Annotated in this window: 39 protein-coding genes, 1 tRNA gene and 8 pseudogenes; 23 read left to right on the forward strand and 25 right to left on the reverse strand. The window is 40.2% G+C overall.

The window, feature by feature from the left end:
• Positions 1-100 precede the first annotated feature (100 nt).
• Together P20480_RS11580 and P20480_RS11575 are read left to right on the forward strand one after the other, a co-directional pair.
• Positions 101-1,871, forward strand: a pseudogene (locus tag P20480_RS11580) (bifunctional diguanylate cyclase/phosphodiesterase).
• Between the two features lie 31 nt (positions 1,872-1,902).
• Positions 1,903-2,712: a substrate-binding periplasmic protein gene (locus tag P20480_RS11575; protein ID WP_006791184.1), complete on the forward strand. Its 810-nt coding sequence runs from the start codon at positions 1,903-1,905 to the stop codon at positions 2,710-2,712.
• 65 nt (positions 2,713-2,777) lie between these two features.
• On the opposite strand, the gene suhB is transcribed toward P20480_RS11575, so the two are convergent.
• Positions 2,778-3,581 carry an inositol-1-monophosphatase gene (suhB, locus tag P20480_RS11570; RefSeq protein ID WP_006791183.1) on the reverse strand — a complete coding sequence of 268 codons (804 nt, stop codon included), beginning with the start codon at positions 3,579-3,581 and terminating at the stop codon, positions 2,778-2,780.
• 246 nt (positions 3,582-3,827) lie between these two features.
• Here suhB and P20480_RS11565 point away from each other — a divergent pair, with 246 nt between their 5' ends.
• Positions 3,828-4,244 (forward strand): VOC family protein, encoded by a 417-nt coding sequence (locus P20480_RS11565; protein ID WP_008128712.1) that lies wholly within the window; start codon positions 3,828-3,830, stop codon positions 4,242-4,244.
• Positions 4,245-4,299: 55 nt separating this feature from the next.
• On the opposite strand, the gene P20480_RS11560 is transcribed toward P20480_RS11565, so the two are convergent.
• Entirely contained in the window at positions 4,300-4,956 is a 657-nt protein-coding gene (locus P20480_RS11560; RefSeq protein WP_008128714.1) for a LiaF domain-containing protein, read from the reverse strand.
• Between the two features lie 320 nt (positions 4,957-5,276).
• Between P20480_RS11560 and P20480_RS11555 the strand changes: the two genes are divergently transcribed.
• The 4 genes from P20480_RS11555 (at position 5,277) to P20480_RS11540 (ending at position 7,202) form a co-directional block, all read left to right on the forward strand.
• Positions 5,277-5,840, forward strand: a complete 564-nt coding sequence (locus P20480_RS11555; RefSeq protein WP_008128718.1) for a BON domain-containing protein — start codon at positions 5,277-5,279, stop codon at positions 5,838-5,840.
• A gap of 63 nt (positions 5,841-5,903) precedes the next feature.
• Positions 5,904-6,062 carry a YqaE/Pmp3 family membrane protein gene (locus P20480_RS19160; protein ID WP_006791179.1) on the forward strand — a complete coding sequence of 53 codons (159 nt, stop codon included), beginning with the start codon at positions 5,904-5,906 and terminating at the stop codon, positions 6,060-6,062.
• A gap of 285 nt (positions 6,063-6,347) precedes the next feature.
• Positions 6,348-6,424: transfer RNA gene (locus P20480_RS11545), tRNA-Ile, on the forward strand.
• Between the two features lie 196 nt (positions 6,425-6,620).
• On the forward strand, positions 6,621-7,202 hold the full coding sequence (locus tag P20480_RS11540) for a porin family protein (RefSeq protein ID WP_008128724.1): 582 nt from the start codon (positions 6,621-6,623) through the stop codon (positions 7,200-7,202).
• 64 nt (positions 7,203-7,266) lie between these two features.
• Here the strand turns inward: P20480_RS11540 and P20480_RS11535 are convergent, their stop codons facing one another.
• Positions 7,267-8,082: a DUF4437 domain-containing protein gene (locus tag P20480_RS11535; RefSeq protein WP_008128725.1), complete on the reverse strand. Its 816-nt coding sequence runs from the start codon at positions 8,080-8,082 to the stop codon at positions 7,267-7,269.
• A gap of 137 nt (positions 8,083-8,219) precedes the next feature.
• Here P20480_RS11535 and P20480_RS11530 point away from each other — a divergent pair, with 137 nt between their 5' ends.
• A complete protein-coding gene (locus tag P20480_RS11530) occupies positions 8,220-9,185 on the forward strand; it encodes a LysR family transcriptional regulator (RefSeq protein ID WP_008128727.1) in 966 nt (321 codons plus the stop codon).
• Between the two features lie 6 nt (positions 9,186-9,191).
• Here P20480_RS11530 and P20480_RS11525 read toward each other — a convergent pair whose 3' ends face one another.
• Complete coding sequence (locus P20480_RS11525) at positions 9,192-9,521, reverse strand: 5-carboxymethyl-2-hydroxymuconate Delta-isomerase (RefSeq protein ID WP_006791175.1); 330 nt, start codon at positions 9,519-9,521, stop codon at positions 9,192-9,194.
• Positions 9,522-9,727: 206 nt separating this feature from the next.
• Here P20480_RS11525 and P20480_RS11520 point away from each other — a divergent pair, with 206 nt between their 5' ends.
• The 6 genes from P20480_RS11520 (at position 9,728) to P20480_RS11495 (ending at position 14,739) form a co-directional block, all read left to right on the forward strand.
• Positions 9,728-10,210 (forward strand): CreA family protein, encoded by a 483-nt coding sequence (locus P20480_RS11520; RefSeq protein WP_006791174.1) that lies wholly within the window; start codon positions 9,728-9,730, stop codon positions 10,208-10,210.
• An 18-nt stretch (positions 10,211-10,228) separates the two neighbouring features.
• Positions 10,229-11,002, forward strand: coding sequence for a hypothetical protein (locus P20480_RS11515; protein WP_008128732.1), 774 nt, complete (start codon positions 10,229-10,231; stop codon positions 11,000-11,002).
• Between the two features lie 11 nt (positions 11,003-11,013).
• A complete protein-coding gene (locus P20480_RS11510; protein WP_008128734.1) occupies positions 11,014-11,640 on the forward strand; it encodes a LysE family translocator in 627 nt (208 codons plus the stop codon).
• 35 nt (positions 11,641-11,675) lie between these two features.
• Positions 11,676-12,167: a gamma-glutamylcyclotransferase family protein gene (locus P20480_RS11505; RefSeq protein ID WP_008128736.1), complete on the forward strand. Its 492-nt coding sequence runs from the start codon at positions 11,676-11,678 to the stop codon at positions 12,165-12,167.
• Between the two features lie 13 nt (positions 12,168-12,180).
• A complete protein-coding gene (locus P20480_RS11500; protein WP_008128738.1) occupies positions 12,181-13,722 on the forward strand; it encodes a serine hydrolase in 1,542 nt (513 codons plus the stop codon).
• Between the two features lie 99 nt (positions 13,723-13,821).
• Positions 13,822-14,739 carry a histone deacetylase family protein gene (locus P20480_RS11495; protein WP_008128740.1) on the forward strand — a complete coding sequence of 306 codons (918 nt, stop codon included), beginning with the start codon at positions 13,822-13,824 and terminating at the stop codon, positions 14,737-14,739.
• A 15-nt stretch (positions 14,740-14,754) separates the two neighbouring features.
• Here the strand turns inward: P20480_RS11495 and P20480_RS11490 are convergent, their stop codons facing one another.
• The 14 genes and pseudogenes from P20480_RS11490 to rsmD all read right to left on the reverse strand — a co-directional run bounded on the left by P20480_RS11490 (position 14,755) and on the right by rsmD (position 30,429).
• On the reverse strand, positions 14,755-15,048 hold the full coding sequence (locus P20480_RS11490) for a DUF4144 family protein (RefSeq protein WP_008128741.1): 294 nt from the start codon (positions 15,046-15,048) through the stop codon (positions 14,755-14,757).
• A gap of 2 nt (positions 15,049-15,050) precedes the next feature.
• A pseudogene (locus P20480_RS17925) lies at positions 15,051-15,858 on the reverse strand (DUF2797 domain-containing protein).
• Positions 15,859-15,881: 23 nt separating this feature from the next.
• Positions 15,882-18,421: pseudogene (locus P20480_RS17930) on the reverse strand (EAL domain-containing protein).
• A gap of 109 nt (positions 18,422-18,530) precedes the next feature.
• Positions 18,531-19,814 carry a phosphoribosylamine--glycine ligase gene (gene purD / locus P20480_RS11485; RefSeq protein WP_008128752.1) on the reverse strand — a complete coding sequence of 428 codons (1,284 nt, stop codon included), beginning with the start codon at positions 19,812-19,814 and terminating at the stop codon, positions 18,531-18,533.
• Positions 19,815-19,830: 16 nt separating this feature from the next.
• On the reverse strand, positions 19,831-20,652 hold the full coding sequence (locus P20480_RS11480) for a class I SAM-dependent methyltransferase (RefSeq protein WP_006791164.1): 822 nt from the start codon (positions 20,650-20,652) through the stop codon (positions 19,831-19,833).
• 101 nt (positions 20,653-20,753) lie between these two features.
• Complete coding sequence (gene purH, locus P20480_RS11475; protein WP_008128753.1) at positions 20,754-22,340, reverse strand: bifunctional phosphoribosylaminoimidazolecarboxamide formyltransferase/IMP cyclohydrolase; 1,587 nt, start codon at positions 22,338-22,340, stop codon at positions 20,754-20,756.
• A gap of 190 nt (positions 22,341-22,530) precedes the next feature.
• Positions 22,531-22,820, reverse strand: a pseudogene (fis, locus tag P20480_RS11470) (DNA-binding transcriptional regulator Fis).
• Between the two features lie 19 nt (positions 22,821-22,839).
• On the reverse strand, positions 22,840-23,811 hold the full coding sequence (dusB, locus tag P20480_RS11465) for a tRNA dihydrouridine synthase DusB (RefSeq protein WP_010556644.1): 972 nt from the start codon (positions 23,809-23,811) through the stop codon (positions 22,840-22,842).
• Positions 23,812-24,091: 280 nt separating this feature from the next.
• Positions 24,092-24,973, reverse strand: a complete 882-nt coding sequence (prmA, locus tag P20480_RS11460) for a 50S ribosomal protein L11 methyltransferase (protein WP_008128759.1) — start codon at positions 24,971-24,973, stop codon at positions 24,092-24,094.
• 66 nt (positions 24,974-25,039) lie between these two features.
• A complete protein-coding gene (gene rpoD / locus P20480_RS11455; RefSeq protein ID WP_008128761.1) occupies positions 25,040-26,881 on the reverse strand; it encodes an RNA polymerase sigma factor RpoD in 1,842 nt (613 codons plus the stop codon).
• A 124-nt stretch (positions 26,882-27,005) separates the two neighbouring features.
• Positions 27,006-28,757 (reverse strand): DNA primase, encoded by a 1,752-nt coding sequence (dnaG, locus tag P20480_RS11450; protein ID WP_008128763.1) that lies wholly within the window; start codon positions 28,755-28,757, stop codon positions 27,006-27,008.
• 239 nt (positions 28,758-28,996) lie between these two features.
• A complete protein-coding gene (locus tag P20480_RS11445; RefSeq protein ID WP_008128764.1) occupies positions 28,997-29,443 on the reverse strand; it encodes a GatB/YqeY domain-containing protein in 447 nt (148 codons plus the stop codon).
• A gap of 19 nt (positions 29,444-29,462) precedes the next feature.
• On the reverse strand, positions 29,463-29,678 hold the full coding sequence (gene rpsU / locus P20480_RS11440; RefSeq protein WP_002957797.1) for a 30S ribosomal protein S21: 216 nt from the start codon (positions 29,676-29,678) through the stop codon (positions 29,463-29,465).
• 145 nt (positions 29,679-29,823) lie between these two features.
• Positions 29,824-30,429 (reverse strand): 16S rRNA (guanine(966)-N(2))-methyltransferase RsmD, encoded by a 606-nt coding sequence (gene rsmD, locus P20480_RS11435; RefSeq protein WP_008128766.1) that lies wholly within the window; start codon positions 30,427-30,429, stop codon positions 29,824-29,826.
• A 206-nt stretch (positions 30,430-30,635) separates the two neighbouring features.
• Here rsmD and ftsY point away from each other — a divergent pair.
• The 4 genes and pseudogenes from ftsY (at position 30,636) to rpoH (ending at position 35,555) form a co-directional block, all read left to right on the forward strand.
• Positions 30,636-32,503 (forward strand): annotated as a pseudogene (gene ftsY / locus P20480_RS19165) (signal recognition particle-docking protein FtsY).
• 85 nt (positions 32,504-32,588) lie between these two features.
• Entirely contained in the window at positions 32,589-33,266 is a 678-nt protein-coding gene (gene ftsE / locus P20480_RS11425) for a cell division ATP-binding protein FtsE (RefSeq protein ID WP_006794808.1), read from the forward strand.
• Positions 33,263-34,250 (forward strand): annotated as a pseudogene (ftsX, locus tag P20480_RS11420) (permease-like cell division protein FtsX). The gene ftsE and the pseudogene ftsX overlap by 4 nt, the downstream one beginning before the upstream one ends.
• 441 nt (positions 34,251-34,691) lie before the next feature.
• On the forward strand, positions 34,692-35,555 hold the full coding sequence (gene rpoH, locus P20480_RS11415) for an RNA polymerase sigma factor RpoH (RefSeq protein ID WP_008128777.1): 864 nt from the start codon (positions 34,692-34,694) through the stop codon (positions 35,553-35,555).
• 122 nt (positions 35,556-35,677) lie between these two features.
• Here the strand turns inward: rpoH and P20480_RS11410 are convergent, their stop codons facing one another.
• From P20480_RS11410 to gpmM, 4 genes and pseudogenes are all read right to left on the reverse strand, one after another.
• A complete protein-coding gene (locus P20480_RS11410) occupies positions 35,678-36,427 on the reverse strand; it encodes a divergent polysaccharide deacetylase family protein (RefSeq protein ID WP_008128779.1) in 750 nt (249 codons plus the stop codon).
• Positions 36,428-36,507: 80 nt separating this feature from the next.
• Positions 36,508-37,755, reverse strand: coding sequence for a S41 family peptidase (locus tag P20480_RS11405; protein WP_008128782.1), 1,248 nt, complete (start codon positions 37,753-37,755; stop codon positions 36,508-36,510).
• Positions 37,756-37,789: 34 nt separating this feature from the next.
• Positions 37,790-38,927 (reverse strand): annotated as a pseudogene (locus P20480_RS17945) (murein hydrolase activator EnvC family protein).
• 3 nt (positions 38,928-38,930) lie between these two features.
• Positions 38,931-40,475 (reverse strand): 2,3-bisphosphoglycerate-independent phosphoglycerate mutase, encoded by a 1,545-nt coding sequence (gene gpmM, locus P20480_RS11400; RefSeq protein WP_008128788.1) that lies wholly within the window; start codon positions 40,473-40,475, stop codon positions 38,931-38,933.
• A 271-nt stretch (positions 40,476-40,746) separates the two neighbouring features.
• Here gpmM and P20480_RS11395 point away from each other — a divergent pair, with 271 nt between their 5' ends.
• The 4 genes from P20480_RS11395 to gpsA are packed head-to-tail and all read left to right on the forward strand — an operon-like array spanning position 40,747 to position 43,002.
• Positions 40,747-41,178 (forward strand): rhodanese-like domain-containing protein, encoded by a 432-nt coding sequence (locus P20480_RS11395; RefSeq protein ID WP_008128791.1) that lies wholly within the window; start codon positions 40,747-40,749, stop codon positions 41,176-41,178.
• Positions 41,179-41,210: 32 nt separating this feature from the next.
• The gene (gene grxC / locus P20480_RS11390) at positions 41,211-41,468 is read left to right on the forward strand and encodes a glutaredoxin 3 (RefSeq protein WP_006794822.1); all 258 of its coding nucleotides are present in this window, start codon (positions 41,211-41,213) and stop codon (positions 41,466-41,468) included.
• Positions 41,469-41,502: 34 nt separating this feature from the next.
• Positions 41,503-41,991: a protein-export chaperone SecB gene (gene secB, locus P20480_RS11385; RefSeq protein WP_006794821.1), complete on the forward strand. Its 489-nt coding sequence runs from the start codon at positions 41,503-41,505 to the stop codon at positions 41,989-41,991.
• Positions 41,992-41,994: 3 nt separating this feature from the next.
• Positions 41,995-43,002 carry an NAD(P)H-dependent glycerol-3-phosphate dehydrogenase gene (gene gpsA, locus P20480_RS11380; RefSeq protein ID WP_008128794.1) on the forward strand — a complete coding sequence of 336 codons (1,008 nt, stop codon included), beginning with the start codon at positions 41,995-41,997 and terminating at the stop codon, positions 43,000-43,002.
• Between the two features lie 73 nt (positions 43,003-43,075).
• On the opposite strand, the gene trmL is transcribed toward gpsA, so the two are convergent.
• The gene (gene trmL / locus P20480_RS11375) at positions 43,076-43,540 is read right to left on the reverse strand and encodes a tRNA (uridine(34)/cytosine(34)/5-carboxymethylaminomethyluridine(34)-2'-O)-methyltransferase TrmL (RefSeq protein WP_008128796.1); all 465 of its coding nucleotides are present in this window, start codon (positions 43,538-43,540) and stop codon (positions 43,076-43,078) included.
• 105 nt (positions 43,541-43,645) lie between these two features.
• On the opposite strand from trmL, the gene P20480_RS11370 reads away from it, so the two are divergent.
• A complete protein-coding gene (locus P20480_RS11370) occupies positions 43,646-44,563 on the forward strand; it encodes a cation diffusion facilitator family transporter (RefSeq protein WP_171047554.1) in 918 nt (305 codons plus the stop codon).
• Here P20480_RS11370 and P20480_RS11365 read toward each other — a convergent pair.
• Positions 44,523-45,470 (reverse strand): alpha/beta fold hydrolase, encoded by a 948-nt coding sequence (locus tag P20480_RS11365; RefSeq protein WP_008128800.1) that lies wholly within the window; start codon positions 45,468-45,470, stop codon positions 44,523-44,525. The genes P20480_RS11370 and P20480_RS11365 overlap by 41 nt on opposite strands.
• Before the next feature lie 3 nt (positions 45,471-45,473).
• Positions 45,474-46,872 (reverse strand): annotated as a pseudogene (locus P20480_RS11360) (ATP-binding protein); the annotation flags it as partial.

The following is a 46,872-nucleotide window of genomic DNA, read 5'->3' on the forward strand; positions in this document are numbered from 1 at the left end:
TGAGCGGTTTTTTATTGCCTGTAATATAGGGGCTTGAAATAAAAATGTCATACAGAATTGATATTTTGTTGCTCTATTTAAAATAATAATTGAGCCAGTAGTGACCCTTCAACGACAAGCCTTAGAGGCTATTTTAGATAGTGGGGAAGTAACCACGTTATTTCAGCCTATTTTAGATATATCTGGTCAGCTCATTCTTGGTTACGAGGCGCTTAGCCGTGGTCCACAAAATAGCCCATCAGAAATGCCCAATAAGCTCTTTAAAGCTGCGCATCAAGGGGGCCTTATTTCTGAGCTAGAGCTACTATGCCGCTCAAAGGCAATAGAAAACTTTGTTAAGCTAAATTTGCAAGGTAAGCTTTTTTTAAATGTGAGTCCAAAAACGCTACTAGACCCTTGCCACCCAAAAGGCGAAACACGCCACCTAACCGAGCAGTTTGGTTTAGCGACTAATCGTGTTGTTATAGAAGTAACAGAGCAAGACAAAGTAGATAACGACGACTTATTACTTAAAACCATTGCGCATTACCGAGAGCTCGGTTTTACCATTGCAATTGATGATTTAGGTGCCGGGTACTCTGGCTTAAAGCAGTGGTCTGCACTGCGTCCTGACTATGTAAAAATAGATCGTTATTTTATCGATCATTGCGATCAGAGTGAGGTTAAAAAGGAGTTTTTAAAATCAATTATCGTTTTAGCTAAAGCAACAAACACCTTAGTGATTGCAGAAGGCATTGAGCGCTCTGAGGAACTCGCTCTGGTTGAAAGTTTAGGCATTAATAATGTACAAGGTTTTTTATTTGAACGACCGAACTTGCAACCAAGTCGTGATTTTAGCTCTGCTCAAATACAAGCACTTACATTTAAATTATGTGATCAGTTTGACCAGTCAATGGCGATTGGCGCGCTAAGCCAACCACAAAAGGCCATAGCAAGTGATACCCGATGCAAAGACGCTCATTTACTCTTTGAGCAAGACAAAGCCATTATTAGCATACCTGTAATTAATCAACAGGGTCAGCCAGTGGGCCTACTACATAAAGACCAACTTACCGAGGTATTTGCAGCACCCTATGGTCATGCTCTTTATGATAAGCGCCCTGTTATAGAGTTAATGGACAAACAACCCTTGATTGTTGATGTAGACCAAAAGCTCGATACGGTGAGTAAGCAAATAACTGAGCAAGATTTTGATATTAGGCGCCATATTGTTATTACTAGAGGTGGCAATTATTTAGGGCTTGCGCCTCTTAGAGACATTTTAAAACATATAACAGAAGAAAAAATTCGCCACGCACAACATGCAAACCCGCTAACAATGTTGCCAGGCAATGTCGCAATAAACGAAGCTATAGAGCATAGGTTACGTAATAAAAATAAATTTCATCTTGCTTATATTGACCTGAATCACTTTAAACAGTTTAACGATCTTTATGGCTACGCGAGTGGTGATAGTGTCATTAAATTATTGGCTGATGTAACAGTGCAAGCCTGTACAAATAGTGCTAACTTTGTAGGACACATTGGTGGTGACGACTTTATGGTTGTATTTGACCAAAGCGATGCGGTAAGTATTTGTAATCGTATTATTGAACAGTTTGAACATCGTTCTCGTGCTTTTTTTACGCCCGATCATATAGCTAGCAAAGGGTATTGGGCTACAAATCGTGAAGGTGAAAAGCAGTTTGTACCGTTACTCACCTTATCTATCGGATTAGTTGAACCCGATTTACAGCAGTGCAAAAATAGCCATCAGGTTGCAGCATTAGCAACGGATGCAAAGAAAGAAGCCAAACGATTTCGTCATAGCTATTCTTTTTACATGCAAGCGAAGGCGCCCAGCGCCTCCAGTAGTAGCGATTAGCAAATAGTAAAAAGGTAATTTACTAATAGGTGATCATGATGTTGCCATTAAAGTGTATTGTATGTGTAGTGAGCTTGTTTATTGGAAGTGTTGTAGCAAGCGAAGTTAATATTGTAAAAATTCCGAAAGATCAACATGCGCATTTTGCCCGTGATGATTACCTCAATGACATGCTAACCAAGGCATTGATAAGAGCCCAGTATCCTGTCGAAATAGAACGTGTTGCTGTACACCCGCATCAGCAACGTAATTTAATGTCACTTGATGATAGCTCGCTTGATTTATTTTGGAGTATGAGCAGCCCTGAACGAGAGTCACTGGCAACAGCTATTAAAATTCCATTGTTCAAAGGGTATATAGGCAAAAGAGCGTTAGTTACAAATAAACAGAATTTAGATAAATTTAAAGATATAAAAACGCTTGAGCAATTATCAAAACTGAGCTCGGTACAGGGGCATGATTGGCCTGATACGCGCATATTGGTTAATAACGGTTTAAACGTGAGACCATTATCAAACTTAAAAGCCATGTTTGCGCTTACTAGCCAAGGCCGCATAGATTACTTTCCGCGATCATTTATTGAAGTCAATTCTGAGCTTTTAGAGCGAGATCACAAAAATTTACGTATTGTGCCTAATTTATATATTAGCTACCCAACAGCGCTATATTATTTTGTGTCTAAGGATAAGCCTGAGTTGGCTAAAGCGCTTGAGCAGGGAATTAAAATAATGCAGCAAAACGGCGAGTTTGATGCGTTATTTTATGAATACTTTGCAACTGATTTAAATTCCCTTCCTTATACAAAAGGGGAAACTATAGAGATTAAGCTAATAAACCCATATTTTTAAAAACTAAAAAAGGAAGCCTAGGCTCCTTTTTTAGTTGTACCAATTATATTGGTAAAAGCAATTTATTAGCGAAGTAACGATTCAGTTAACACTGGACGAATTTCACGAATAATAGCTTGAGTCAGTTTTGGTGCGCCACAGATGATATTGCCACTGTGGTTGTAGTTATTACCACCAGCAAAATCGACAACCATACCACCCGCTTCTTTAACCATAAGCTCGCCTGCAGCAGAGTGCCAAGGTTTTAAGCCAATTTCAAAAAAGCCATCAACACGGCCAGCAGCAACATACGCCATGTCTAGTGCAGAACAACCTGCGCGACGAATATCTGCAGTGTGAACAAATAACGCTTTAAACGCTTCAGTGTATGCATCTGTGTGTTGTTTATGCTTAAAAGGGAAGCCCGTTGCTAAAACTGTACCAGCAAGAACAGTTGTTTTACTTACGCGTAAACGTTTGCTGTTAAGTTGTGCGCCTTGACCTTTAGATGCAGTAAAAAGCTCACCACGAATCGGATCATAAATAACGGCTTGGTCTAAACGACCTTTAACTTTAAGTGCAATAGAGATTGCGTAATGTGGAATACCTTTGATGAAGTTTGTTGTTCCATCGATAGGATCTACAATCCATTGGTAATCATCATCCTTGCCTTTGTGTTCACCTAGTTCTTCGCCCACAACAGAGTGAGTAGGGTAAGACTGTAAAATAGTGTCACGGATTACGGCTTCGGCTTCTTTATCAATATTAGTTACTAAGTCGTTAGCGCCTTTTTGTTGCACTTCAACTTTTGATAAATCTTCGCCAGCGCGAAGTAAAATTTTGCCTGCGTTGCGCGCAGCGCGAACCGCAATGTTTAACATTGGATGCATGGAGTTACCTTTGGGTTGTAAAAGAACGTTTGTATTTTCAGCCGGCGTATTTTAGCGACTTTTGACATAAAGTAAACAATAAACCCTAAATACTTGTGAGTGTTTTTTGTACAGCCTTGAAAGTGTTGCACATTTAATTAAAACAAAAGTGTATTTTTAATGACCCACTAAAATTTAAAAAAGCGCTTTACCTAAAGTTAGCTTGAGGTTTTATTGTGTGTTTAAATTAACTCACAAGGAAACAGTATGTATTTAGAACACGTAAATTTAGTTGTTAAAAACTTTGATACCATGATTCGCTTTTACCAAGCCATTTTCCCCCACTGGGTAATACGAAGTGAAGGGCGGGGTGAATGGTATGGAAAACCAAGGCGTTGGGTCCACTTTGGTGACGACACGCAATACATAGCAATGAGCGATCATGGTGAGGGTGAAAATAGATCGCTTTCAGGGCATCAAGTTGGGTTTGCTCACTTTGCTTACGTGACGGCTAATTTAGAAAATACGGTGTCTCGCTTAAATAAAGCGGGTTTTTCAGTTCATAAGCAAGGCAATGAAAACCCATTTAGAAAAAATATCTACTTCAGAGACCCTTCGGGCTTTGAAGTTGAGTTTGTAGAGTACTTGTCGGATATACCTGCAGAACGAAATAATGATCTTTAAGCCCACCACTATATGGCTGCCAAAAGCAGCCATATTAAAGCAAATACAGTTGCACTTATTTACTGCTGACTCCAAGCTGTGACTTTAAATCGTTTGCAAAGCTCATGAACTTTTCTTTTATGGTACGTTTTATCTTTACTTCAACCGACCCTAGTATCGCTTTGCCTTCAATATGAATGGTAGGACCTTGACGCTTATTTAACGTTACTGATTTGTTTTCTAGCGTGCTTAAAATACAAAACATTTTGGACACAACATTAACATGCTCGGGTACGTAAATTTCGTCGCTACCAAAAATACAATGAACATGAATTGTCACGTTTTGATGCGTAAAGATAGCGTCGGTGAAATCAAGCACCACAGAGCCCATATAATTATTTAGGTAAATATTTTTAGGAACCACCCATTGTCCGCTTCGCTCGTTTGAACCCAAAATACTGCGCAGTGTGATGTCGTCATCGCTATTTTGTTGAGCACTGTAATTAGGCGTAAACTGCGATTGCTTTTCAGCTTTGTATTGCTTGTCGGTATTAAGTGTTAAGTCTTCTACTAACGTAAGCAGCACAGAATTGTCTTTTGCATCCATTGCTTTGTCTAATCGTCTTTCAAATGCCTCAACCGATATAACGCCATGGCTATAGTTATAAATTAACTGATCAATCACTTGTTCGCGTACTTGCTCTATTGGGCGGTCTTCAACTTTTACAGACATGGGGCATTCCTTAATTGTATTTGCAATTAGTTAACTAGTTAGCAAACCGTATACCAAAATTAATTTTGTTTATTATCAATAGTTTAATTTTTAAAGGTCTTTTGTTTAGTTGTTATATTAACGATACATTAACCAAAATAGCAATAATCTAGTAATTTTCACACTTTGAGAAAGTTTTACTCACTTGCCTGTAAATAGGGGAAATGCGTTAAACCTATAAGAGTCTATGTTTTTCGTTAAGCTTATGATTTTGAATGGTAAATAAAGTTGGCTTGATGTTCGCATTAGTTGAAGTGTCTTTAATCAAAAGGAGAAAGATTATGAAAACATTTAACAAATCTATTATCGCCGCGTTAGTTCTTGGTACAACAGCAATGGGTGCACAAGCAAACAGCTGGGAAAACGAAAGTAAAGATGCTTGGATTGATGGCAAGGCAGAAACTGTGCTTCTTATGAACACAGACCTAAACAACTTTGACATAAACACTGATGTAACAAATGGCAAGGTAGTACTTACAGGTAAAGTTGATAGCGACGTAGAGAAAGAGCTAGCAGAAGAGCTTGTACTTAGTCTAGATGGCGTCATGGACGTTGAAAACAGCCTAACCGTTGTTAAAAACATGAGCGCTAAACATACAGATTCTAAAATGATGGATGATGATAACGACCTAACGGACGCTAAAATCACCACCGTTATTACAACACGTTTCCTATTTGATTCTGAAGTAGGTGGAACCGATATTGATGTAGATACCGATAATGGTGTTGTTACATTAAACGGCTCAGTAGAATCATCAGCGGAAAAGCAATTAGCAATCGAAATTGCTAAAAATGCTGAAGACGTACGTGATGTGGTAGATAACTTATCTATCGTAGCTGAATAACGTTATACTCAAAGCCCAGCATTGCTGGGCTTTTTGTTTTTAACTGTTTGAAGGAGCTAAATAATGGATATCATTCGCATAATACTGTCTGTTTTGCTACCGCCACTGGGTGTTTTTTTACAAGTGGGCTTAGGTATGCATTTTTGGATTAATATTTTATTAACGCTATTGGGTTACTTCCCAGGGTTAATACATGCAATTTATATTATTGCTAAAAAATAATGCGTAGCTGAGCTATGTTTACGCCAGTTGTAAGTAAATATCGCTCAGCGCATTCTATTAATAAATATTATTTTTAATCATTTTTACTTTATTTTCCTAAAACTCCCCAAATTTACCCATTCACACTCTTTAAAAGATTACAATTTAAGCAGTTAGCTTATTGATTGTTAAAATAAAGGTTTTTGGTAGTGACAAGCCCTAAAAAAGTTTTTATACTGCAACCCGCTTTAGTCGCTCTGTGGCTGAACGCTTCAAAAATTAACTGCCTTGCAGTTATACAAAGTTGGCCCCTTAGCTCAGTTGGTTAGAGCACACGACTCATAATCGTTAGGTCCCCAGTTCGAGTCTGGGAGGGGCCACCACTTTTCAAAGCTTTCCAAGTAGATCTTATTAAATTTTTACACACTTAAAATCCAAAGCCCTACATTATTATTCTTTATTGGTTGATATCTTGATTTTTAATTAATCTATAAAATTTCTAATTGCAATCAAATATATAGCTGTGTATTTTATTGGGTACAACAATATGTTGTTAAAATGTATCTAAAAGGAAGTACCATGAAAATGAATAAAGTCGCACTCTTATTATTAAGCTCAGTTTTTGTCACCCCTGCTGCATTTGCAGAAACACCTAACTTTAATTATGTGTCTGGCGGTTATTTAAATGCAGATTTTGATGGCGATGATTTAAACGGTTGGACGCTTGATGGTAGTAAATTACTAGGCGATAACTTTTTTGTGTCTGGTCAATATAAGACTGTAGGCGACTCAGAAGATGGTTTGGATGTAGATCTAAATTGGTTGAGCGCAGGCGTGGGCTACCGTACTGCAATTAGTGAAAGCACTGACTTTTATGGTTTAGTAACGTACGAAAACATTGAAACTGAAGTATCGTTCAGCGGTACTGATTTGTCGGATGATGAAAATGGCTATGGATTATCTGTTGGTGTTAGATCAATGCTAACTGATAGCATCGAAATTGATGGCCGCTTAAGTTACATTGATATTGCAGATGACAGTGAAACAGCTATCACTTTAGGTGCTCGTTACTATGTGAATACAAATTTCTCTGTAGGTACTAGCTACACCACAATAGATGATTTAGATTATATTAGCTTAACTGCACGTTACAGCTTTTAATCACAAGCAGTTAAATGAGCGCACTTATTAGTGCGCTTTTTAGTTTTTACGTAGCTATAACACGCTAATTTACGTGGTATAAGCCATTGCTGCGAATGTAAATAGTTGCTGTTATATCGCTTGTGTTCTCAAGCGAGTGAATGAATTTACCCCCAGATTCTACAAAGCTACCTGCACTTAAGTTTTGTGAGTTACTTTTTGAGCTGTATTGCACGTTGCCTGCAATTATCACTGCACGAAACTCATCCGCATCTGTGCTAATTTCCCCCTTAAACCCGGCTGGTAGTTTTATCATTGAGCCGTACATTGTCTCGGTGTCTCCCCAAAGGTAGGTTGTTTGTACACCTTTAGCATTAATATTGCTTACGTCGTTTTTGTCTAGCCAAACAAGGTTGTCTTTATGTACGTTTAATGGGCGTTCACCATTATCAAACTGTTTGTTTGTTGGTTTTACTAAATAAGGGCCTGAGTCTATTTCTAGGTAAATTAGATTTGTAGTGCCATTGGCTGCAGTAGTATGGTTTTCACCGGCAGGTTGTGTCCAAAATGATCCCGCAGGCATCCACATTTTTTCAGCTGTGGGGTCGTCATTGTGCATTTGGCCTTCAATTACAATACCTCGGTAAGTAATGTTATGAATATGCGGCGGGGACTCGAACCCTTTTTTAAAGCGTACTAGCATACCTGTTGCGGTATCTGCGGTACGATCGCCCCATAAATACGCTGCACCGGGACTTTGCTCGCCTCTTAATGGGTTTAAATAGCCCCATTTGACTTTGTTTGCAGGTATTACTTTTGATTCGTGCTCGTCTGCAAAAGTAGGTGCAGACATAAGCGAAGTTGTGAGCATTAAAGCTGATAGGGCAATTCTACATTTCATAAATATTTTCCTTTGCGTTGGGATAGAGACACAATAGCGAGTATTTTTCATTCCATAAACAGGCTAATGTTTAATACAGTTTCGTTAAAACGTGGATAATTGGCAGCATCAACGAATAGTTTTATAAAGGGGCGGATATGAAAATTGCAGATTTAGGCGTATTACTAAAAGTTGCGCAGCTTCAATCAATAACAGCGGCTGCGCATCAGTTAGATATGAGCTCGTCGGCAGCGAGTGTCTCTATTAAACGAATAGAGCAAGCTCTTGGTACACAGCTATTTGTTCGCACTACTAGAAAGATAAGACTGACCGCTGAAGGTGAGCGTTACTTACCCTTATGCGAACAGGCGCTTGGGCTACTAATGCAAGGGCAAGCGGTTATTAATGAAAAGCAGGAGTGTATTACAGGCGAAGTGCGAATGGCGGTGTCGTCTGAAATGGGACGTAATTTAATGCGTGTATTACTTAATGAGCTTATGGATATTCATAGTTCTATAACTTTGAGATTGCATGCAAGTGATAGCCGTGCTGATTTTTATCGTGATGGAATTGATGTTGCATTAAGAGCGATGAAAAAAGGTGTAGCTGAGGAGCTTAATTTATATGGATTTAAAATTTGTAATATTCCACACGTGGTGTGCGCTTCACCTAGTTACTTAAAACTGAATGGCGAGCCGTTAGTGCCGAACGATTTGAGCGAGCACAACGCATTACTCTACAAACTTTACGAAGTAGTGCACGCTGATTGGGAGTTTTATGATAATACACAGCAATACAAAGTTAAAATGAACAGCGATAGAGCTGTAAACGATGGTGATATTGTTAGACGCTGGTGTGTTGATGGTGCTGGGATTGCAAAAAAGTCAGCCATTGATGTAGCAGATGATTTGCTTAGCGGTAAGCTCAAACGAATAATACCCGATTATAAAATACCCTTAACAGAAATGTGGTTAGTGCTTCCGAGCCGGCAGTTTATTTCGCCTGCAATAAGGCTGATACGTGATGAGTTAAAAAGTAAAATAATGGCTCTTAGGGCATCGCTATTGGCAAAGTATATTTTGACTGAAGACGAGTGGCCTTGTGACGATGAGTACAAGGCCTGAATTGTGTTAATTTTTACGATATATCTCGTGGTCCATGTCGTAAATATTAACGCTTAAACTGTCAGACTCCCTGCAATAGGTTTTTAAACACGCAAGTAGGTGCTCACTCAGAGTTTGCTTTTGCTCTACTGTTCGCCCTGCCATAATGTGTGCTTGCACATGTATAAACCCTTCTTTACCCACACCCAATTGATACTGCTGATATGCAACTGCGCGAGTTTTTATAGTTTCTAAATCAAATAAACCGCTTTCGAATGTGCATTTATGGATTTTTTCTACCAGTACTTGAGGTAATACAGGGAGGTCTTCTGAGTGCTCAATAATAATGTGCGGCATGCGGGTGGTTCCTGTTGGTTACGGCATTAAGCGTGTCGTTAATTGTAACAAATACACGACGGCTCGCTAAACCCCATACGGCTAAAATGTTTGTTTTAAACTAATTTAGTTGTGCTGATTTTTGATGTTAGTATAAAAACACACAGGTGAACCCAAGCTTATTAAAATAAGCGTGTAAAAAAACCTAGCTTATATTAAGGATGAGTATGAAATTTCAGCAAAAAATAAAACATTTAGCCGTGCTAATGGGCGCAGTAATTACGTTAAGTGCCTGCTCTGATGATGTGGCGTCGGTGAGTTTAGGTTTGTTTACTACAAAAGATGTGGTGGTGAACTCACAACAAGATCCGATCATTAAAGGAGTGACGTGTCATATTAGTCATGTTGAGGCCGATTTAGACTTTTCTGACCCGTCAGACATGTCGATTGCGTGTCGTCAAACAGGGCCAATCACCGCGGAGCAATTACAAGAAATTGATCGTAGTAAGTCTGGTGAGGTGGTGTTTAAGTCATCAAAGAGCATTTTATTTAAATCGTTAAAGGTGCGCCGAATATACGACGCTAAAACTCGCACATTATTATATTTGTCGTATTCAACAAAAGAGTCGAGCGGCAGTCATCATCATGCATTATCTACTGTGCCTTTATATAACACGAAGGCATGGCAGTGGGCACAAGAGCAAGAATAATTAAATTAAGAGTACACTATGTTAGCGTTATTTAAATCAGCGCCTTTGTTAGAGCAACAAGAGCAGCAATGGCTTATTGATACTTTTATTTGGGCTGTAGAAAATTTTGATGCTGAGTTTTTTACTAAACATACGCAAATAATATTGCCTACAGGGCAATATTTTCCTGATTCGGTATCAAGTATTGAGCAAATGGCCACAAGCGTATTTAAGCGAGTAACTACGTATGCGGGAATGAATGCATGGCCAATTCAATTAGTTGCTCCTCAGCAATTACAGCCACAAGTGTTTCCTCGTTTTGAGTTTAGTAGTGTAATACGTGGTGAGCGCTGTGAGTTAATTGTGCCGCCGAGCCATGCTATTAATATTTCGTTTAATCCAAATCAAATAAATCAGCCCCAAGATTTAGTTGCCAGTTTTGCCGGAACACTGGCTACTATTATGATTCATCATGTTGGTGTATTACCTCCAGGGGGGAAGGACTTTTTACCCCAAGCTGCTGATGCGCTTGCCTGTTTTTTAGGTTTTGGTGTCATGATGTGCAATACGGTGTATCAGTTTAAAGGCGGGTGCGGCTCATGTTACAACCCGTACGCTAACCGTGAAGCACAATTGAGCGAAACACATACGGTATTTATGCATGCTTTGGTTTGCTACTTCAAAAAAGACAACGTATCTAAAAAACATTTAAAGCCCCATTTAAGAAGCCAATTCAAAAAAGCGCAAAAAGAAATTAAAGCGCTGGTGAGTGAATCGGCAAACCCGTTATTACTGGCGTATGCACCTAACTAGCAAGGATAAGTGTGGACTATTTAGATGAATTTTTATTAATTGTTATTGCTCACTTCTTTGCAGTAGCAAGCCCAGGTCCTGACTTTGCTGTTGTGCTAAAGCAAAGTGTGCAACAAGGTAGGCGAAACGCATTGTGGACAAGTGCAGGCGTTGGCGGCGCTATTTTGTTGCACATAGCTTATTGTGTAATGGGTGTGGCGCTTATTTTGTCTCAATCGCCTAGTTTGTTTATGGCACTTAAATATGTAGCAGGCGCTTATTTGGCTTATCTTGGAATACAAGCACTAAGAGCGGCTAAGCCGGGCGCATCATCAACCAATGATATTGATAACCAAACAGCCCCAGAGGAGTCTATTTGGGTTGCTTTTAGACGCGGTTTTTTCACTAACGCACTGAACCCAAAAGCCACGCTCTTTTTTATGTCGTTATTTACCTTGGTAATAAGTCAAACAACGCCAGTGAGTGTGCAAATTGGTTATGGTATTTATATGGCGCTTGCAACATGGGCGTGGTTTTCTGCGCTTTCGTTGGTACTTTCTAAAGCCTGCGTGCGTGATTTTTTTCAGCAACGCGGCTACTGGTTTGACCGAGGTATTGGCGTTATTTTAATTGCGTTGGCTGTACGTGTTGTTATTTAACTTGTTCAATTTATGTAATACAAGCAGGAGTAAACATGCCTTTATATAATTTTTCGTTTGGATCTAACATGTCGTCTAATCGTTTGTTGGCACGTTTGCCAAATGCAAAGCGTGTGGGCACAGCAATCCTTAAAGGGTATGAGCTAACCTTTGATATGCTTTTTTCTGATGGTTCGGGTAAATGCAGTATTCAAAAAACTGATAAAGCAGATGCCTTAGTATACGGTGTGGTCTATGAGGTTAACACTGACGAAAAACTCACTTTAGATGCGATAGAAGGCCCAGGTTACGACTGTGTAGATATAACGGTTGAGCTGTTAAATGGGCAAACAATTGATACCCATTGTTATATTGCAAATACACACGACGAGGACGTTTTACCCTACGATTGGTACGTTAAACATGTTCATCGCGGAGCACTTGAAGCGGGCGTACCAAAGGCTTACAGTGATGCAATACTTAATCGCCCACAAAAGAGCGATCCTAATAAAGAACGTGCAGCAATTGAATTTGCAGTGCATCAATAATAAAAGGACTAACATGAAACTGACTAATTTAGCGGCTTTTACACTACTGGCCAGTGCTACTTTTAATACTTGGGCACAGGTTGATACCAACAAAATAGAAGAGGTCATTAAAACCTCTATGGCGCGCTTTGATGTGCCAGGTATGGCCGTTGCTATTGTTGAAAATGACGAGGTTGTACTCGCTAAAGGGTTTGGCATCGCAAACCTAAATACAAAGGCTGAAGTAAATAAAGATACGTTATTTGGTATTGCATCAAATACAAAAGCATTTACCAGCGCCGCGTTAGCTAAATTAGTCGATGAGGGGAAATTACGCTGGGATGACCGCGTAATCGACCATTTACCTGAATTTAGATTATACGACTCATATGTAACCCGGGAAATGCGAGTGCGCGATTTACTAAGCCACCGTAGTGGTTTAGGCCTTGGGCAAGGCGACTTAATGATTTGGCCAAGCACAGATAAATCAGTCGCTGATATTCTATCGGGGTTAAAATACTTAAAACCAGCCAGCAGTTTTCGTAGTAAATACGCTTATAACAACCTGATGTTTGTAACAGCAGGTGAAGTTGTAGCGCGTGTATCTGGCATAAGCTGGAACGATTACGTTGAAAAACATATTTTACAGCCGCTAAAAATGACCAATTCACGCGCAGGTTTTTCGCGTATCCCAAAAAGTAATAAAAACTGGGCAATAGGGCATATTCCAATGGAGGGAAGCTTACACCCATTTTTTGTTAATTACCTTGAAGACTTTAGAGGCGCAGGTGCTATTGCATCGAGTGTAAACGATATGAGCCAATGGCTACGCACTCAATTGACTGGCGGCAAAATGCCTAATGGCGATCAATTGTTTAGTGAAAAACAACAAGCGCAAATGTGGCATCCGCACATTACCTCTATGGCATCTAAAAGTGCCTTTGAGGCATACCATCAACAATTTAGAGGTTATGGTTTAGGTTGGAGTATAGAGGACTACCACGGCTTTAAAAAGCTAGGTCACGGTGGCGGTATTTTAGGGATGGTGTCGCAGGTTACTTTACTACCAGAAAAAAAACTCGGTATTGTTATTTTGTCTAATCAGCAAGCATTTAGTGCTTTAAGTGCTGTTACTCACGAAGTACTTGAGGATGTGCTCAACCTAGAGGATAAAGATTGGGTTGAAGATTTAGCCAAAAAGCATTTTGAAGGTAAGCAAAAAGCATACGCAAATGCGACACCACCAACCCCTGCGGATTATCAGCCACAGCTACCTAGTATAAATTATACTGGTACATTACACGATGATTGGTATGGCGACGTTATTATTGAAGAGCTTGATGGTAAATTGCGAATTGATTTTACGCACACAAAGCGCTTAAAAGGCACACTTGAGCACTATACAGGCAACACGTTTATTGTTAAGTGGGACGAAAAGCTGCTCGAAGCCGATGCGTTTATTAGTTTTGAAATGAGTACAGCTAACCGTGTTAATAGCGCCAACATGCGTGCAGTTTCAACAGCCGTGACCGACTTTAGCTTTGACTTTAGAAATTTAAATTTAAAAACTAAATGATTAACGCTCAAGTTATATAGTTATACACCAAAGTCGCAAAGCCACCATCGGGTGGCTTTGTTATATTAAGTTTTCACTTATTTGGTTTTTGGAGTTTTTATGCGTACTGCAGTTATCTCACATCCACATTGCCGTAAACATAAAATGATAGACGACCACCCTGAGTGCCCAGAACGTTTAGATGCGATAACTGATCGCTTACTTGCCAGTGGCGTAGACGTGGGGTTAAAGCATTTACAAGCGCCTAAAGCTCATCGAGAACATTATTTACTAGCGCATGATGAGGCGCTTGTTAATTTGGTTGAGCGATTAATTCCTCAAGAGGGCTTAAATAATCTCGATGGCGATACATGGCTTTGCCCTGACTCATTTAAAGCAATTGAGCGCGCGGTGGGGGCCGGGGTTTTAGCGGTAGATGAAATACTTGATAATAAACTCGACGCGGCATTTTGTTCTGTGCGTCCGCCAGGACATCATGCCAATAAGCACTCGTCATCAGGGTTTTGTGTATTTAATAACTTAGCGATTGCTGTTAAGTATGCACAAAGCAAAGGCATCAAACGTATTGCAATTGCCGATTTTGATGTACACCACGGTAACGGAACCCAAGATATTTTTATTGATGATGACAGGGTACTGCTTTGCTCGTTATTTCAATACCCGTTTTACCCAAATACAGCGGTTAAAAATAATAACCATATTGTTAATTCGCCTTTACCTATTGCAAGCAATGGGGACGATTTAAAAGAGGTATTCAACACCCAATGGTTACCGAAATTAAAGGATTTTAAGCCTGAACTGTTATTTATAAGTGCAGGTTTTGACGCACATGTAGAAGATGACATGGCAAGCCTGAATTTTGTAGAAGACGATTACATTTGGCTCACTGAGCAGCTATGCAAAGTAACAAAAGAAGGTGGCTGTAAGGGAGTTATATCGTATTTGGAAGGGGGCTATGCGCTATCAGCATTGGGTAGAAGTGCAGTAGCGCATATTAAAGTGCTTAGCGAGCAATAGTTATTAAAAGTATGTTTAAAGCCCGAGTAAATCAAATGCCTGTGAAGTACTTAGCGTTTTAATTTTACCTAGGCAACAATGCCCTTCATTTAATAGGTAAGCAGTAACAAGGTGTGCTAGCTGCTCTTCGGTTAAGGCTGAGTAAAGTTGACCTTGCAGGTTAAGGTATTGACCTTGTTTATTAAGCACTCTTACATTAGTTAGTTCACTTGATGCAACACCGTGTAAGCACTCATTTTGCTCTAGCTGGTTTCGCACTATTTCAAGCTCATTATAAATAACCATTAACTGTGGAAAGCTGTTTAACATGGTTAGCCTACAGTTACTTCGTATGAAGTAAATTTACGTATATTAATAACGCCGTTATCAAATATTAAATATTGGCCTTTAATACCTTGTAAAATACCGCTTACAACGGGATTTTTATCAAAGTTAAATGAGCTGATTTTGGTTGGGTATTCGGTGACTGGAAAGTTTAAATCAACCACGTCTTCATCAAGTTGTTCTATGGCTGTTGCGCCAAATAGCTCACTAAGCTCGTTTAGTTTATCGCTAATTTGTGGAATAAGCTCAGCGGCGGCAGCTTTTAAGTCTATAGCTTCGTTTTGACCTTTTAACATATTGCGCCAATTAGTTTTATCGGCAATAAACTCTGCTAATGCAACCTCTACCAAGCCCGACTGCAAGCGTGTTTGTACTTTAAAAATAGGTAAAGCTTGAGTGGCGCCTTGGTCAACCCAACGTGTAGGTATTTGTGTATGGCGCGTAATACCTACTTTTAATCCCGAGGTGTTAGCTAAGTAAACGTAATGTGGGATCATACAATTAGCTTCGCCCCACTGTGGCTCTCGACATGTACCTTGATCGTAGTGGCAGGTTTCTGGTTTCATAATACACATGTCGCAGCTAGCGAGCTTACGCATACAAACAAAACAATGGCCTTGAGAATAACTTTTTTGGTTTTTTACCGCAGTTAGAACACAAAATAGTGCCGCTAAATGTAAGCGTTAGTTCTTTACCTATAAAAGCATTTAAGTTAACTAGCTCATCGCCAACGGGAAGTTGATATTGAACGGGTTCTGTTAAGCTCGATTTTAATTTACGCAGTGTGCCTTGCATCTTCACATAGCCCCTAAAGATGTTTAAAAAGGAGAGTCTAACATTTTTAAACTGTATTGGCTTTTTAAGAAATTAACATACTCAGGATAAGGCAACGCTTTAGCATATAAATAACCTTGTGCGCGGTCTGCATTCATTTGTTTTAATAGCTGGTGGATTTCTTGAGTTTCAACACCTTCTACAGTAATTGACAAGTTAAGCTGGTGCGCCATATCTATTGATGTTTGAACTATGACTTGGTGAGCGGGGTTATTAACGAGGTCAAAAATAAATGATTTATCTATTTTAAGCTCGCTAAAGTGGTAGTTAACAAGGTAGCTCAATGATGCGTAACCTGTGCCAAAGTCATCGAGTACAACTTTTATTCCTAATGCTGATAATTCATCAACTAATTTAATGAGCACGTCTTGGCTTTCTACAAAGGCAGATTCAGTTAATTCAAACTTAAGTAAGTGAGCGGGTGCTTGATGTTTAATTAATATATTTTCTATTTTTTCAGCTAAGTTATTAATGGCTAAGTTTTTAGCGCTTAAGTTAACGCTAATTGTGTGCTCTTTATGGCCGCTGTTAATTAGCTCTACAAGATCTTTACAAGCTTGTTCAATAACCCACAAGGTCAGCTCATTAATTATTCCGGTATGCTCAGCCAATATTACAAGCTCTTCAATCGAAATGTTTTTATAGGTGGGATCAGGCCAGCGTAGTAGCGCTTCAGCGCCTATTACTTGATTATTGACTAAACTTATTTGCGGTTGATAATACAGCGCAAGCTGGTTTGTTTTAATTGCTTTTTGCAAATGAGCCGCCAAACCAACATCCATTATTAAACTGTTATTAATTGCAGACGACGCAACGCGATCTGCACGTCCTTTTGCATCTTTTAAGGCTAAGTAACCGCGCTTTAACCAATATTCAAAATCATTACTTTGGTTTGCACTACTAATGCCAATTGTGTAGTTGAGTTGCAGACTCAAACCTTTAATTTCATATTGCTTGGGGAGGTTACTAATGACTTTTGTGAGTAGTGTTTTGAGTGTGTCTTGGTTTTGGTTTTTGGTTGAGATACAAGCAAATACACCACTGTTTAAATCAGCCAGACGAGGACTGTTATTTAAATCGGTTTCAAGGTTTGCAAACTCTCTTTCGTGCATTAATTCATTCTCTAGTCGCTCAGCAATGTGCTTTATGAGGGTGTAACCTTGAGTCGATGTAATGATGGTATTAAGCGAATTAAAATGACATATTTTTATTAGGCACAAGGTGGTAGAACGGTTTTGGCTTTGCAGGGACATAAATGCTTGTTTGAGCTTAGAGCTATTAAGCAACTTAGTTTGTTGAGTGTGAGTTGCATGGTAAAGCGCGCGCTCTCGTTGATAGCGTACACGATCAGCCAACGCCATGGCCATTAAAACAATTTCACATAAAATCGCCACCAAAAAGGCGTGACGCGAAGTGAAGCTGTAATCAATCACGCCGGTGAGCTCCAGTGGTTGTATTACAGCACCTAAAATAAGGGGAACCCACGAAAAAACGTAAAATTTGGCCCATCTAAAACCACTAAGCAGTTTTTATAAATTAATATAGTGCATGCAACATATAGCAGCGCTAATACGCAGAAAAAAAGTGGCGCAGCGATGTTTTCAGGAATAAAAAAGCTAGCTATACCCATAACAAACATAAGAGAAAGCAGCGCTTTGCTCATTGTGTATCGCCAGCACTTATCTTTATGGTAGCGCAAAAACATAGTACAAAAGGCGAGAGTAAAAAACGAAACAGCGTAATTACTCACAATGACTTTGTGATGAAAAAATAGTTGCCATTCTAAAGGCCAAAGGTAAAACCCAAACCCAAGCACTATACCCATTAGTATCAGTGCGCTAATTATGTAACCAATATAAACAAGGTAAACCCGGTCTTTTATACCAAAATAGAGTACTAGGTTGTAAAGTGCAGCCATGAGTAATACGCCAGCAAATATTCCCCAAATACCAGTTTGAGAACGCATTAAATCTACAAATTCTTTATCGCGGTATAAATTGATAGGTGTTTTGCTAATGCCCACGGTGTCTATTTTAATAACGAGGCGCTGGGTTGATTTTTGCTCCATCAAAAAGTTGATGTGTGGCACGCTGTACTGAAACAAAGTCAGTTTTTTTTCTCTATCACCCAACTTATAAGTTTTTAATATATGGTTGTTTTTATCTAAACGATAAACTGTGAGGTGATCGGCCATTGGGTTATCAAAGTGAGCAACTACTTTTTGACTTTCTTGGCTTTTGTTTTCTAAATCAAGAAACAACCAATAATTTTGCTGAGTAAAACTCCAAGGAATTTCTGAAAAAGGAGCATGGGTAAGTAAATTAGGTTGCTTGATAATTGCATCGAATGTTTGGTTTTTGGTTTCATCAATGTAGTAGGCGTGATTGAGGTACATTGGTGATGTTTTATCAATTGTGTAACGAGTAGGCACTACTAGGTTTGAAGCCAATGTATTGATAATAAAAAATATAAATATCAAAATGGCAACAGCAAGTGAATGATAACGTAAAGTTCTAAGTTCCAATGTATGCTTACTTTTTAAAAACTTTTAATTAGTGTAGCACTAAAAAAGCGCAGGCGAACTGCGCTTTTTTAGTTAAATTAATTGGTCATACCAATCAATTTTTATTAGCTTACTGCTCGCGAGCAATAGCACGATAAGCAATATCAGTTCGATACTCCATACCATCCCAGCTAATTTGTTTAACCAGCTCGTAGGCTCGTTGTTGTGCTTCTGTTACGCTATTACCCAATGCCGTTGCGCACAAAACACGGCCGCCGGCAGTAACAACATCATCGCCGCTTTGTTTAGTACCCGCATGAAATACTTTTTCATCAGCAGGGTAGTTAACCTTAAGGCCTGAAATAGCATCGCCTTTAGGGTAGTCACCCGGGTAGCCTTTAGCTGCAAGTACAACGCCTACCGCTGCGCGTGGGTCAAACTCGATGGCGGTTTTATCTAGTTCTTCACGGTTAGCCGCTTCAATCAGTTCAACTAAATCTGATTGTAAACGTAGCATCATAGGTTGTGTTTCAGGGTCGCCAAAACGACAGTTATACTCGATAACTTTAGGTGTACCTGAGCTATCTATCATTAAACCTGCATACAAGAAGCCAGTGTACGGGTGGCCTTCGCTTGCCATGCCTTCTACTGTCGGGGTGATCACTTCATCCATAATGCGTTGGTGGATTTCGTTTGTCACCACTGGCGCAGGAGAGTATGCACCCATACCGCCAGTATTTGGGCCGGCATCGCCATTATAAGCACGTTTATGATCTTGGCTTGTTGCAAACGGAAGGACGTTTTTACCATCTACCATCACAATGAAAGAGGCTTCTTCGCCTTCTAAAAACTCTTCAATAACAACACGGCTACCAGCATCACCAAAGGCATTACCGGCAAGCATATCGCGAATAGCGTCTTCAGCTTCCTGATGTGTCATTGCAACAATAACGCCTTTACCTGCGGCTAAACCATCGGCTTTAATTACAATTGGCGCACCTTTTTCTTTTAAATAAGCAAGGGCCGGGTCAATTTGCTCAAATGTTTGGTAATCGGCGGTTGGTATATCATGACGTGCTAAAAAGTCTTTCGTAAACGACTTAGAGCCTTCAAGCTGGGCAGCACCCGCTGTTGGGCCAAATATAGCCATATCATGTTCACGAAATTTATCCACAACACCTAATACGAGCGGTACTTCAGGGCCTACAATGGTGAGCTCTACATTGTTTTGCTGAGCAAATTTTAATAAGCCATCTAAATCTTCAACGTTAATTGCAACGTTTTCGAGTTTAGGCTCAAGTGCAGTACCTGCGTTACCTGGAGCAACAAACACGGTATTTACTTTACTGTTTTGAGCGGCCTTAAACGCAAGTGCGTGTTCGCGGCCGCCGCTGCCAATGACTAATACATTCATGGCGTACTATTCCTATTTAAAGCGGTTTTTTAAATTTAAGCGTCATACGGTCGCTTTCACCAATAGCTTTATATTTTTCAGCGTCTTGTTCGCCAAGTCTTAAGCTAGGTGGTAGCGTCCACACCCCTTTAGGGTGATCGGCTGTATCTTTTGGATTAGCATTAATTTCACTAGTTGCTGCTAGCTCAAATCCTGCTTGCTTTGCAAGGTCAACCACGTAACTCTGTTTCATATAACCTGATGTTTTTTGATCCTCATCAGCACGGTTTTCAGCTAAACGATGCTCAACCACACCCAATGTACCACCTGGTTTTAGTGCTTTATAAAACGCTTTAAATGCGCTCAATGCACCGTCTGTATCTTTACCCATATACCAGTTATGCACATTGCGGAAGGTAAGTACCATATCGGCAGATTCTGCAGGCGCAATATCTAGGTGGGTTAAAGGGGCAAACTCTGTAATTTTAACATTACTAAAGCGTTCGTCTTCAGCTACTTTTTGTTTAAACGCAGCTAATGAGCGTTGATAGTAACCAACCGATGAGTCGCTAGGGAAATGAGCAGCGTAGTATAAGCCTTGCTCTTTCAATGCTGGCGCTAAAATTTCACTGTACCAACCACCACCTGGCGCAATTTCTACAACGGTCATTGACGGTTTAAAGCCAAAAAATGCCAATGTTTGCTCAGGGTGGCGATATTCATCACGAGCACTATTTTTAGCGCTTCGCTCGCTTGCTTTTATTGCGTGGCTTAGGCTTGATTCATGGTTATGGCTCAATGCCATTGTTGAAGTAAGTGCTAGGCTAGCAACAAGTAGAGACTTTAGTGCAAATTTCATCGTTTGTTCCTTCACATTAAAATTAGGAGTTAGAATAATCAGAATACGTGAATTGCTTGCAAACAAAAAGGGTTAAACGTTGAGCTTAACCCTTTTTGTGATTAGTGGCGGAAGTGACGCATGCCAGTAAACACCATAGCCATGCCCGCTTCATCCGCGGCCGCGATAACTTCTTCATCGCGCATTGAACCACCCGGTTGAATAACCGCTGTTATACCAGCGGCTGCAGCAGCATCTATGCCATCGCGGAATGGGAAAAACGCATCCGATGCCATAACAGAACCCGGTACTTCTAGGTTTTCATCAGCAGCTTTAATACCCGCTATTTTAGCAGAGTAAACGCGGCTCATTTGGCCTGCGCCTACACCAATAGTCATACCGTCGCGGGCATACACAATCGCGTTTGATTTAACAAACTTAGCGACTTTCCAGCAAAACAGTAAATCTTTAAGTTCTTGCTCAGAAGGCTGACGCTTAGAGACGACTTTTAAGTCGCCTTGAGTAACCATACCTAGGTCGCGATCTTGTACTAAAACGCCGCCGTTTACACGTTTAATATCGTGGCCCGTTGCTTTGCCACTCCATTGTCCGCACGCTAATAAACGTACGTTCTTTTTAGCTTCAACAATTTTTGCAGCTTCACTTGAAATGCTCGGGGCAATAATCACTTCAACAAATTGACGGTCAACAATGGCTTGTGCTGTTGCTGCATCAAGCTCGCGGTTAAAGGCAATAATGCCGCCAAACGCTGATGTTGGGTCTGTTTTAAATGCACGCTCGTAAGCACTAAGAATATCTTCACCAATTGAAACACCACACGGGTTTGCGTGTTTAACAATAACACACGCAGGTACATCAAATTCTTTAACGCACTCAAGGGCTGCATCGGTATCTGCAATGTTATTAAACGACAATGCTTTACCTTGTAACTGAGTAGCAGTTGCAACTGATGCTTCACTTACATCGTTTTCAACGTAAAAAGCAGCATCTTGATGTGAGTTTTCACCGTAACGCATATCTTGCTTTTTAGTGAATTGCATGTTGATAGTACGTGGGAACTTAGTGTCTTCGACGGCTTCTTCAGTGTAATCAGGAACCATTTTGCCAAAGTAATTAGCAATCATGCCATCGTATTGAGCTGTGTGCTCATAGGCGGCAATAGCTAAATCAAAACGTGTTTTATACGTAGTTGAACCATTGTTATTTTGCATCTCACTAATAACGCGATCGTAATCGCTTGCGTTTACCACAATCGTTACGTCTTTGTGGTTTTTAGCAGCTGCGCGAACCATTGTTGGGCCGCCAATATCAATATTTTCAATGGCATCTTCAAGGCTGCAGTTTTCTTGAGCGACAGTATTCGCAAAGGGGTATAAGTTAACTACAACAATATCGATAGCAGAGATGTTGTTATCTGCCATTACGCTTTCATCTTGTTCGCGACGAGCTAAAATGCCGCCGTGAATTTTAGGGTGAAGGGTTTTTACGCGGCCATCCATGATTTCAGGGTGACCGGTGTGATCTGAAACTTCAGTCACTTTTATGCCGTTATCAGCAAGGAGTTTACATGTACCGCCAGTTGATAAAATATCTACACCTTGCGCTTCTAGTGCGCGGGCAAATTCAACAATACCGGTTTTATCAGACACACTTAATAGTGCGCGACGAATGGGACGATGAGTATCCATTGTAGTTTGATTTCCTCAGTTAATGAGCTAGCTTAGAAGCGGGCATTTTAACTGATTACAACTTAAAAAACGACTTATAAAGCATCAATAAGCGTGAGCATTTTGCAACTCACTTACTAAATTTTGGACATAAAAAAGCACCCTAAGGTGCTTTTTTAATAATTAACTGTGATTTATCACAGCCTGAATCTTAGTTCATGCCGTATTTTTTAACTTTTTACGTAAAGTACCACGGTTGATACCTAGTAAAATAGCTGCACGAGTTTGGTTACCACGTGTGTATGTCATTACTTCTTCAAGTAATGGCGCTTCTAGCTCTGAAAGAACAAGGTCGTAAACGTCTTGCACATCTTGACCGTTAAGCTGTTTTAAGTAGTGGTGAACAGCTTTTTTTACTGCATCACGCAATGGCTGCGGTTTCTCGTGTGACTGAACATGAGGGTTTGTGATAAATGGAGAAGTCACGTTTTGTTCGAACATTATAAAGTCTCTTTCTTTCTTAGTTAGCTGCTAGTGTTTTAAAGTATTGCTCTAATGCGACGACCTGTGCTTCTGAGTTGTCGAGCGCATTAAATACTCGCCTAAACTGACCATCACTGTCATGGGTTTGCAAATACCAAGATACATGTTTGCGAGCAATTCTCGCGCCCATTGGCTCACCGTAAAACGCATGGAGGTTTGTTAAATGCTCCATTAAAATACTGCGCACCTCTGCAATAGCAGGTGGCTGCATGTGTTCACCAGTTCGCAAATAGTGGTCTATCTCCCTAAATATCCAAGGGCGACCTTGGGCGGCTCGACCAATCATAATGGCATCTGCACCCGTATAGTCTAAAACCTGTTTTGCTTTTTCTGGCGAGGTAATATCACCATTTGCAACAACAGGAATTGACACTGAACGTTTTATATCCCTAATCGTGGCGTACTCTGCTTCACCTTTATACATACATGCGCGTGTTCGCCCATGTACAGCCAGTGATGCAATGCCATAACGTTCAGCTATTCTCGCAATCTCTACACCATTACGGTTATCCGGATCCCATCCTGTACGGATTTTAAGTGTTACAGGTATATCAACAGCATTAACCACTGCATCAATAATCTCTTCCACGAGTTCAGGAAACTGTAATAAAGCAGAGCCTGCGAGTTTCTTGTTCACTTTTTTTGCTGGGCACCCCATATTGATATCTATGATTTGTGCACCGTTAGCAACATTGAATTGTGCGGCCTGCGCCATAAGCTCAGGATCAGCTCCTGCAATCTGCACCGCGCGTATACCCGACTCACCGCTGTGATCCATACGATTCATCGACTTTTCAGTTTTCCAAACCTTTGGGTTTGACGATAACATTTCAGACACAGCAAGCCCGGCGCCTAAGCGACGGCAGAGTTGTCTAAATGGTCTGTCTGTAATGCCGGCCATAGGCGCAACAATTACATTATTCTCAAGTTGGTATTTACCGATACGCACTGTATTCAATAGGCCTCTTTTCAAGGGGCGCTAAGTTTACGGCTTTTTTGACAAAAATCAAAGGCTATAAATTGAACAAAAGTGATTTTTTTTTGCTCTTTTCGTATTGACATTTGATAACCGTATGACGGAAGGGTTTATTTGTGTGAAATTTGAACGAATGATGTTTTTATAATAAATAATGTTTATTTTTATTTTGTAAAAAAATAGTAAAGCCTGTTAAATACAGGCTTTACATGCGACTTTTGAGTTAATACTCTAAAATTTATAATGTATATGCTTAGCTATTTTTTGTACCGCTAACACGGGTCCAATCACCTTCAATGGCAATTTCATCGAGCTCAATAAAGGGCGCGTATATGTCAGCCACCGATTGTGCTTGTTCTTCTAAAATACCAGACATCGCAATTTTACCGCCTGGCTTTAACAACCCTAAAATCACACTGTGAAGCTCACGCAGTGGTTGCGCTAAAATATTTGCCACAACAATATCGGCTGTAAACTCAGGTTGATTTTCTGGCAGGTACACTTCAAGTTTGTCAGCAACGCCATTACGGTTAGCGTTATCTAAGCTTGCTTCGAGTGCTTGCGGGTCAATGTCTATCCCTATCATGCGCTCAGCACCCAATTTAATAGCAGCGATACCTAAAATGCCCGAGCCACAGCCAAAATCCACGACAGTTTTACCGGTAAGGTCTTGGCTTTCTAGCCATTTTAAACACAGAGCTGTTGTTGCGTGTGTGCCTGTGCCAAACGCAAGACCTGGGTCAAGTAAAACGTTAACAGCATCAGGATCAGGAATATCGCGCCAGCTAGGGCAAATCCATAGTTTTTCACCAAACTGAATAGGGTGGAAGTTATCCATCCATTCACGTTCCCAGTCTTTATCTTCAAGCTGTTCAATTTTGTAAACGAGAGATTCATTTATTTCGTCGTGGCGCTTTAATAGTGCGATCACTTCGTTCATATCGTGATTAGCTTCAAATAAACCAATTACAGTGGTGTCAGCCCAAAATTCAACAGTGCCAATTTTTGGCTCGTAAATAGGGGTGTCTTTAGCATCTATAAAGGTAACAGACGCACTGCCTGCTTCCATTAATAGGTCACTTACTGCATCTGCGGTTGCAGCATTGGCATTGATACGGATTTGGATCCAAGCCATCTTTATTTCCTTGAAATAGAAAAAAGGCCGCTACAGCGGCCTTTTTAGTTTATACAAAGCGCTAAATTACTTAGCGTCTAAAAAGCTTTTTAGTAAATCTGAGCGAGAAGGGTGGCGTAATTTACGCAGTGCTTTCGCTTCTATTTGACGAATACGCTCACGTGTTACATCAAACTGCTTACCTACTTCTTCTAAGGTGTGGTCGGTATTCATATCAATACCAAAGCGCATACGAAGTACTTTTGCTTCACGCGCTGTTAAGCCGGCTAGTACATCGTTAGTTGCACCACGAAGCGACTCCATTGTTGCCGAATCGATTGGCGAATCAATGGTGGTATCTTCGATAAAGTCACCTAAGTGCGAATCTTCATCATCACCGATTGGTGTTTCCATCGAAATTGGCTCTTTAGCAATTTTTAGTACCTTACGGATTTTATCCTCAGGCATCATCATGCGTTCTGCTAATTCTTCAGGATTTGGCTCACGACCCATTTCTTGTAACATTTGACGAGAGATACGGTTAAGTTTATTAATCGTTTCGATCATATGTACCGGGATACGGATAGTTCTTGCTTGGTCAGCAATAGAGCGAGTGATAGCTTGACGTATCCACCACGTAGCATAAGTCGAGAACTTATAACCACGACGGTATTCAAACTTATCTACCGCTTTCATCAAGCCAATATTACCTTCCTGGATTAAATCCAAGAACTGTAAACCACGGTTTGTGTATTTTTTAGCAATTGAGATTACAAGACGTAAGTTAGCTTCAACCATTTCTTTTTTCGCACGGCGCGCTTTTGCTTCACCAATACTCATACGACGGTTAATGTCTTTAATACGCTCTATGCTTAAACCAGTTGTTTGCTCAATAATAGATAGCTTATTGATACAACGAATTATTTCAGGTTTAACTTCTTCAAGTTTAGCTGAGTATTTTTCGTTGTTTGAAATTTCTAAATCAACCCACGAAGGATCTGTTTCGTTATTAGCAAAGTGCTTAACGAATGCTTTTTTAGGTAGCTTAGCAATTTGTACAGCTTGTTTCATGATTAGACGTTCTTGAACACGAACACGATCCATCATTTCGCGCATGTTGTTAACCATGCGATCAAACTGTTTAGGAATTAGCTTGAAAGTTCTGAAAAGCTCACCAATTTCAAAAATGGCGGCTTGTGAATCAGGATGCGAACGACCTTTAGCTTCAAACGTATCACGTGCTTTATTGTATAAATCACGTAAGTTTTCAAAATGAATGCGAGCTTCTTCAGGATCTGGGCCTGTATCTACTTCTTCATCTTCATCATCGTCACTTTTGTCATCGTCTTCATCGTCGTCATCAAGTTGTTTTTCACTTAATTCTGAACCGATATTAGTTGCTGAAATTGGCGCTTCATCTTCGTTTGGATCAATGAAACCAACGATGATATCGCTTAAACGCATTTCTTCTGCTTCAAACTTATCCCACTGCTCTAGTAGGTAAGTGATTGCTTCAGGGTATTCAGCAACTGAAATTTGTACTTGGTTGATCCCTTCTTCAATACGCTTAGCGATAACAATTTCGCCTTCACGTGTAAGAAGTTCAACAGTGCCCATTTCGCGCATGTACATGCGAACTGGATCGGTAGTGCGGCCAATTTCTTTTTCTACCGTAGCAAGTGCAGCAGCGGCAGCTTCAGCTGCGTCTTCGTCTGTCGTTGTTTCTTGCATCATTAGTTCATCGGCATCAGGCGCGTTTTCGCTAACCTTAATACCCATGTCATTAATCATGCTTATGATATCTTCTACTTGATCTGAGTCAATTATGTCTTGTGGAAGGTGATCATTTACTTCTGCAAAAGTTAAGTAGCCTTGCTCTTTACCTTTTTGAATCAGAAGTTTTAATTGTGACTGAGGAGTTGGATCCATAGAGATTGTTTCTTCCACTCTGATAAGTTGATACAACAGGCGCCATCACTTGGTTTACATTAATGCCAACCAGAACAATGTGACGCAGTGAATAGCACAGTATAACATCCAAAACTAGATCTGACTAGCTGTTAGTCGCTTTTAACGCTGTCATTAGTAAATGACATTCTAGTCTTTCGTCGCTATTTAAACCTTGTGTCTTGTCTTTTATTAATAAGGTCTCTAGTCGATAATTTAAACACTGATCTTCAATAAATTTAAAAGTATTTTTAAAAACAGTCTCTAAACGCTCTTCATTTATTTCATGTTGCCAAGTAGCGAGCTTAATAAGAGGCTCATAATCGTCAGTATCTCTAAAAAATTCGAGTATCTGAGCCGTAGTGATAGTCTCTTTTTCAAGTGCTTGTTGCTGCAAGCGAAGCAATAAACCAATACCTGCAATGTTCATTTGTGCAAGTTCTGGCAAATAAGGAACACTTTTAGCTAGGTTTGGATGCTGAATTAAAATACCAATAGCCTGTCGCATTGGGGTTATTTTAAATTTTCGCTCAATAGAATGCTGTTGCTTTGGTGTTTTTAATCGATTATTTAGTTGTTCACGCGTGCGCCCAATTAGTCTGCCTAATTGCTCTAAAATATTTTCTTGGTAAAATTCACTCGGAATTTTTTCAATGAGCGGTAGGGCTGCACTGAGTAATTTTGCTTTACCCGAATCGAGTGTTAAATCAATTTCTTGGCTTAATTTGTTAAACATGACTTTAGTAAAGTCATCGGCTTCACTTAAACGCTGTTCGAATGCTTCTTTACCTTCTTTTTGCACTAATGAATCGGGATCTTCTCCATCAGGCAAAAATACAAAGTTCAATGCTTTACCGTCATTTAAGTAGGGGAGCGCATTTTCAAGTGCCCGCCAAGCTGCATCGCGTCCAGCTCGGTCGCCATCGTAACAACAAATGACCTTATCGGTCGTTCTAAATAACGTATGCATGTGTTCGCTTGTTGTGGCGGTTCCCAGTGCTGCAACAGCGTATTCAATCTCTTTTTCTGCAAGTGCAACAACATCCATGTAGCCTTCAACGATAAGAATGTGCTCTAACTTTTTGTGTGCTTGTTTAGCTTCGTAAAGGCCATAAAGCTCAAACCCTTTATGAAAAATGCGGGTCTCTGGAGAGTTTAAATATTTAGGCCCTTGATCAGCTTGCATAACGCGACCGCCAAAGGCGACTACCCTGCCGCGTTTATCACGAATAGGAAACATTAAGCGGTCGCGAAAAAAGTCGAATTGCCTGCCGGGTGTTTTTTCTGAGGCGAGCTTTAATTCGACGAGTTGCTCTTTTTGTTCTTTATTACGACCAAGTTGTAAACATAAGCCATCCCATTCACTAGGGGCGTAGCCAACCATAAACTTTTTAACAGTTTCGCCGCTCAGTCCTCGACCTTTAACATAGTCAATGACTGCGGCCGAGTTAGCGTGGTGCTTTAATTGGTGCTGATAAAAGCGAGCTGTATGAAGCATCAAATCGTAATCTGAACGCTTTTGCGCAGCGGTACGTTCTGGCGCAGAGCTACCGCCTTGTTCGCGGGGCACGTCCAAGTTGAGCATGCTGGCAAGTTCTTCAATGGCATCAACAAACTCTAGTTTGTCGTATTCCATAACAAACGATATTGCGTTGCCATTCGCCCCACAGCCAAAGCAATGATAAAACTGTTTATCTTGCGATACCGTAAACGAGGGAGACTTTTCGTTATGAAAAGGGCAACACGCTTGATAGTCTTTACCGGCTTTTTTTAGCCCAACTTTAGAGTCTATCAGGTCGACAATATCGGTTCTGGCAAGTAAATCATCTATAAAACTTCGTGGGATCTTTCCAGCCATTAGTAAAATACAGTCCTGAAATATTAAGAAGAATAACGAAAGTGAAACTTAAAATTTATACTAGTAAGGTATAAATAATTGGACCTTAACTTATCAAAATGACGGCTAAATAAATAGAGTCAGAATAAATAATTTCATTTTTGAATATAGGCATAACGTTTACTTTTTAGCGACGTAAAAACAAAGAAACCGAGCACAAGGCTCGGTTTACTTCAATTATACTTTACGTATAGGGAGTGTTAGGCAGTTAATCTTTGCTTTATTAAACCAGAGATCTTACCCATATCGGCGCGACCTTCAGCTTTGCTTTTGATTATACCCATCACTTTACCCATGTCTTGCATACCTGCTGCGTTAGTATCAGCAATAGCCGCGTCAATGAGAGCAATTATTTCTTCGTCACTCAATTGTTGAGGTAAGAAGGTTTCAAGTGCTGCTATTTCATTGGCTTCAATTTCAGCTAAATCATCACGCCCAGCATCTTTGTACTGAGTGTAAGAGTCGCGACGTTGTTTAACAAGCTTCACTATAACGGAGGTAATACCTGCGTCGTCTAGTGTTATTTGCTCGTCAATCTCACGTTGCTTGATTGCAGCAAGTACCATGCGAATAGGGTTAAGACGTTGTTTGTCTTTAGCTCTCATCGCATCTTTTTGCGCATCTTTTAGCGTTATTAAAAGGCTCATTTATACAAGACCTAATGTATTAGTATAATTTAACGCGACGAGCGTTATCACGAGAAAGTTTTTTCATGTGACGCTTAACTGCTGCAGCTTTCTTACGCTTACGCTCAGCTGTTGGCTTTTCATAGTGCTCGCGACGACGAACTTCTGAAAGGATACCTGCTTTTTCACATGAACGCTTGAAGCGACGAAGTGCTACGTCAAACGGTTCGTTCTCTCTTACTTTAATTACTGGCATTAAAAATTCACCTACCTAAATTATGAGCGTTGCTCAAGTTGATCAAACATTGATCAAGTGGTTCAAAAATGGTGCGGTATTGTAATCCGAAGCAACACCACATGTAAAGGATAATATTAACAGAAACGCATAGTGTAAAACAGTATTAATTTGGCTGGCGTTGGTAGAGTCTACAAAATACTTGGCCTGCTTTTTTTTCTTTAATTAACAGCCAGTTACTAGGTGGTTTGAACGTATTTAGATCGCTCTCTACTTCAACGTAAATTAGTGCTTCTTCGCTAAGCCAATTATTTATTTCTAATAAGTTACAGCTAGTTTGAGCTAAATTTTTGCGAAAAGGCGGGTCAACAAAAACAAGATCAAAAGGCGTATTACTATTTTTTTGTTCTAAAAATGAAAGAGAGTTAGTGTGCCTTACCTGTGCATTTTGTAATTTTAGTGTTGCTATGTTTTGCGCTAGTTGCTTTGCTGCACTTGGGTCAAGCTCTATAAAAAGAGCAGTACTTGCAAAACGCGAAAGAGCTTCGAACCCCAACCCACCAGAACCTGCAAAACAATCTAGAACGTTAGCATCACGCGTGTCTTGCATTAACCAGTTAAATACTGTCTCTTTAATTCGGTCTGTAGTAGGACGTAAACCTTGTACGTCTTTTACTGGAAGTTTTCGGCCACGAAATTGCCCACTTATCACTCTAATAAAGCCATCAGTAGATTTGGTAATTGCTTTATTTTTAGTTGTTTTATTTCTCATTTAGCTCACTAAAAAATGGTATCTGGGATCTAGCTCAGATAATATTGTAGTAGATTACGTATAGCTTCATTTTTCAACCGCATTAAAAGTGTTACTATTGAACACTTATGTTTTGAATGGTTGTTTGGCTGGCAAAGTGTGTTGGCTCTTCCAAGCTATTTTCAAATTTTAGTTTATCAGATTTTTATAAGTGGTTATTAGCAAGTATGGCAAAAAAAAGTAAATTAATGTCTTGGCTCGGCTTTGGTAAGTCAGATAAAAAACAAGCCGAACAAAAAGCAGAGGCTGATAAACAACAAGCTTTAGCAGAGCAAGAAGCTAAACGCTTAGAAGAAGAACGCGTTGCCGCTGAAAAAGCCGAGCAAGAACGCGTTGCTGCAGAGCAAGCGGAAAAGTTAGCAATAGAACGAGCAAATGCTGAGCTGTTAGCAAAAGAACAAGCGGAAGCCGAGCAGCAGAGAGTGGAGCAACAAAATCGCCTTGCTGAGCAAGCTGAAGCGCAGCGTTTAGAACAAGAACGTGCTACAGCAGAGCAAGCAGAGGCCAAGCGTTTAGAGCAAGAACGTGCTGCGGCAGAGCAAGAACGTGCTGCGGCAGAGCAAGAACGTGCTGCAGCAGAGCAAGCAGAAGCCCAGCGCATAGAGCAAGAACGTATTGCAGCACAGCAAGCAGAAGCGCAGCGCATAGAACAAGAACGTGCTGCAGCACAGCAAGCAGAAGCGCAGCGCATAGAACAAGAACGTGCTGCAGCAGAGCAAGCAGAAGCGCAGCGTTAGAGCAAGAACGCATTGCAGCAGAGCAAGCAGAAGCACAGCGCATAGAGCAAGAACGCATTGCAGCAGAGCAAGCAGAAGCGCAGCGCATAGAGCAAGAACGCATTGCAGCAGAGCAAGCAGAAGCACAGCGCATAGAGCTAGAACGTGCTGCAGCAGAGCAAGCTGAAACGCAGCGTTTAGAGCAAGAACGTGCTGCAGCAGAGCAAGCAGAAGCCCAGCGCATAGAGCAAGAACGCATTGCAGCAGAGCAAGCAGAAGCACAGCGCATAGAGCAAGCACGCATTGCAACAGAGCAAGCCGAAGTGCAGCGCTTAGAACAAGAACGTATTGCAGCAGAGCAAGCTAAGAAAGAAGAAAAACCTAAGAAAGAGGGCTTTTTTTCACGTCTTAAAAAAGGATTACTAAAAACCCGCGTTAATATTGGCGCAGGATTTTCGTCTATTTTTAGTGGTAAAAAAATAGATGATGACCTTTTTGAAGAGCTTGAAACTCAATTATTGACGGCTGATTTAGGCGTAGATACCACCATGAAGTTAATCGATAGATTAACGGACGGTGCAAATAGAAAGCAGCTTAAGGATGGCGATGCTTTATACGAGCTAATGAAGCAAGAAATGGCAGCGATGCTAAAGACTGCTGAACAGCCATTAACAATACCAGCAGAAAAAAAACCGTTTGTGATTTTAATGGTAGGCGTAAATGGGGTTGGTAAAACAACTACGATTGGTAAGCTAGCTAAGCAATTCCAAAATGAAGGTAAGTCGGTCATGCTTGCTGCGGGTGACACTTTTAGAGCCGCTGCGGTTGAACAACTTCAAGTATGGGGTGAGCGCAATAGTATTCCTGTTATAGCACAGCATACCGGCGCCGATAGTGCATCGGTGGTATTTGATGCTTTTCAGGCCGCAAAAGCGCGTAATGTAGATGTGTTAATTGCTGATACAGCGGGTCGTCTGCAAAATAAAGATAATTTGATGCAAGAGCTTGAGAAAATAGCTCGTGTAATGAAAAAAATAGATCCTGATGCACCACACGAGGTGATGCTAACCATAGATGCAGGTACAGGGCAAAATGCGATTAGCCAAGTAAACTTGTTTAACCAATGTGTAGGTTTAACGGGTATTACTTTGTCAAAACTTGATGGTACAGCAAAAGGTGGGGTTATTTTTGCTGTAGCTGATAAGTTTAACATTCCAATTCGTTATATTGGTGTTGGTGAAGGTATTGATGATTTGCGATCGTTTAAAAGCGATGACTTTATTGATGCATTATTTAGCCAAGATGAGGACGACGCTTAATTTACCAAGAAGGGAGCTTGCTCCCTTTTTAATTGCGAGGAATACCAATTGCATTAACACTTTAATGAGGTTGGCATAATAAAAAATGATAAATTTTCAGCAAGTAAGTAAAACCTATCCAGGGGGGCATCGTGCCCTCGAAAAAGTTAATTTTCATATAAAACCTGGCGAATTAGCCTTTTTGACCGGTCATAGTGGTGCGGGTAAAAGTACACTTTTAAAGCTTATCAGCTTAATGGAACGTCCATCTGCTGGTAACGTATTTATTAATGGTGTTGATTTAAATAAAGTTAATTCGCGACAAATCCCTTATGCTCGCCGAGATATTGGTATTATTTTTCAAAACCATCGATTATTAGAACGATACACTGTATTTGATAATGTCGCGCTACCGCTGATCATCGAAGGAACTCATCGTAATCAAATCGCAAAGCGTGTTCATGGTGCGCTCGATAAAGTGGGTTTAATCGATAAAGTTAAATGCCATCCATCTATGTTGTCGGGTGGTGAGCAACAGCGAGTCGGTATTGCACGCGCTATTGTAAATTCTCCGCCAATTTTACTTGCCGATGAGCCAACGGGTAACTTAGATCCTGAACTCTCAATGGAAATACTTAAATTATTTGAAGACTTTAATAAGCATGGTACAACCGTACTTATTGCTACCCATGACTTAGGCCTTGTTGCACGCATGAAGTATAGGAGCTTAACGTTAAAGGATGGCAGAATGCTTGAAGATCCATTAGCGCAGGGGGCATTATGAGTTTACTGTTTAAAAGCCGCCAAAACAAAAATAGAAAAACAAAAAAAATCAGTTATTTCAAATGGCTACTTTTTTATCGTTAACATTTTTCGCCAAGGGATTCATAGTCTGGGTGAAATGTGGCGTACACCACTGGCATCAATGATGACAATTGCGGTACTTGGATTAAGCTTAACGCTTCCTGCCACACTTTACTTAGTGGTTAAAAATGTCCAGCAAGTTAGTAGTGGCTTTGAAGAGGCTAGTGAAATATCGTTATTTGTAAAACAAACAATGACGAAACAAGAAACAGCAACGCTAGTTAAGCGCCTAGCCTTATATCCTGAAGTAGAGAGTGTAACGTTTATTTCAAAACAGCAAGCGCTAAAAGAGTTTCAGGAGGTGTCAGGTTTTGGGCAAGCGCTAGAATATTTAGATAGCAACCCATTACCCGATGTTGTGCTAGTTACGCCTACTAAGCGGCATCGCCAACCTAATGCCGCCAAGGTACTTATGACCAAGTTAGAAGCGGAACGTGAGGTTGATTTTGGCAAACTTGATATAGCCTGGTTAGAGCGCTTAAATGCATTGCTTAGCTTGCTAAAAGAAAGTGTAATAACCATTACCTTATTATTATTAACGTCTGTAACTCTCATAATAGGTAATACTATTCGCCTATCGATTATGGATAAAAAAGAAGAAATACAAGTAATGAAACTTGTAGGTGCTACAAATACGTTTATACACGCACCATTTTTATGGACTGGTATTTGGTATGGCGTTATTGGTGGATTATTTGCTTTTATATCAGTTGCATTGATGATGTGGTGGCTTTCTTCAGCCGTAAACAGTGTGGCTGGTGTGTATCAAACTAACTTTTTACTCATTGGTTTAACGCTTAGCGAATTTGGCTTTTTAGTTTTACTTGCTACAAGTTTGGGGTTTGTTGGCTCTTACTTATCTGTAAATCGATACATCAAAGAAATAGAGCCAGACAAAGTGTAATACGCACCTATATAGCTCGCTGTTAATCAAGCGAGCTATATAGGTTATGCTATTGGCGCTTTATTCGCTTCAAAGTAAACTTTGTGAATATACATTTAACTTTATAAGCGTGTTTATCTCTTCCTCATTCGCGCAAGCTAATGCAAGTGAACTAACTCAATGCTTAGCGCGTATGTTATTGGGTTGGGTTGTTCAGGTCCTATAAAAACTGTCACATTTATCTACTACCCTCCTTATCAAGCATGAATTGTAAATAGAGTGAAAAACTGACGTTAATCACCCGCAATCCCTTAATTCATCGCTTATTCAGTCGCTTATAGTAGACTTCAATAACGCTAAAAAACCGCTTGATTTATACTTTAAAAAAGTTTTAAATTGGGGTTAGCACTCTTCAGGAAAGAGTGCTAAGATAGTTTCAAATGTTTATCACCGAGGTGAAAAATGAGTAAAGATTTATACGCAATGGCACTTACAGTTGGACAACAAAGCGCAAGCATGGATGGCTACCTTCAAGCGGTCAGCACAATCCCTATGCTTAAAGTTGAAGAAGAGCAAGAACTTGCTAAAAAACTTCAGGAAGAAGGCGATCTTAGTGCTGCAAAGCAACTCATTATGTCGCATTTGCGCTTTGTAGCGCATATAGCTAAAAGCTACTCGGGATACGGCTTGCCACAAGCTGACCTTATTCAAGAAGGCAATATAGGCCTGATGAAAGCGGTTAAACGTTTCGACCCAAGCGTAGGTGTTCGTTTAGTATCGTTTGCAGTGCATTGGATTAAAGCCGAAATACACGAATTTGTTCTAAAGAACTGGCGTATAGTTAAAGTAGCTACTACAAAAGCACAGCGTAAATTGTTTTTTAATCTTCGTAAAAATAAAAAGCGTTTAGGCTGGTTTAACCAAGCAGAGGTTAGCACTGTTGCTAGTGAGCTGGGTGTAAGCGAAAAAGAAGTGCGTGAAATGGAATCTCGTATGAGCGGTCAAGATATGGGCTTTGACTTAACGGGTGATGATAACGATGACGCACCAACAAGCACTTATTCGCCGGTACAATATTTAACGGATGGTTCTGCTGATTTAGCTGATGACATTGAGCAGCAACAATGGCAGGAACAGTCTCATACTCGTTTGTTTAGTGCACTTAAAACACTAGATGAACGTTCACAAGACATTGTAAGTGCGCGCTGGTTGTCTGATGACAAAGCAACACTACAAGAGCTTGCTGAAAAATACAGTGTATCTGCTGAGCGTGTTCGCCAGCTTGAAAAAACAGCAATGAAAAAGTTACAAAGCGCTATGAGCTGATACGTTCTAAAAGCGTAATATTTTTAAAAGCCCTGCATGAAAACGCAGGGCTTTTTTGTTGAAAATTAATAATGTAGGCAAATATTATAGGGCATAAGAGATAAGTACCTTGTTTAATTTAATTATCGCGCGCTAATCGTTTTCCCTTGAGCTTGCGCTAACTGAATATATTTACGTTGTACTAACTGAGAAACAGGAACTAACTCATAGCCTTGTTGAGTAAGCTCAGGCAGGGCTTTACGTAAAAAAGCAATGGTCTCAGGATAAGGGTGAGCAATGGCAATGGCAAAATTGTGATCTGTTGCTTTTTGTTTAAGTTCATCGAGCCTAAACTGAAGTTGATCTGCTGTTGTTATGTTGTCCAAAAAGACATGGCGACCAATATTTTCAACCCCAAAAAAGTTTGCAGCATTTTGTGCCTGGCTTAAGCCAGTTGTTCGGCTATCTAAAAAGTACAACTCGCGCTTTTTAAGTACTTCCATTGTCCATTTCATGGCTTGGCTTTGCTGAGTTAATGCAGAGCCCATGTGATTATTAACACCTCTAACTTGCGGTAAACTTGCAAGTGCTGTTCCAAGCGTTTGTTGAAGTTGGGCTTTGTCCATATCAAGAGTAAGCGCACCAGGCCCTAGTGCTTTGCCGTTAAGTGCCTGCATAGGCACATGTAAAAGCAGCTCTTTATTTGCTTTGCTAGCATGTGTTGCAAAAACTTGCGAATAGGGTGTATGGGGCAAAATTGAATAGGTCAATTGCCCAGGTAAGGTTAAAAACTCTAAGTCTCTTTGGTGGTAGCCTATATCATCAATAACTATCGCTATTTGTTTAGCATTAGCGCTAAAGCAAGCGATACATACACTGAAAAAAAGCCACATCCGTATTTTTCTGTTAATAGTATTCACGTTTATAATTTTTATTATCTTTTTTATGCCCAGTAACGCTCAAACAAAATAGATTACTGCATACTGAGTAATTGTTTTGCTTTAACTAACTGTAAATCAGCTAAGGTGTTAACAAGCTGGTGTTGATTATTTTTTACTTGCTCATTTTTTATTATAACGGCTTTATTGTTTTGTGGAAGTGTTGTTTGATTAATCGTCACATCCGGCTTTATTCCAACGCCATCTATTGATTCACCAGAAGGTGTAAAATACTTTGCGGTAGTGAGTTTTAAAGCGGTATTGCCATCACCTAATGGTATAAGTGATTGCACTGACCCTTTTCCAAAAGATTGGCTTCCAACCACTTTTGCCCTGTTGTTGTCTTTTAAGGCACCGGCTAAAATTTCAGCTGCAGAGGCTGAATTTTCATTAATAAGCACAACAATTGGAGCGCCTTTGAGTATGTCGCCCCGTTTAGCATAAAAGGCTTGGTTAGCGTCAAAGTATCTGCCTTTCGTTGTTACTATAGTTCCGCTTTCTAAGAATAAATCAGAGACGGTAATCGCACTTTTAAGGGTGCCTCCGGGGTTGTCACGTAAATCAATTACAAGCCCTAATAATGGATAATCATAATTATTTTGCATCGCTGCAATTTGCAATGCAACTTCGTGTAGTGTGTGATTAGAAAAACTATTAATAGCTAAATAGCAAATGCCGGACTCTAAAACTTTACTGGTTACACTCTCTAATTGTATTTGCGTACGAGCTACGTTAAATGACAAAACTTCTGGGCTTTCATTTCGCTTAACGGTGAGATTAATTGTTGTAAATTTATTTTCTTTAATCAAAGTTGCGACTTCGCTAACGCTGAGCAAATTGACCGTTTTTTGATTAACACTAACAATAATATCGCCAGCTAAAATACCTGCTTCTTTCGCTGGTGAGTTATTTACCACGTTAACTATTTTTATGTCAGTATCGACCTTTTTTACTTCAATACCTAAGCCCGTATATTGGCCATTGGTATTATCAAATAAGGCATCGAGCTCGTGTTCGTTAAGGTATTTAGAGTAGGGGTCTAGCTTTGAGTATAAGCGCTCAAACTGTTTGTTGTTGTATTGCACATAATGGCTGTTTTGTAGCTCTAAATCGTCAACATAATAGGCGTGTATGTTAAATAAAATTTCATCTATTTGTTGGCTTTTAAGGTTTTTTACTGAGCTGGCAAATGCATTGTTAAGTACTAAAGTAAAAGTGAATAAAAGCAGGCTGAAAACATAGCCTGCTTTTTTAAATGCGGGTATTACATTGTTGTTTTTCATCAGCGACTCCTCAGCGGAGCAGCGGTTTATTCAATTAAATACGTCTGCACCATTTTACGGGATTTACTGCGCGTCCTTTGTGTCGTATTTCAAAGTATAGACCAGAACTTGCCTGTCCGCCGCTTTGGCCAACCAACGCTAAAGTTTCGCCTTGGCGTACCAAGTCACCTACGTCTCTCAGTAGTGTTTGTGCATGGCCGTATAGGCTCATAAATCCTTCACCATGATCGACTACAATTACCCAGCCATAACCTTTTAACCAATCTGCAAATACAACTTGGCCATTGTGCACGCTATTAACATTTTCGCCTTCTTTAGCGCCAATTAGCACGCCTTTCCAATCAATGCCACCATGTTTGCGTTGGCCAAATTTGTGTTTTAACTTACCTTTACTAGGCCAGTTTAATCTGCCTTTATTTTTATTGAGACCAAGTAATTCTATTTTTTTGTTTTTCTTTTTCTAATTCTTCAATTGTATTAACAAGGGTTTGTTGGTTTTCTTTTAAGTAATCGATAGAGCTTTTAGTACTCGTAAGCTGAGCTTGAAGATTCCTAAGGTTAGCTTGGCGTTCACTTTGTGCATTTACTAAGGCTGTTTGGCGCCTTTTTTGCTCGTCGTATAAAGCTAAAAGTTTTTCTTTTGTTTTATTTAGTGCAACTTGGTTTAACGCGATTTGTTGTTTAAGTTCTTTTAATTCTTCTATCTGTTCAATTCGTGCTTTGTTTAGGTAATTATAATAGCTCAGTGTTCGCTCAAATTGCGCTGTGTTTTCTTGATTCAGCAACATTTTAGAGTAGTCATCACCACCTGCCATGTAAGCGCTTTTAAGTTGCGCTCCTAAGATACGTTGAAATTCGATGTGCTTTTTATCGAGTTCATCAGCTTTTTTTTGTTGTTGATTTTGCTGTTGTTGGGTTTCTTTAACAGACTGCTCAGCCATATTAAGTGCTTTAGCGTTTTTAGCTATTTCAAGCTCATGGTTTTTAAGATTTTTTTGAAGTTGAGATATTTTTTTTCGTTGTTGATTATACTCAGATTGGCTTTGTTCAAGTGCTTGTTTCACCTGTGAGAGATCTTTTTTAGTGCGATCTTCATTGGCAACTGCTGATGCAGTCACCAATGAGGCGAGTATTAAGCCGCACTTAAAGTATCGGTTAACACGTTTAATCATGGGTTATTTCAACGTCATGATAGGTGTGCCAGTCATTTCACTTGGCTGTTCCATGCCCATTAGGTGCAGCATAGTAGGGGCAACATCACTTAATGCTTTACCTTCAGATGGTGTCGCATCGCGACCAACATAAATAAAGGGCACCGGTTCACTTGTATGCGCGGTATGTGCTTGGCCCGTTTTAAGGTTAGCCATTTGTTCTGCATTGCCATGATCGGCTGTGATCAACGCTTCACCGCCAAATTCGTTCAATGCATCAACTACACGGCCAATACAGGTGTCAACGGCTTCACAAGCTTTTACAGCGGCATCAAAAACACCTGAGTGGCCAACCATATCGCCATTAGGGTAATTACATATAATAGCGTCGTATTTCCCGCTTTTAATTGCTTCTACGAGCTTATCGGTTAGCATTTCTGAGTTCATTTCAGGTTGCAAGTCGTAGGTAGCCACTTGCGGTGAAGGGATTAGTTCACGCGTTTCACCTTCAAATTCGTCCTCACGTCCGCCGCTAAAAAAGAAGGTAACGTGTGCGTATTTTTCTGTTTCAGAAATACGCAGTTGTGTTTTCCCTTGTTTTTCAAGCCACTCCCCTAATACATTAGTAAGAGGAGTTGGGCCAAATGCAACGGGTGCGTCTATATCTGCTGCATATTCTGTCATCATGACAAATGCGCTGAGAGCGGGGGATTTTTTCTTGGTAAAGCCATCAAACTCAGGCTCTACAAAGGCGCGTGTAATTTCTCGTGCTCGGTCTGCCCTAAAGTTTGCAAAAATAACGGTGTCGCCATCATTAATTTGCGCTGCTTCTCTACCTGCTGGTGTAATGGTTGTAGGAGCAACAAACTCATCGTTTTCGTCGCGCTCATAAGCTGCATTTAATGCGGTTACGCCATCGCTGTAGTTAAACTCTCCAATGCCAGAGGTCATTACGTCATAGGCTTTTTCTACACGATTCCAGCGGTTATCTCTATCCATTGCATAATAACGACCAACGAGTGTTGCTAGCCGACCACATTCAAGTTTTGCAAACAACGCTTCTATACGTTCAATCGATTCTTTGGCACTACGCGGTGGTGTATCACGGCCATCTAAAAATGCATGAAAATAGACTTCCTTAGCACCGCGTTTTGCAGCAAGCTCTATGCTTGCAACAATATGATCTTCATGACTATGAACGCCACCCGGACTCAATAATCCCATAACATGAACGGCTTTGCCGGCATTTACTGCTTTATCAATGTTTTCAACAAGTGCAGGTGTTGAGTCAAATTCACCGTCATTTATTGCTTTGGTGATTCGAGTAAAGTCTTGGTATACAACACGTCCTGCACCTAAATTAACATGTCCAACTTCGGAATTACCCATTTGTCCATCAGGAAGACCTACATCAAAACCAGATGCTGAAATTAATGTGCGAGGGCGAGATACCCATAAGTTATCTAATACGGGGGTATTCGCTGCTAGTATTGCATTGCTTTGCTCGTCTTCACGATATCCCCAACCGTCTAAAATCATTAATACCAGTGGTTTTTTATGTTCAGTCATAGTCACTCCTAAAAGTTAGCACCTGTTTTGCTTTAGCATACCGTGTTTTGTTACTTGAATCAGCATACAAAACAGCATATTAATTTTTTTCACTTAATTGAATATTGTATTGATGCTGATGTGCGGTTAATAACCTTTATATGGGGTGTTTTTCCTCCTTTTAAACTCTGTGTAAACTCGCATTTTAAGTTGGTTTGGGTATACTTGCGTGGCTAAAGTCTAAAATGTCTAAAACATTGCGTTTTAGGATGTAATTTATAGTGGAAGTCGAATGGAACAATATATTGAATTTATAAGCAATCACCCTATTTTAAGCCTTGCTTGGGTTGGTATTGTTTTTCTTATTGTCAGTGGTTGGATAAAAAGTAAATTTTCAGCTATTCGTCAAATAAACCCTCAGCAACTAACGCTACTTATTAACCGTGAAGATGGTCAAGTAGTGGATATGCGAGCACAAAAAGAGTTTACGTCTGGCCGTATTTCGGGTGCTGAACACTTAAGCCCTGAAAATGCAAAAAAATCTGACTTTTCAGGCCTTGAAAAGTACAAGACTAAACCCATTATATTGGTATGTACTACAGGTATGACAGCCCAAGGCACGGCCACAGCAATGCATAAAGCTGGTTTTGAACAGGTTTATGTATTAGCGGGCGGAATGGGTGCATGGCAATCTGCTAGCTTACCAACGATAACAGGTCGCTAATCTCGTTTAGCTAAACCGATAGAGGATTTATTATGAGTAACGTTGTTTTATACACCAAGGCATATTGTCCATTTTGTCAGCGCGCTATGGCGCTTTTAAAAAGCAAAGGCGTTGAATTCACTAATTTTGATATTGGTGTACAACCTGAACTTCGCGATGAAATGATTACTAAAGCCGGTGGCGCAAGCACTGTACCGCAAATTTTTATTAATGATGAACATATCGGTGGCTGTGACGACATGATGGCTATTGAGGCTCAAGGTAAACTTGACGCTAAGCTTAACGCTTAATTTAATTATAATAACGAACAAGTTAGGAATAACAATGAACGAAGAAACTCAAAACGCAGCAGCGGCACAAGACGCAGGCGCACAATTTACTATTCAACGCATTTACACTAAAGACGTGTCGTTTGAAACGCCAAACTCTCCGGCAATTTTTCAAAAAGAATGGACGCCAGAAGTTAAGCTAGACCTAGATACTCGCTCTAACAAGTTAGACGAAGGTGTATTTGAAGTTGTTTTAGCATTAACTGTGACAGCATCAATTGGCGAAGAAACTGCGTTTTTATGTGAAATTCAACAAGCGGGTATTTTTACTATTGCTGAGGTTGAAGAAGTACAACTTGCTCATATGCTAGGTGCATTTTGTCCTAACGTATTGTTCCCATATGCACGTGAAGCGGTATCTAACCTAGTTAACCGTGGCACTTTCCCACAGTTAAACCTTGCGCCAGTAAACTTTGACGCATTGTTTGCACAGTATATGCAACAACGTACTGCGCAAGCTGACCAGGTTACAGCAGACGCATAACTTATGAATACAGCAACTTCAGCTGTTACTGTATTGGGGGCGGGGTCTTATGGCACCGCCCTTGCTATTTGTTTAGCCCGAAATGGTCATAAAGTGACGCTTTGGGGACGCAATAGCGACGACGTTGCTACGCTTGCAGCTGAGCGGAAAAATCAACGTTACTTACCAGATGCACCCTTCCCAGACGCTCTAGAACTAGAAGCCGATTTACAACGCGCAGTTGCATGTAGTGCTATTGTGCTTGTTGTTGTGCCAAGCCATGCGTTTGGCGACACACTTGCGCAAATAAAACCTGCATTGCAAATCGATGCTAAAGTCGCGTGGGCGACTAAAGGCCTTGAGCCAAATACAGGGCGTTTATTACAAGAAGTTGCACAGCAAGAGCTGGGTGATGAAATCGCACTTGCGGTGCTTTCGGGTCCTACATTTGCGAAAGAAATGGCAATGGGTTCACCAACAGCTATTTCTGTTTCGTCTACCTCACCTGAGTTTGCACAACAATTGGCTGATTTACTGCATTGTGGTCGTTCATTTCGAGTGTATAACAATGACGATTTTATTGGCATACAGCTTGGTGGTGCGGTTAAAAACGTAATTGCTATTGGCGCGGGTATTTCAGATGGTGTAGGTTTTGGAGCCAATGCTCGCACAGCCTTGATCACACGAGGTCTTGCAGAGCTGACTCGGTTAGGTTGCGCTCTAGGCGCAAAGCCAGAAACCTTTATGGGAATGGCAGGCCTTGGCGATTTAATTTTAACCTGTACTGACAACCAATCACGCAATCGTCGTTTTGGTTTAGCACTGGGTAAAGGTGAAAGTGTTGAAGCTGCAATTGAGTCGATAGGTCAAGTAGTAGAGGGCTTTAGAAACACCAAAGAAGTGTATTTACTTGCCCAGCGTGCAGGCGTTGAAATGCCTATCACTGAACAGATTTACAAAGTACTTTATGAGAATAAAGATATGAAAGCTGCTGCCATGGCATTGTTAGGCAGAGAGCAACGATCAGAATAGCATTCACTACTGTGATAAAAACTAAAAAACCGACGTAATGTCGGTTTTTTTGTTAGCTTTAATAATACGCGTATCATTGCGCGTTCGGAAAGCCCAGCTGTCGCCATGATTCGTAAACAAATACAGCGACTGCGTTTGATAGGTTCATGCTTCGGCTATTTGGTTGCATTGGGATACGCACGCGCTGCTCGTTTGGTAGAGCTTGAATCATCTCATCGGGTAGCCCGCGTGTTTCTGGACCAAATACTAGACAGTCTCCGGGTTCGTAACATGCTTCATGATGAAATTGGCTGCCTTTGGTTGTACATGCATACACTTTTTTCGGTTTACATTTTTCAAGATACGCTTCAAATGACGCATGACGCTGAACATGGCTGAATTCATGGTAATCAAGGCCTGCACGCTTTACACGTTTGTCGTCCCACTCAAACCCTAAAGGCTCAATTAAGTGCAGCGAAAAGCCGGTATTTGCACAAAGGCGGATAATATTCCCTGTGTTTGGTGGAATTTCAGGTTGGTATAAAACAATATCCAGCATAATTAGCCTTTTAATAAATGGTATTTGACGGATGCAGTATACACGAAACCCTTAAAAAAAATGATATACTCAAAGTATTGAATACTCTTATTAGCGGATGAAATTGTGCATAACCGCAGTTACGAATTTTGGGTTAAAGCTTCTAGTATTATTACTATGGTAATGGTGAGTTTAATGATTGCGGCAAAGGCGTGGGCCTGGCTTGCTTCAGGCTCTGCTTCAATGCTTGGCTCCTTAACAGACTCATTAATGGACATTACCGCTACATTTATGAGTTTTTTAGTTTTAGGTTACGCACTGCGCCCAGCTGATGATGATCATCGGTTTGGTCATGGTAAAGCCGAGGCATTAGCAGGGCTTGGGCAAGCTGCATTTATTGCAGGCTCGGGCTGTTTACTGGCATTTCATGGTGTTGAGCGCTTATTTAACCCTATAGAGCTTACACATTCATTATTAGGTGTATGGGTAAGTGCTTTTGCAATTGCATGTACTCTGGTCATTGTTTTTGTACAAACTAAGGTTATTCAACATACCGAATCGATTGCTATAAAAGCAGATTCGGTGCATTACAAAGGTGATTTGATTTTAAACGCTGCTGTTTTAATTGCGATTGCTCTATCTTATTACGGAATGATGTATGCCGATCCTATTTTTGCAATAGGGGTAGCAGGTTACTTACTCTATAACAGTTGGGATATTGCAAGAGATAGTGCCGATCATTTAATGGATAAAGAACTCCCAGACGATGAAAAGCAAAGCATTTTTGATATTGCTAAAGAGCACAGCGATGTGCATGGCGTACACGGGATCCGTACTCGCCAGGGGGGGAAAATTAAGTTTATTCAAATGCATTTAGAGCTTGATGACCATTTAAGTCTAATACGAGCCCATACTGTGGCTGATGAGGTTGAAGCGATGATTGGTGCTCGTTTTGAATCGGAGGTTGATATACTAATCCACCTCGACCCGCTTTCTGTTTTAACTAAGCCGTCACCGACTCACAAAACTTATACAGACTCTTAAGCACTGGCTGGCGTACATCATCACATTCAAAGAATAGTTCGTGCTTGGCGTCAGCAAAGCTTTCTAGGGTAATATTTGCGTACTTATTAGCTAGTCTATAGTGGGCTTCATTATCGACAACTACATCGTTTTTTGCGCTTGCAATGTAAAGTGGAATATCAACAGTAAGCTCATCTATTGATGATAAAAAAGTAAAGGTTGAATTTAGCCACCCATAAGTAACCCCGCCAAGTTGTAGTAAAGGCTCCTCATTATATGTTTGCCTAAATAGGCTGTAGCGTAATTCGCAACTTGTTAATACGTTTAAAGGGAACTCTTCTGGGGTGTAGTCGGTTTGTCCAAGGGCATAGCTAAATTGAAAACCAAGACGTACGGCATTACTTGCAATTATTCGGGCTAAAGGCTTTGGAATACCTTTGGTGTGTATATCGAACATTGGGGCTGATAAAAACGCACCGCTAAAACTATGCTCATAGTTTGCCAAATAATCAAATGCAATAGCACCTCCCATTGAGTGGCTCACTAATAGCTTTTTACCTTGCCAAACGGTGTCGACTATTTGGGTGTTAAATAAATTAAGATCGGCACTGTAGTCACCAAAATTATTTACATAGCCCTTATGTTTATTTTTTAAATAGCGGTAAGAGCGACCCTGTCCTTGGTGGTCAACAATAAAAATAGCAAAATTATTAGTATAAAGCTCCCATAACAACTCTTTGTATTTATCGAGCCCTTCGATTCTGCCTGAGCTAATAACTATGGCAACATGAGCTTTATCTGGCTGGGCATGCGCATAAAATAACTGCCCATTAGGCGTATTTAAATACGCTTTAACTAATGTGTTTTGATAAAAATCATTAATGGCTGATTGGTTACCTTTAAGCTCGCACTCACTACTATAAAACATGGTTTACTCTTTGATTATTGGCAGTGTGATATTAGCACACAAGCCGCCCTGATCTTTGTTCGATAAAACTAAGGTACCATTATGAGCTGTAATTGCATTTTTTTGCGATAGCTAAGCCTAAACCGGTTCCACCACTGACTCTATCTCTTGCATCAGACTGCCTAAAAAACGGCTCACATAGCTTATCAAGCTGGTTATTTGGCACGCCTGGGCCATCATCACATATTTCAATATGCACGGCATCACCATGCGATAGTTTTATACTTATTGTGTTATTTGCATATTTAATGGCATTACGAAGTAGGTTTTCAAGCGCGCTGGCAATCAGGGCTTCATCGCAGCTAATGGTTACGCTTGCATCGCCTGTTATTGTTAACTGCTTATCATATTGTTTTGCTTCAAATTTTGCATCGTTTAAAACATGTTCAACAATAACGTTTAGTGATTGCTTTTGCATTGCAAGGGTTTGGCTTTTTGCTTCTAAACGAGACACTTGAAGTACATCAGCAATCATTTGATCGAGTTGATTAGCCTCTTTTTCTATTCGTAGTAAATAAGACTGACTTGCTTCATTTGCTTGCATTTGTGCAAGGCCTGTTGCCATTTTTAAGCGAGTAAGTGGCGAACGTAACTCATGGGATATATCAGCAAGCAAGCGTTTTTGTGAGCTTATTAATAGTTCTAGCTGGTTTGCCATACTATTAAAGTCTCGACCAAGTACCCCTAGCTCATCTTTTCTATTAGTTGAAATAGCAGCACGTGCGCTTAAATCGCCAGAAGATAGTTTTATAGCTGCTTTTTTAAGGCTGTTAATTGGTGCAATTAAGTTACGACTAAACAAAAAGCTCAAAATTAAAGAGGCAATAATTGCAATAGATACTTTGATCCAGCCGGGCATTAGCTTTAAGCGTATAAACAGAGGTGGCTGATTGTTTATGTCTATTTCATATAAATAAAATACTCCTTCGGGGACGGTTAATTGAACTGGCCCAAAGGCTTGATATTGCTCAGTGAAAACAATTTGCGGTGGCATGTTTTTGGTAAAATTAAGAAGGCTTAGGTCTATGTTTATAGGTGTTTCTTTATTAGTAAAAGAAATATCAGATTGCTCAGCGCTTAAATATAAAAGCTTACGTTTAGATAAGCGTGGATGCGAAAGAATGCTCTCAAGCGAACGTTTATGCTTATATGCAGAGCGCTCAATACTTCTTGCGGTATAAGCTAGGTTTTTTCCCATCGGGCCATGTAAGGGTTCATTACTTACTAAGTTCAGTACACTGATATTACTTAAAAAAACAAGCGCAGTAACGGTGCCAATAATGGTTAGCCAAAACCAAACAAATATTTTAAAAAATAAATAATGCCTAGGGTGCTTAAGCCAAGATAAAGCGCCTGATTTATT

The organism is Pseudoalteromonas sp. BSi20480 (genome assembly GCF_000241365.1).
GTDB classification, from domain to species: Bacteria; Pseudomonadota; Gammaproteobacteria; order Enterobacterales; family Alteromonadaceae; genus Pseudoalteromonas; species Pseudoalteromonas marina.

Excerpts from the sequence above, each read along its gene's own strand:
- trmL (WP_008128796.1), bottom strand. The coding sequence starts at position 43,540 with ATGCTGGATATTGTTTTATACCAACCTGAAATTCCACCAAACACAGGG.
- grxC (WP_006794822.1), top strand. The coding sequence starts at position 41,211 with ATGAGTAACGTTGTTTTATACACCAAGGCATATTGTCCATTTTGTCAG.
- rpoD (WP_008128761.1), bottom strand. The coding sequence starts at position 26,881 with ATGGATCCAACTCCTCAGTCACAATTAAAACTTCTGATTCAAAAAGGT.
- P20480_RS11480 (WP_006791164.1), bottom strand. The coding sequence starts at position 20,652 with ATGAAATTTGCACTAAAGTCTCTACTTGTTGCTAGCCTAGCACTTACT.
- P20480_RS11575 (WP_006791184.1), top strand. The coding sequence starts at position 1,903 with ATGTTGCCATTAAAGTGTATTGTATGTGTAGTGAGCTTGTTTATTGGA.
- rpsU (WP_002957797.1), bottom strand. The coding sequence starts at position 29,678 with ATGCCAGTAATTAAAGTAAGAGAGAACGAACCGTTTGACGTAGCACTT.
- P20480_RS11500 (WP_008128738.1), top strand. The coding sequence starts at position 12,181 with ATGAAACTGACTAATTTAGCGGCTTTTACACTACTGGCCAGTGCTACT.
- P20480_RS19160 (WP_006791179.1), top strand. The coding sequence starts at position 5,904 with ATGGATATCATTCGCATAATACTGTCTGTTTTGCTACCGCCACTGGGT.
- dnaG (WP_008128763.1), bottom strand. The coding sequence starts at position 28,757 with ATGGCTGGAAAGATCCCACGAAGTTTTATAGATGATTTACTTGCCAGA.
- suhB (WP_006791183.1), bottom strand. The coding sequence starts at position 3,581 with ATGCATCCAATGTTAAACATTGCGGTTCGCGCTGCGCGCAACGCAGGC.
- P20480_RS11445 (WP_008128764.1), bottom strand. The coding sequence starts at position 29,443 with ATGAGCCTTTTAATAACGCTAAAAGATGCGCAAAAAGATGCGATGAGA.
- purH (WP_008128753.1), bottom strand. The coding sequence starts at position 22,340 with ATGGATACTCATCGTCCCATTCGTCGCGCACTATTAAGTGTGTCTGAT.
- gpsA (WP_008128794.1), top strand. The coding sequence starts at position 41,995 with ATGAATACAGCAACTTCAGCTGTTACTGTATTGGGGGCGGGGTCTTAT.
- P20480_RS11505 (WP_008128736.1), top strand. The coding sequence starts at position 11,676 with ATGCCTTTATATAATTTTTCGTTTGGATCTAACATGTCGTCTAATCGT.
- P20480_RS11515 (WP_008128732.1), top strand. The coding sequence starts at position 10,229 with ATGTTAGCGTTATTTAAATCAGCGCCTTTGTTAGAGCAACAAGAGCAG.
- P20480_RS11535 (WP_008128725.1), bottom strand. The coding sequence starts at position 8,082 with ATGAAATGTAGAATTGCCCTATCAGCTTTAATGCTCACAACTTCGCTT.
- P20480_RS11410 (WP_008128779.1), bottom strand. The coding sequence starts at position 36,427 with ATGTGGCTTTTTTTCAGTGTATGTATCGCTTGCTTTAGCGCTAATGCT.
- P20480_RS11525 (WP_006791175.1), bottom strand. The coding sequence starts at position 9,521 with ATGCCGCACATTATTATTGAGCACTCAGAAGACCTCCCTGTATTACCT.
- P20480_RS11405 (WP_008128782.1), bottom strand. The coding sequence starts at position 37,755 with ATGAAAAACAACAATGTAATACCCGCATTTAAAAAAGCAGGCTATGTT.
- P20480_RS11490 (WP_008128741.1), bottom strand. The coding sequence starts at position 15,048 with ATGTTAAACAGCTTTCCACAGTTAATGGTTATTTATAATGAGCTTGAA.
- P20480_RS11540 (WP_008128724.1), top strand. The coding sequence starts at position 6,621 with ATGAAAATGAATAAAGTCGCACTCTTATTATTAAGCTCAGTTTTTGTC.
- ftsE (WP_006794808.1), top strand. The coding sequence starts at position 32,589 with ATGATAAATTTTCAGCAAGTAAGTAAAACCTATCCAGGGGGGCATCGT.
- P20480_RS11520 (WP_006791174.1), top strand. The coding sequence starts at position 9,728 with ATGAAATTTCAGCAAAAAATAAAACATTTAGCCGTGCTAATGGGCGCA.
- P20480_RS11530 (WP_008128727.1), top strand. The coding sequence starts at position 8,220 with ATGAAAATTGCAGATTTAGGCGTATTACTAAAAGTTGCGCAGCTTCAA.
- purD (WP_008128752.1), bottom strand. The coding sequence starts at position 19,814 with ATGAATGTATTAGTCATTGGCAGCGGCGGCCGCGAACACGCACTTGCG.
- P20480_RS11495 (WP_008128740.1), top strand. The coding sequence starts at position 13,822 with ATGCGTACTGCAGTTATCTCACATCCACATTGCCGTAAACATAAAATG.
- prmA (WP_008128759.1), bottom strand. The coding sequence starts at position 24,973 with ATGGCTTGGATCCAAATCCGTATCAATGCCAATGCTGCAACCGCAGAT.
- secB (WP_006794821.1), top strand. The coding sequence starts at position 41,503 with ATGAACGAAGAAACTCAAAACGCAGCAGCGGCACAAGACGCAGGCGCA.
- P20480_RS11565 (WP_008128712.1), top strand. The coding sequence starts at position 3,828 with ATGTATTTAGAACACGTAAATTTAGTTGTTAAAAACTTTGATACCATG.
- P20480_RS11555 (WP_008128718.1), top strand. The coding sequence starts at position 5,277 with ATGAAAACATTTAACAAATCTATTATCGCCGCGTTAGTTCTTGGTACA.
- P20480_RS11560 (WP_008128714.1), bottom strand. The coding sequence starts at position 4,956 with ATGTCTGTAAAAGTTGAAGACCGCCCAATAGAGCAAGTACGCGAACAA.
- rsmD (WP_008128766.1), bottom strand. The coding sequence starts at position 30,429 with ATGAGAAATAAAACAACTAAAAATAAAGCAATTACCAAATCTACTGAT.
- rpoH (WP_008128777.1), top strand. The coding sequence starts at position 34,692 with ATGAGTAAAGATTTATACGCAATGGCACTTACAGTTGGACAACAAAGC.
- P20480_RS11365 (WP_008128800.1), bottom strand. The coding sequence starts at position 45,470 with ATGTTTTATAGTAGTGAGTGCGAGCTTAAAGGTAACCAATCAGCCATT.
- P20480_RS11395 (WP_008128791.1), top strand. The coding sequence starts at position 40,747 with ATGGAACAATATATTGAATTTATAAGCAATCACCCTATTTTAAGCCTT.
- gpmM (WP_008128788.1), bottom strand. The coding sequence starts at position 40,475 with ATGACTGAACATAAAAAACCACTGGTATTAATGATTTTAGACGGTTGG.